A 44134-nucleotide genomic window follows, 5' to 3' on the forward strand; every position below is an offset into this window, starting at 1 on the left:
TTGCGGCATTTAAGGAGGTGACTTTACATTATTTTTCGCTTTACATTAGCCCAGTAATGTTTAGCTCAACATTATTGGGCATCGAAGAGTCTCCATGCGATACTGAAACCGTCTCCCAGGATGCGTCCTGCATTTTCCCATTTATTAGGTTTAGGTACAGACACCTTCCTGTCTTTGACTTTGCAGATTTCAGTAAGGACTGCCTTGAAGTCCTCTCCTTTATTGGAAGAGAATGCTCCCGGGACATTTTCCCAGACGATGTATCTTGGACATTTTCCATTGGTAGCCTCCCTCATTTCTTTAATGATTCTGATTGCTTCATAAAAAAGACTTGAACGGCTGCCGCCCAAGCCATCTCTCTTCCCCGCCACGGACATATCCTGACAAGGACTCCCGAAGGTTATGATATCCACTGGCTCAAGTTCTGCCCCATTTAATGTGGATATATCTCCGTAATGTTTCATATTGGGAAATCGTACCATTGTAACCCTTACCGGAAACGGTTCAATTTCTGATGCCCATACAGGCTTGATTCCTGCAAGGACTCCACCCAATGGAAAGCCCCCGGAACCGTCAAAGAGGCTGCCGAGGGTCAATGAAAAATTATTCTGTTGGTCCATCGGCATCCTCCAATCCCATCACGGCATCCGCGTAGCTAACCTTCTCTCCATCCCGTATGACATACACATCCGTGCTGTCATTATTCTTAAATTCCAGATACCGCTTTACTGCCACATCCACAAACTTCGGCTCCAGTTCCACACCGTAACAGATTCTGTCCATCTGCTCACACGCCATAAGGGTGGATGCAGAACCTAAGAATCCATCAAGCACAATACCGTTTGCCTGGGTACACTGCTTAATCAGATATGCAATGAGCGGCACAGGCTTGCTGCTTGGATGGCCGAAACCATCTTCTTTGGAATTCTTGACACCTTCAAATTCAAATACAGATTTCTGTTTCTGGTCACCGTACCATTTGTGCTTTCCATTTTTTCTCCATCCCCATATGATTGGCTCCATATTGAACTTCCAATCAGTACGCATAAGCGGAGCCCTTGGTTTCTTCCAGATAAGACCTGCTCCGACCTTAAAACCTGCATCCTCGTAGGCATCATAAAATACGCGGGCTTTCATGGTTGCATAGAACACATAGATGGATGCATCAATGGCCATGCTTTCATGGAAGTTAGTAAATGCCTTCATAAGGAACTCGTATCCCTGTTTATCATCAAGGTCATCATTTGCAATCCTGCCAGATGCATTCTCAAGTGACACAAAGTACGGCGGATCCGTGCAGACAAGATTTGCCTTATTCCCCTCCATCAGCCTTTCATAAATTTCCGGCAGAGTGGAATCCCCGCAGATAACCCTGTGCTTTCCAAGGTGCCAGATATCACCCGGTTTGGAAAAGCACGGGTTTTGCAGTTCCTCTTCCACATCGAAGCCATCCTCTTTTGCATCTTCCTCATCTCCGGCAAGCAGGTCTGCAATCTCCTGTTCATCGAAGCCTGTAAGAGATACATCAAAGTCCATCCCCTCCAATGCTTCAATTTCAAGTTTCAGCATTTCCTCATCCCAGCCTGCATCCTGTGCATATCGGTTGTCAGCAAGAATATATGCTTTCTTCTGTGCCTCAGTAAGATAATCTACAAATACACACGGTACTTCCTCAATACCCTCTTCCTTTGCAGCCATCAGCCTGCCGTGTCCGGCTATGACATTATAATCTGCATCAATAATAACAGGATTAATAAAACCAAACTCACGCAGAGAGCCACGCAGTTTGTTGACCTGCTCCTGCGAGTGGGTTCTTGCATTATTTACATATGGTATCAGTTTTAAAGTTGGCACCATTTTCATTTCCGTTGTATGTTTCCCCATCGTCTTTCCTCCTCACCTCATTCTGCATATTTTTTATCCTTTCCGGCTTCGTAATAATCTCTCCATCATGTCATCCTGCGGAGTCCCTTGGAATTCAACCGAACAGTTCTCCTTCACAATCTGGAATATCTGAAACCACACCTGGTTGACCTGCTTCATATACTGCTGTGACATAGCCACATACGGTGATGCGCAGGCGGCTCCCGTGGTCGGATGCTTTGCAAGGAATCCATAATCGGATATTGCCTGTTCACACTGCAGCCATCTTGCCACGCTCATTGCATACTGCTCGATAAGCTGGGTGCTGACTAATTTTTCACACCCACGTTCCTTCAGCCAGAGCCATGTTTCCTTAAACACTTCATCCGCGCCGAGGTCACTTCCGTTTTTCTGCTTTGCACTAAGGTAGTCCTTTGGGTCTGGAACATCCTCTCCCTTTAGTTCCGGGGTATCCGGCAGTTCCATCACTTTGAGTTTTCTCCCACCGGGATTTCCTGACTCTATCTTCTCCGTCAGGGCTTTGGACTTCCGCCCGCTCCCTGCACGGGGACCACCTCTGGCAGTTCCGTCTCTTGCCATGAATTCGCACCTTCCTATAAAATTTAACGATTACGGGTTTAATACCCCGTTTGAAAACGCCGTTTTTCTGCACGAAGGGGCGGCACCGTTGCCCTGTAGCTTTTTCCCACAGAAATTTTGACCGCCCCTGCCCCTTTGGAAAATGACGGTCATGACCATCGCAGAAGAATATAATAAACTATTTTTATATATAACTGTCATGGCCATCATTCGTATGAATCACTCTTTCTTCCATGCCATCTGTCACCTCTTTCTGCATGAATCCGTGCGTGGCACGGCTTACACAAAGAGATAAGGTTGCTCCTGTCATGTGTTCCACCTTCTGACAAAGGAATCTTGTGATGAACCTCTTCCACAGGAACAAGCACTCCCTTCTCAAAGCACAACTCACAGAAGGGATGTGTCTTAACATAGCTGTCACGGATGCGTTTCCACGCACGTCCGTATCGTTTCCTTGTTGCAGGGTCACGACTGTACTTCTCGTAACGCTTGTTATCTTCCTTCTGGTGCTCTTCACAGAATCTTCCCTCTGTCAGCTTGGGACAGCCGGGATGGTAGCACGGATGCTTTGCTTTTCTTGGCATCACAGCACCTCCTTCATTGCAGGCATAAGAAAAGCCCTCACAATGGAAATTCCACCATGAAGGCTCATGCCTGTTAGCATCTTTATCTTATTTGCTGATTATACAATATCATAAACTGGACTATGGCATCTTATGGCAAACAATGGCAACTTTTAAATCTATCGCATTTTCTGGAAGTTTTATTTTTGCAATTGCTTTATTGTGCCATCTCTGGACTGTAGTAATATCAGCAGAAAGTTTGTCGCTAATCTTTGACCATGAATAGTTGTGGATATAACGGTATCTCATAATCATTTGATGCTCTGGCTTTTCCACCTTACTAATCACATCCCTTATCTGCTGTTTCAGTGCCATCAGCAGATCCACCTCCTCCAGAATCTTGGATTCCATATCGAAGATTTTTTCTAATGTATGGATGTAAGGTGCATCCGTATTTCTGCTCGCATTATAATGTTCTTCAAATCCCGGACTGGAAATTGTCTGTGACATAAGTCGGAGTTCTTCCAGTTCCTTTGTATCTGAATTGATTCTGTTATCCAACAGATAAGCCTGCCCCAAATATTCTTTTACTGTCATGCAGGCACCTCCTTCTCAAGCTGCGATAGAAGCGCCTGTCCATCAAGCTGTGTGAATATATTGAAATATGGGGATTTAAAGAACCTCTCACATTCCTGTTTCACGGATTCTGCAATCGTGTTCTTTTTTCCACGGGATAACTTATGCACTGCATCCCTATAGTCTTTTACTGCCTGTAGAACCACAGCATTCCCTAATGCCTCATATGGACTTAAGTTTCCTGCACTCATAGGTTTCTACCTCCGAAATAATTTTTTATTCCCTCGGATTGACCATGATTGACTTCTGATTGACTGTGATTTTCTATATTTCCGCTTTGACAGCTTCGATTAAAGCTGACTGTGTATTATCCTTTTCCGATAATGCTTTCATAATTTTCTCATCAATAGTTCCCTGTGCTATAAGATGGATTATAGTGACAGTTCCTTCTGTCTGGCCTTGTCGGTATAATCTGCAGACACACTGCTGATAAAGTTCCAGTGACCATGTGATTCCAAACCACACCATCGTGTTTCCACCCTGCTGAAGATTTAATCCATGTCCGGCTGATGCAGGATGAATCAATGCAACAGGTATCTCCCTGTGATTCCATTTAGTGATGCTCTCATCGGAATCTATCTTCATATGATTCACACCGATTTTATTAAGCCGTTCCACAATTCTTATATAATCATGTTTGAACCAATATGCCACAAGAACTGGTTTCCCATTGGCTGATTCGATGATGTCCTCCAAGGCATCCAGTTTTTTATCATGAAATGTGATGATATCTTCATCATCTGTATAAACTGCCCCGTTAGCCATCTGCGACAGCTTGTTCACAAGGGACGCTGCATTGGCAGCAGTCACTTCATGCTCTGGAGTAGAAAGAACCAAATCTTTCTTGAGTCCTTCATACTTTTGAAGTTCACTCTCATCCAGATACACAGGATATTCTGTGGTTATGAGTTCCGGCATATCTAAGAAGTCCACCGCTTTCATGGAAATCGTGATATCCTGTATCTTCTCATAAATCTTCTCCTCTGCTCCCGGCAGAAGTTTATAGGAATACACGATATTTCCGTTGACCTTATCGGGTCTGAAATAATTCAGCCTGTATTGACCAATAAACCTTCCAAGCCTTGCTCCCATATCAAGTACTTTGAATTCTGCAAACAGATCCATGAGTCCCTGACTTGCAGGTGTTCCTGTCAGACCCACAATTCTTTTTATGAAGGGACGAACCTTCATAAGTGCTTTGTGCCTTGCAGTCTGATGGTTTTTGAAGGATGATAATTCATCGATCACAACCATATCAAAGTTGAATGGGACACCGCTTTTCTCTACAAGCCACGGTACGTTTTCACGGTTGATGATATAAATGTCTGCATCTGCTGCCAGTGCTTTCTTCCTCTGTGCTACTGTCCCCGTCACGACAGACAGCCTGTAACCGGACAGTTGCTCCCACTTGTTTACCTCATCTCTCCATGTCCTCGTAACTCGCAGAGGACAGATAACAAGCACTTTCACAATCTCAAAATACTCATACATCAGATAGTCGATTGCCATAAGTGTTATGGCTGTCTTTCCCATTCCCATATCAAGCAGCACTGCCGTTATGGGGTTATGGGTTATAAAGTTGATTGCATACTGTTGATAATTATGTGGTTTGAATCTCATCAAGGATACCTCCTATATCTTCCAATGCATCAAGAACATAAACCTTGAAGCCTAACCTCTGTAACAATCTGTGTCTGGACACCTGCAAAGGTCTCGGTTTCTCACCTGGTGATTTAACCTCCACCATCCCAAAATGCCGACCCGGTAAAAATACCAATCGGTCAGGCATTCCATCAAAGGATGGGCAGACCCACTTAGGACAGATGCCGCCACGTTTTTTTACTTCACCCACTAATTTCTGTTCTATGGACTTTTCTCTCATCCACAAACCTCCCATCAAAATCTGCAAGCCTTAGTGACGGTCAAGACACTCTATTCACAAACCTCTCTATATGCATTTTTTTTATAAATTTTTCTTATTATAGAAAACTTTTAGTATAGAGTGTAATGACTATCACAAATGGCTTAAAATAAGGGGTTGTACAGATGCAAGCCAAATACTGAAAAGTTTATACCTGACTTGCACCGGCCGTCACCCACATAGGATTAAATAAAATCACTTCCCGATTTGAGTTTCACGCCATGCACAAAACTGCCCTTATTTGTTTTGTGCCTAAAGTAACCCGCTTTCTCTATTGCAGCATAAAAATCTGTAGTGCTGCGAATATACTCACCATTCTGGAGACAATAAGCACGGTACTGCTGATAGAACTCGCCTGATTTCTCTTCAAAGGAATCATCCACATCGCAGCAATCATTAATGAAATGTCCAAGCCAGTCATTTTCCTCACGATAAGCTGCAATAGCATCTTTCACACATTTCGGATCATCAACCTTATGGTCTGATTTGCTTACCTTCTCTGCACCTTCGATAATCCATTTCATAATGCCGGGCGCTGCTTTCTCATAAAGATAATCAGCATAATTCTTGATGTCGGAACTGCCCTTAATCTTGACATTAAAAGGAATTACCTTTAATCTTCTCCAGATACCGTCATCATTTGCACCGACCCTTGGCAGATGGTTGGTATAAAGCACCACTTGATGAGAAGGCACGAAGTGGAACGGATCCTTGTACTTCTTGCAAGCTTGTATCTCATCGGTACTGCATAACTGCTTAACCATTGCTGTATTAAGACGCACACCTTCCTGCATCTCAGATGCAATAATGAGCCTCTTTCCTTTCAGTTCCGCCATCTCTGGCTGTGCATTTATCTTGTTACCCATTGTGAGAATATCTGATGAAATCTTTCCTGCATAAGTTCCAAGCACACGGGCCACAGTGTTCCAAAATGTACTCTTTCCATTAGCACCATCACCATAAGCAATAATGATGAACTCCTCATACACCTTGCCAATAGCAGCCAGTCCGATGACTTTCTGTACATATTCAATAAGTTCTGCATCTCCACAGAAAAAGGTATCAAGTGCTTCAAGCCAGATATCCATCCCCTCATCTCCCGGAGAGCATTCCGTAATTTTGGTAATAAGGTCGAACGGATCATGTGGCTGTTCTCCCGCCATGCCAAGTTCCAGATTGTATGTTGCATATGGTGTATTCAGCAGATTCGGATTCTTATCAAGGTCTGATACCTTAATGCCAAGCATGGACTTTGCTACGTTCAGTGCAGAGGTAATGTACTTGTAATCTCTGCGTTTCATTGTGAAAGCAAGATACTTTTCTGCTCCGACAAGCATATAAAATATTGGAAGGTCACCCGGCTTGATATCACAATCCTTAGCAAGAACCTTTGAACCCTGATTTACGGATTCCTCCGGATATCCTGCTTTGATGAGCGCTTTCTTTGCTGTTTCCATATAATCGTTTGCATCCTGCAACTGTAAGTCGAGGAACTCTACACAGGCACCTACAGCCATCTGCTTATCTTCCACCCATACTTCTCCGTCATATCGAATATAATCCGTTGCTGATGTGTATTTCAGTTCATCTCCATATGTGGCTGACAGTATCTTTGCCTGTCCGACATCTGAGTAGTCCTCCGGCTTTAATGACCCCGGCTCTCCACCGAAATCATTATTGTACTGGTCTGGTGGAACATATCCGCTGCTGCCACTAATCTTGTTTCTAAAAAACTTAAGTGCTGAGAACCAAATCGTGGAAAGTTCCGTATCCTCAAGAGGCGGGTCGCACTTTGCTGCCTGCTCCAGAAATACTTCATATGCTTTATCGCACTCTCCATATCTCTTCAGAACTCTTCCGGCAAAAAGGGATAATGTCTTATTACGGCTGCCCTCTGTAATAGAACCACCGACAAACCCATCATCGAAATCTCCACCATCCGGTGCAGGCTCTGAATCTTCATTATCAAGAATATCCGTAATGCTCATCCAGCCTTCATGCCAGATAACCCCACCTATCGTTGCACCGAATAAAAATCTTGCAGCATCAAGTGCATTGCCATCAAAGAACGGATAGGCTTTCTGAATTGCAGTTTTCATTGCAGTATACTGTGCTGAATCCGTACATTTCTCAATAGGGAAATAAGCATGAAATCTTGGGCGTTCTGATTTTCCATCTTTTGCAAGCATATGATGTCTGCTTGGGACCAACACATAATCCACATCTTCGAATAGTTCTTCCATCGTATCTTCATTAATCCAGTCTGCAGGATTCTCACTGTGGTCATTGTCAATGTCCATAGGAATTACATCTGATTCCATAAAATTACTGTTGCTCCTGCGATTGCCTGTGTATGTAGCACACACATGGTCAAATGCCACAGCTGATTCCATATCTGCTGCATTATCCACGACTACCTTATTGGGATAAATGCAGTTAGCTGCCTTACCAACACAGGTCGCACAACATAATGTTGTCTGCATTTATGAGCCCTCCTTCATATCTTCATCAAAATATTTAATTGTCATTTGCTTACGCTCTGCATAAGCTATTTCGTTTAACATCCCGGCTGTCGGCTCACCAAACACCCACAACTCCCTGCACTTGGAAAGAATCGCAATATCCATGAACACAGCAAGATCACGCTCCGATTCTTCTTCCATAAACTGAGGAAGTAATAAATGTGGCACTATCGGTATTGCTCCTGCATCTACGGCATATCTGCTGTAAACTCTCGCCTTCTGCACGTTATATTCCTCATCACCTCTATATGCTGAACAGATATACACCATTGGCATATAACGCTTCTGTTCCTTATCCATATTAGAGATTGCCTGATATGGCACAGGATCAACATAGCCTTCCGGGTTTCTGTAATCTACTCCCATAAGAACTGTCTCCTTTCGTTAAATGGTAGGAATGTATCTTTTCCCTCACTATCCAATGGACAGGTTTCCGTGTAATGGGCGGGAATTATTTTTTCTTTGACTCTGTTTCTTCCTTAATTATGCAAAATACAAATTCATATTTTTCAAAATACATACCGCCCAATATAGCTTTTTCTGTCCATTAGATGGTGAAGGGATAAGGACCTTAAATATTTAAAAAAAGTTACCGCCCATTTTTCAGATTCTTGTCCATTGGATAGTGAAGGGATAAGGAACTTAAAATTCACAAAAAAAGTTACCGCCCATTTTTCAGATTCCTGTCCATTGGATAGTGAAAGGAAAAGGAACTCCTTCAGAAAGGTAGGTAAACAAATGCCAAATGTGGCAGAAACAGAAAACACGGCAATCAGTGATGAAGCACTTGATAAGGAAATTGCAGATGTTCTGATTGCAATAAGCGTCATTTCCAGACAGCTTGCAAAGAAAATCACAATCAGACATAAGTCAAAGGAGGCAAATGCAGATGAAAAATAAGGAAATAGCCGAACTGTACAGGGCAATAGCTGACGGCTTTGCAAAACTCAGTGAGATTTATTCTTCTGAGGATACGGAACAACCAAAACCTGTAAAAAAAGACAAGTCTATTAAGGCAGAAAAGAAAACAGAGCCTGCTCCGGCAGAGGAATCCGCAGCTGAGGAAAAGAGTGAGCCTGTTACTTACACCAAGGAAGAAGTCAGAGCGAAACTGGCACAGATGTCAAAAGCTGATGCAGGTAAGCACAAAGCCGATGTTAAAGGCATCGTAGCAAAATACTCATCTGATGGCACACTCTCTGGCATTCATGCTGATAAGTATTCAGAAGTTGTAGCTGAATTGGAGGTGGTCGGCAATGCCTAAACACGCACTGCTCTCTGCTTCATCCAGTAAACAGTGGCTGAACTGTCCACCATCCGCAAGGTTATGTGCTAACATCCGGGACAGGGCAAGTCCTTATGCACAACAGGGAACTGATGCACATGAGCTCTGTGAATACAAAGTTCTGTCAGCACTTGGTCATACCGGACATGATCCGACTGATAGTCTCGAATTCTATGATGCTGAGATGGAAAATTGTACTGAGGAATATAGAAACTTCGTCATGGAACAGTATGAAGAAGCGAAAACCTTATGTGCTGACCCTCTTGTACTCGTAGAACAGAGACTGGATTTCTCTGACTGGGTTCCGGACGGCTTTGGGACAGGTGACTGTCTCATCGTGGCAGACGAGGTACTTCACATCATCGACTTTAAATATGGTCTTGGCGTTCTGGTTGACGCAGAACATAATCCACAGATGATGTGTTATGCCTTAGGTGCCATCGATATCTACGATGGCATCTACGACATCAAGACTGTAAAGATGACAATCTTTCAGCCACGCAGGGATAATGTTTCCACTTGCACTATGACAAAGACAGATCTTCTCACTTGGGCAAATGCAGTTCTTGCACCAACCGCCAAGTTAGCCTATGAAGGTGGTGGCGAATTTAAAGCAGGCGAGCATTGTACCTTCTGTAAGGTCAAGGCAACCTGCCGTAAACGGGCAGAGTATAATCTCGAACTGGCCAAATACGATTTTGCAATGCCCGCCACACTTGAGGTTGCAGAGATTGCATCTATCCTTCCCAAGGTCGATGACCTTGTAGCATGGGTAAATGACGTCAAGGAGTATGCACTCGGACAAGCCTTAAGTGGAACGAAGTATGATGGCTACAAAGTGGTCGAAGGAAAATCCAACCGCAGATATACAAATGCAGACGCTGTTGCAACTGCTGTAGAAAATGCCGGATACGACCCATATGAGCAGAAACTTCTCGGTATTACAGCTATGACTTCTCTTCTTGGTAAGGCGAAGTTCAATGAACTCCTTGGAGGCTTAATTGAAAAGCCACAGGGAAAACCAACACTTGTGCCTGAATCGGACAAACGACAGGAACTTAACACGGCAATTGATGATTTTAAAGCAAATTAGGAGGACAATATCATGGATATTATGGCAAACACAACTAAATATGGAGCATTAAGGATGCCTACAAAGGTAATTACGGGACCGAACACAAGATTTTCCTATCTTAATGCATGGGAACCAAAGGCGATTGACGGCGGCAAACCTAAATATTCGGTTTCACTGATTATCCCAAAGGATGACACTGCTACCCTCAATAAGATTAAGGCTGCTATTCAGGCTGCTTACGAGGAAGGTCAGTCAAAGCTTAAAGGTAATGGCAAGTCTGTACCAGCTCTTACAGCAATTAAGACTCCTCTTCGTGACGGGGATCTTGAACGCCCGGATGATGAAGCCTACGCTAACAGCTATTTTGTGAATGCAAATTCCGCTTCCGCTCCTGGTATCGTAGATGCGGACAGACAACCTATCATTGAACGTTCTGAGATGTATTCCGGCATCTATGGCAGGGCATCCATCAACTTTTACGCTTTCAATGTGAATGGCAATCGTGGAATTGCCTGTGGCTTGAACAATTTGCAGAAATTAAGAGATGGTGAGCCTCTCGGAGGAAAGGCAAGTGCTGAATCAGACTTCGCTACAGAAGATGATGACGATTTCCTTTCATAATCTCAAGTAACATACAAAGCATATGGGCGGTGGAGGATACTTCCTCTGCTGCCTCATTTTTTATAATAAAGGAGCCAAACCATGCAAATTCCAGAAGTTATTAAAAAATTATCTATCGACTTGGAGACTTACTCCAGTGTACCAATCAAATGTGGCGTATATCCATATGCCGAATCCCCGGATGCTGAGATTCTTCTGTTCGGATATTCCATTAATGATAAATCCGTCATCGTAGTAGATGTAGCAAATGGCGAGGAGATCCCCAACTACATACTGAAAGCACTCACTGATGATTCTGTTATAAAATGGGCATTCAATGCATCATTCGAGCGTGTCTTTCTCTCATACTGGCTCAAACGCAATTATCCAGAATACTTTGAGAGCTACAGTATCCTAGAGGACTCCGTTGGCAACTATCTCGACCCATCATCATGGAAATGCTCTATGATATGGTCTGCCTACATGGGGCTGCCACTCTCCCTTGAAGGTGTAGGTGCTGTTCTTGGTCTTGAGGAACAGAAACTCAAAGAAGGCAAAGACCTCATCCGTTACTTCTGTGTTCCATGTAAACCCACAAAAGCCAACGGTGGAAGAACAAGAAATATGCCTTCTGACGCACCTGAAAAATGGGAACTCTTCAAGAAATATAATAAAAGGGATGTTGAAGTCGAAATGTCCATTCAACATAAATTATCCCGTTTTCCTGTGCCGGATAGTGTGTGGGATGAATACCATATAGACCAGGAAATCAATGACCGTGGTATCCTGCTTGATATGGATGTTGTAAAAAACGCAATCAGATTTGATGCTTTCAGCAAAGCAAGACTTATAGGAACATTAAAAGATAAGACAGAACTTGAAAACCCTAATTCTGTGGTACAGATGAAGGACTGGCTCTCATCAAAGGGTATTGAAACAGTCTCCCTTGATAAGAAAGCCATTGTAGATTTACTAAAAACCGTACCATCTGATGTTGCAGACGTACTTAAACTCCGTCAGCAGCTTGCAAAATCGTCCGTAAAGAAATATCAGGCAATGGAAAATTCGGTGTGTGCCGATGGTCGTGCAAGAGGTATGTTCCAGTTTTACGGGGCAAACAGGTCAGGAAGATGGGCTGGACGCATAATTCAGTTGCAGAACCTCCCACAGAACCATATATCTGATTTGGAAGAAGCCCGGGACATTGTAAAATCCGGAGATTATGAATTTATGAATATCCTTTATGATGATATTCCCGATGCACTCTCCCAGCTTATCCGTACAGCATTTGTTCCAAAACCAGACTACAAATTCTGTGTTGCTGACTTCTCTGCCATTGAAGCGAGGGTCATTGCATTTTTAGCAAAAGAGAACTGGCGAATGGATGTCTTCAGAAATAATGGAGATATCTACTGTGCGTCAGCCAGTGCAATGTTCCATGTCCCTGTTGAAAAGCATGGGCAAAACGCTCACCTTCGTCAAAAAGGCAAGATTGCGGAATTGGCACTCGGCTATGGTGGATCCGTTGGAGCCCTTACAAGTATGGGTGCATTAGATATGGGACTTTCAGAAGATGAGTTACAGCCTCTCGTAAATTCATGGAGAGCAGCTAATCCTAATATTGTACAGTTTTGGTGGGATGTTGATAATGCCGTCAAAACATCTATCAAACAGAGAACAGCTACCGAGACACACGGTATCAAGTTTATATATCAGAGCGGTATGTTGTTTATTGCCCTCCCTTCCGGCAGACGGCTTACTTACGTCAGGCCTAAGATCGGGGAGAACAGATTCGGTGGCGAGTCTGTCACATATGAAGGTGTCGGTACAAATAAAAAATGGAAACGCATCGAAAGTTATGGTCCTAAGTTCGTTGAGAACATCGTACAGGCAATCAGCCGGGATATCCTCTGCTATGCAATGAGAACACTTTCCCACTGCTTTATAGTGGGGCATGTTCATGATGAATTAATTATAGAAACACCTATGAATGCCCGCCTTGATGCTATCTGCGAACAGATGGGCAGAACCCCGGATTGGATTGATGGGCTGCTCTTAAGGGCGGACGGCTACGAAACGGAATTCTATAAGAAGGATTAACACAAAACCCCGATGGTTCGTGCTACCATCGGGGTCTTGTATATTATTTGTAATGTTTCATTTTCCTTGAAATTTCTGATATTGCACTATCCTTTCGGTCCCTTAATGTACGGCGGGGAATGCCAAGTTCTTCTGCAACACTACGCTGCGATTCATTATTGGCAACCATCTGGCAGACACGAAGTTTCTCTTCCGTCAGCTCATCCAATGCCTTGTTAAGTGCGTCGATTACAACTTTATATGCTGCGATTTCCTCTGGATTACTTGTATCGTCCTTCGCATCATATCCATCCTCTAACATGGCATCATACGATGTCTCGAACTCACTCTGTGCTTTCTTATCACGTTCATCCTTCTTTGACCAGTTGTTATAGGTTTTGTTCATAAGATCAGCCTCTTCCTGCGAATCAGCATTGAAAATTGCGTAATAATGTTTCATACGACCAGGTAGTGCTATATGAGCAACTGGAACATCATGACTCTTATAATGCTTGATGGTAACTTCATCACCATCTTCGATTGGAACGAAGTACGGATGCGAATAATTAAGGGGGGATGTGGTAACTGCTTTACTTGAATTTGCTTTGTTTTTCATGGATTGACCTCTTTCCGCCTTGGCTACTGCCATTTGGCGAGGACAATCCAACTTAAAAACGCACGACAATTAAGCGGGGAAACATATAATCCAATCAAAGACCACCTGGTCCTGAAAACAAATCATATGTGTATCCTCGCCAAACGTCGCGCGCCGTAAGGCTTAAACATTATTTTTTTTGAACACCATTTGGGTGTTCAGATGAGAAATCATCTGTTATGTATATCTCATCTCAACATCCAACTCAGAAAAGACGATATCTTAAGAAAACAAATCCCATCTCAGCAAAAATTAGAACAACTGACGCAAAATTATCAACTGAGGTTCCTATATATTTATTCTCTGTTTGGTTTCACACTTTTAGATAAATAACGCATACACAAATGGAGAATAATATAGGTTGGGGATTTTGCTGTTAACTCTCACGATAACCAAACAAGCATCATAGTTATCTGCATAAACAACATAACTTGAATATCATCGATAAGCAGGGCAGCAATCGATGTAACCCTTTCGTTATTGATAGCTTACAAAAAAACTTTCAAAAACACTCGGACATGGGATGTCCGAATTTTGCTCCCTTGTTACGTCTGATTTTATATTTAATGGATTTAGATGTTGAGGAACGAGCCGTGCAAAAAAATAAGCGGTAGCATTTCTGCTACCGCCTACTGCGATTAGATTATTCAACTTTTATTCCAGAATAATCTGGAACACATAATAAGTATAAAAACTCATAACAAGTTCTATGTATCAATCGATGTGCTTCTACATCATTTATTGCACTATAGCAATTCAAAAACATTTTTCGTGTTTTCTTACAAATTCGTGTATAAATACCATATTCTTTCATCCATCCTTTTTCTCGAAAATAGCCACGAGTTATTTTTAAGTCAAGGAACATAAGTTGTTCTCTTGAAGGCTGGTGGCTACTCAATATATCCCTTACAATCGTAAGTGTCTTTTGTCTTAAATGGTTGTACTTGTCATTATAAATCATTAATTCCTGAAAAGCTATTTTCAAATCAATAGGATTATTTGAAGATGCCCAATACCCCGCCTTTTCACGAGCAAACTTCATTAATTCAATCACATCCTTTAGTTTTTTATCGTAGTTAGGTACATTTATTCCACCCGTCAAATATTCTTTTAACCTTGTATCCTTATAATCATCTATTTCATCGCCATATCCAATACATGATTCTTTCTCTATTTGTGATTCTTTCACTGTACCTGCCACCAAAAAATCAGAGATATTATCTAGTTCATCATAGTACGCTTTTCTTTCAAGAAATTGAACGAAATACAAACTTATTTCATCCATTTCCCTAGCCGGGATCTTCCTATACTCTTCATGAAATTCTCGATTTTTTTTGTATTTTATTTTTGCAGCATCCGTTTCCTCTCGAAGTGTCTCATCTATTTCATTCAGCATCTTTTCAAATTGAAGTAATGACGACAATTTATCATTTACTTTGTCATTCTCCATCAAAAAATAGAATAGGGAACCAAAACAAATTCTTTCTGCTATCATGATGAATTGCTCAATATATCCCATGTTAAGATATCCAAGCCCCAAACATTTATATAAATTTTTTTCATCCCATATTTCTTTTCGTATGGTATCAATAGTATGGACAAAACTATTTGCAGTTTTTATATACCCCTCATATTTTGCCCCAACTAAAGCAATATTTATATGCTCTTTCAATTCATATATTTTTAAAGGCTCTATATCTGCAAACCTTGGCTCTAGCTCTAGGATGCTTTCCATTTCCTGCTTTCGTCTTGGATCTACTACTAACAAATCCGAATAATCATATTTAATGCCCTTATATCCCAGATTATCTAGTAAAAGCCTATTTTCTGCACTTCTATCCAAATAGGTACAAATCAAATCCGCTATCTCTTGGCTATTTAATAAATGAAGTGGTAACCATTCGAGTGGAGAATCCTCTTTTTTCAAATGTACAATAAAATTATCAATCTGTTTGCTTAAATTTCTATAATCATCTCCATATCTTCCCTCTTCCCCCCAGCGTTTCTTTATTGCTAATTCCTTAATTTCTTCATAATCCATTTCAAAATTTCCTTTACATATCAAAAGTAGCCAGACATCGGATGTCCGGCTACGAAAAATTTTTTTATGATTTTGCTCTATTTTGTCTTCCAAGTGGCTTTAACCCTTGTGCCAAGAGCATTTCATTGCACTCATAAATATTTTTCGGATAACAAGTCAGCACCAACATACGGTACATCATGTGTTGCTCTGTCATCATAAAATCTTTTCTTGATGCTCTTAAAAGACAATCACTCAAAGCCGGAGGTAGCGAAAGTCCAATAATCAATTGTACAACCGTTTCTAAGGTTACATTATCAGGCTCATCGTTTCTTAATCTTTGAATGGTCTTTTCACTAATCTGTGCTTCCTCTGCTAATTTTTCTTCCGTCATCTCCGACCACTCAATCAGCTTATTCAATGTTCCTGAAAAGGTTGCAGGTAAAGATTTCACAACCTTTAGTATATCTGCATTGTATTTCTTAATCTCATCATCAACATTTATATTTTCATCTGTTGAAGTATAATGTGCTTCAAATACAATATTTGATGCAGCATCCCTATATAAGACACATTCAGTAAAAAATTGCTCTCCATACTTATTAACGGGTCTTACAACCAAATCGAAAACAAGACAACACTTCTCCATGTTATGACGGGCATAGTCAGTAAGTTCAAGTTCCCCTATATCATTCCTCTGAATGTACTTATCGGAATTCAGGCAAAAATGAGAATCTACAAATATATACTCTCCACTAGCGAGTTTCTCTTTTAATTCTGGATTTAATGCACTTTCAGCTACAGCATCATTTTGTGAAATAGAAAAGGTTTGATTCGGTTTCAATGCTCCTTTCTTAAATGAATGGGGTCTAACATATCTTCCATCCACATAGTTAAATACACCGAGAACTTCATCATAGCCAATATCATATAATCGTATCTTTGCAGCCTCTCTCGAAACCACAAAAAAAGTTGCAAGGCTATCAATAACCCACTCCATCACATCTACAATTTCTACATTGCCAACTTCTTGTCTGCATTGCCGGATAAATTCTCTTGTCTTTTCTTTAAAAGGGCTAATCGGCATTTGCAATCTTGGTGCGAGTGCATTTGCCTGCCACTCCATCCAGTCTGTAGCACTTCGTACCTTACTATCCTTTACTCCACCAACTATCTGGCATCTGATAAATGTCGCATCTTTGTTATATAGTCTTTCTAATTCAAAAGCTTTTCTGTGTTTCTCCCAATGGACACATTCATGGATAATGGTATTATTAACAGACCCTAAATTTCTTAAAAAGAAGTTCGCTGGATCCACCATAATTGTTTTTCCAATGATCTCCGTCTGCTCCACTTTCTCTGCATCTGCATTATATGTATCCAGTATAGTATTACAAAAAACAATCTGTCCAAATACAGAAGAATCCTCTGTTAACGGTCGGATAATAATATTCAGTCCCATTCGCTCGGCTAATACCTGTGGTTCTACAGCAATCGGACTCTTTAGTGCCTCGGGGTAATATTTCATTAGTATTTCCGATGCAATATCATCAAGTTTATCTTTAGAAATAATGGGAACCAATGAATCTGACATAGGTCGTTTCGGCTCTGCTTTTTCCCTATAAATTTCCGCAGATAAAATGCAAAAATCATCCAGCCCACAGTTCAAATTTCCAGAGCATTTTAGCAGAAACCATTTTGAACATTCTTCATAATTATCATAATGGTAGTCAGCTTCCTTAACTTCCAAATCTGCCTCCACAGCCATTTCAATTCCAACTTCCATATCCGGCAAATCATCAATCCACATTTTTTTGATGTGAAAATCCGTAGCCTCAACTTCTCCAATCCTGTGAATGTTGTTTACCCACAAATTCAAACTATCCCCATTGTCATCTATGCAATTTTGGATAGCCGTTACAATATCATTATAAAACCTATCTGTTATATAATCTGAAAATGACCTTGCCAATGAATCACGCCCCCATTTCTTCTGTTTATCCCAGCACCCCATGAAACATAAATATCATCCAGTTCCACCCATTTACCCCTGACAATTTCATCTGAATTCAAATTTACCTTTTTGCCAGCTATAAACCTTTAAATTATTGAAAGATTTCATCATAGTATTTATCTTCCATATACTCCGTGAAGTTCTTATATTTCCATACCAAACTGTCCTTCCTGTCTTAGTCCTTAATATCAAAAACCATCTTGATTACCTCTGTAAGTTGTTGCCTCGTCTTTTCTTCATTCTCTTGCTCAAAGATAAATGGCATACGAATAAAGTGGACATTAATATCACCACTGGGACTTTCACTAACGGCTACGGGAAAATCATCTTCTTTTTCCTCGTATCGATACATTGGATAAAGAAGATAAACATCTGCAATATCTCTTTTTCTTGCATATTCCAACACTTGGTATAAATCGCCCTGCTTTGCCTCATTGCTGATGGTTTCTTTGTAATCTGGATTATCCTCAAACCTAGTTATTTCTTTGTATTTGGTATCCAATACAAACACTTTACCGTTAAATTCGGCAAGAATATCATGACGCATAGTAAACGTAGCCCCACTCGTCTCACCCTTATAAATAATCTTTTCTACAAGACTCATCCGACTCTCTTGAAGATGAACTTTTCCTCCGACACTACGAAGTACTTCTTTCATAAATCCTCCAATAAAACCTTCAAATAACAACTCTGTAGGGAATAGGAAGCAAAATGACTCATTTGTGTCTATGGAATAATTCGACATCTTATTGAGCAAAAACATCTTGCTCATGCTTATTATAATATCGTAATGGCTGTGCATTTTGCTCAGCCGAATATGGCTACAATCATTTGGAGTACATGGTACATCTGATATCTCATTCAACCTCGTCAGAATTGTCCGCAACGTTTTTTGGTCCCTTTTTGAAGCAATATTTAGCAGCAGTTTACAGGTGTATTTTATAATCCTGTTTACCTTATTATCGAATTCAAAATTGGAATATGTGCATCGGAACTTATCCGCCTGTCCATTGGGGATCTTGTTCATGAGGTAATCCTTCAGGTCAAACTTTCCTTTTATGCTCGTGCAATCTTCCGTTTCATCCACATATTGATAATAAAAACCCCTTTCAATCGCATTACGGACATATCCCACATATAATGTAATGAAAAGTTCTTTCAAGTCCTCCGAATCATTCAGTTCGCTCGAAATATTGATAAATGGATATTCCAGTTTATTACAGTATTCAATCCATTTGACCAGATTTTTCAACAGATGCTTTTGAGTCAGTTCGTCCGTATCATGGTCATCTATCTCGGTGCTGAACACTTTCGGATAGATATTCAGCTGTTCTCCTTTGAAGACAATCGTACCAATGTATTTCTTAGTCCGAATTCCCTGCTTTCCTGTAAAATCAATAAATTGCTGTTGGCTCGTTACTTCCCCGTCTTCATAAAAAACAGATCTCTGCTCCCAATTCTCTTGCAGGAAATCAGCCAGTTCATCAAGGGCAGCTTGTGACTGCCAAGAACTCGGTAGTTTCGTATTGGCAATTTTGCTGTACTCGTACCTATCCAACATCATATTACTCAACCTTATCCTTTACTCTGAGCCTGCCAACCTTCTCATCTATAATCTCCACCTTGGCCCCAGACTTATTTATGGCATCTTGCAGAAGGTTTGCCACTTTCTTACGATTGTCGTAAAAATACTCATAAAGCAGCGGAATGATATTGTTGTTTAGAATGCTACACAGGTCTTTTTCCGTCTTTCCCATAAAATATGAGTGACCGACTAAAAGGTCTGTACTATCAAGTTCCTGCACAAGATTTAAGTTAATATTTTCAAGTATGCTCCGCAGCACAGCGTCATTCACAAGCACAGCTGTCGGCCTCTGTTCAATAAAGGCAAACCTTCGGCGGAGCGCTGCATCTATCAAAGATATAGACTTGTCCGCTGAATTCATAGTCCCAACAATATAAAGATTGTTCGGAACGGCGAACTGATCTCCCGACTGAAGCGTAACACTTGTTTCATTCAATTCGCCCCAACGCTTATCTTCCTCAATCAATGTGATTAACTCGCCAAACACCTTAGAAATATTGGCACGGTTAATTTCGTCTATAATAATGACATAGTTTTTATCTTCTTCGTCATTAAGCGCCATATCCGCGATTCTCTTAAAGACTCCATCCACCGTCTTAAAGGCCATTGAACTGCTGTTTTTGTCCGGACGTAATCCTTGTATGAATTCTTCATACCCATAATTCTGATGGAAGGTTGTAAACACAATCTGCCCAGCTTTCACCAGTTCTTTATAGCGGGCAACATTCATCTTTCTGTCAGTATTATTTGTACGGAATTCCTCGATTCCTATGTTATCTATAATGCCAAGGGCATATTCAACCATTGAATATGTTTTTCCCGTTCCCGGAGCCCCATAGACAATGAAATTTATCGGATAAATTTTTGTTGTCCGGGGATTCCTTTCAAGTTCCAGACAGGATTTAGGTTTTGCACTTTTCATCTGTTCCTCTTCCTCCAATGTTACCTGTTCTGCATAAAAGTATTTTTCATAAAGATAAAGCAAGTTTTTGTCAGCCTTCAGCTGAACGCATGAAGTCTGCAATCCCTCATTCTTTTCCGGCATACGCTCATCCTCTGAAAAAACAGTATGCCATTTTCCTGTCTTCAAATGCGCCATGTTTGATGAATCATCATAAAAATATGCACCTATTTCATCTATCAGTCCATAAAGTCTTTCTCCATCCATTGTGACCAAAACAGTGTATGTATCCGTATCATAAAAGCGAATCAACTCTCCTGCTTTACGAGATGCAGTTCTGGAGTCTGCCGAATAATAGTTTTCTGTCAAGTTCTGAGCCAGAGCCGTTTTATCCAGGCTGTTTCCGGCCGTATATTCCTCTAGACTTCCAGTTGCCGACCACCCGATTCCAACAACTGAACGTTTCTTCCATTCTCCCGCATAGTTTCTCTCATCATCAGATGTCCCCAATCTCACAAATTGAATAATATTTGGGCTAAAGCGTTCCCGAAGAGCAGAAATAAACTTTGTGTAATGTAAACCCGCATAATTTTGAATCATGGCAAGCTGCCCACTCCGAGCATAATATTTGTCACTTGGCTGAATCAAAAAACACCGCAGGGCATGTTTCTGCCACTCTGGAGAATGAAAGCCACTTAGTTTCTCTGGAAAAACTATGGAATAATACTTGTGAAACCATGCCCAGTTGTAGTATTTCTCCCCAACAGCTGATTTCAATTCATCATCTAGTTTTTCATAATCTGCAAGTGTATTTAAATCCTTATTTTTGATTATCTCTGTTCCCTTTACCAGTGCATCACGAATTTCCTTTCCGAGAACAAGTGCCTCTTCTTCACTCAATTCCTGCGGACTGTTTGGGCTTCCTGTAGTCCAGATTCCAGTTTCCTTTCGTTGAAACAGCCCAAATTTATAAGCCGAACCTCCTGCAATGCTACCAAAAGCCATCCGACAGTCCTTATTCATTTCAATCCAACAGCAAAGAGAATCCGTATTGTTACCCATTGTATAAAAAACACTCGTCAACAGATCATTACCTTGTAGCACTTTCAGCTTCTCCGGCGCAAACTTGCTTAAAAACAATTCCCGATTATAATCAAATTCTTCACGCGAAACAGGTCCTTCAATTCCTGTCTGAGATATGTAATCAGTAATCAGTTTAGCTGCTTTCTTATATTCGTTTTCAGTTTTTTCTAACAATGCGTTATTTTCTCCTATACATGTCTGCCTCTTTTTGAAATCTGCAATTTCCTTATCTGTCATTTTCTTGATTGTTCCGATAGGATGTGTATCATTCTCCACATAAGCAAGATACTTTTTCCCTTCCAGCTTTGCCCACTCGATATAAGGAAGACTGGCCAAGATTGTCTCTGGGCGATTTCTGCTGCTACCGCTGCCATTCAAGATACTATCGACATGGGCAAATTTACCCTCCAACAGAACAGCAGAGATCTTCTCAAATTCCTCAAATGATCGGGAATCCTTGTCACCACCTGCAACAGATACTATTACACGGCTTTCTTCCTCATTCACCTCTGTAACTGTTATTTTAGCAGCAATTCCTGATAGACTGGAAAGCTCTATACCAATAAGTCCTTTTATATCCTCGATAATATTCTTAAACTTTCTCATACTGTTATCCTCTCAAAAAATCATCTATGGTTTTTGCAATTCCATTTGCCAGTAGGAAAGGAACGCCATTACCTATTGTTTTAAATTTATCTGTCAATGACATATCTGCAGGTAATTCAAAGTCCTTTGGCAGAGTCTGTAACGCCATAGCCTCAGCTGCTGATAACCTTCTTTCCTTATAAGGATGCAAATGTACCTCATTATTTCCATATGCAACCGTTGGTGAATAACGCCACCTATGCAGTCTTTTATACGATTTTTTACTCACGTCACCTTCTTCAATCGTCTGCATCCTTACTAAGCCTGCGCGGGGGGTAAAATAATCTTGGGCGTTAGGATGGTTCTCTACGTCATTTTTTCTGAACCAATGCTCCACCGTTAATTCTTCTGGCACAGCCTGTGGGCATTGCGTTTCCACATTCGCATGGAATTCTTCCATTTCCGGCCATTGCATCTTTTTTACTTCATCCACCTTATACTTTTGATACTTATTCCAAGGAAAAACTGATATATCCCTATTCTCCAACTCCGCTAACACATCTTCCTGGATACCAAATAGAAGAATCCTATCTCTATCCTGTGGCGCACCATATTCAATTGCGTTTGTCAGCCTTTCAGTCATAATGTATCCTGCGGCATATAATATTTTTTTCAATTCCTCAAAATATTCCCTATGCCTTGCGGTCCTCCATAGACCTTTTACGTTTTCAAACAAAAAGAAATCGGGCTTCATATTTACTATCAATTCTACATAGTTCAAAGATAATTTTCCGTTGATGCCATCTCTTCCTTTATTTTTCCCGGCGACCGAGAAATCGGGACATGGGGGTCCTCCTATAAAGCCAACGAGGGAACCATCCCTTTTGGCATCATCCAAATTGGTTTTTAATTCCTCTTTTCTTTGTTGCAAGAACTCATTTATATCAATATTATAGTAACCGTATTTAGGCGGTTTAATATTCATTTTTTCCCTGGCATATTTGTAAGCAGCCATAAAATTGGGTTGGTATTCATTTACAAGTTCTATCTGAAAACCTGCTTTTTCAAAACCTAAGTCCAGAAACCCGCTCCCAGAAAAAAAAGAAAACAGCTTAATTTTTTGATCGCTCATGTTTTTCTCTTCTCCTTGATGTTTTATATATTTTCCGGATTTTACCCTTGCATCAGATGGTTTTTCTGTATCAGTTGGTATTGCCCATGCCTTTCCAAACCGCACAGCTCCCTCTATTCTTCCTTCGGCACATAAAACCTGAATACGCCTTTGAGTGATTCCCCATTTTTCTGCTGCATCTTTGATTGTCATGTATTCCATAATAGTCTCCCAACAGCTAATCCATTTTCATTTTCTATTTTATACCACAAAGCGAATAATATCAACTAATATTTTACTCTGAATTCAAACTAAATGAGCGGCATAAAAAACACACAAGAATCCAACTGCGTTCTTGCGTGTTTTTTCCTACCATGATTAATTTATATCATAATTACATCCATATCATTTTTGATTTCTTCTGGCGTCAAGCACGAAAAGAGCTTATCCACACACCATATAAGTCCCATAACTGGAGATGAAATACAAGCAGTTGTTGCAGTTTCCATACAATTCTCATCTGCACCATTAAAGCCATTTAGCGAAAAAGCATAAAATCGTTTTTGACAAAAATCAGAAATATTTCCTACATTCAACTGAAGCCTTGTACATAACAACATAATAATTGCCTTTACATCGTCTCCTTCATGCACAAACTGATATCGTCTGTCCGGTCTAATAGAATTTTTAATGGATAAAAAGCATTTCAAATTTTCTTCAATCGTTACCTTCCCTGCTAGCTTACTAAATACACTATCCATCATCTTAATATTGGCTCCAGATAAATTATCAATTGTTTTCATAGAATCCAATCCATATTGAATATAATCATTCTCCTCAAATTTCAAAATCACTGAATCCGGATTACTTGAGCATAATCTGAAAGCTTTATGTCCAGCTGCTTTTACCTGCTTGTCTGTATCATCACGTTCAAACTCAATAAGCGTGTCATATTGCTCTTTTTTCAATAGGGAAATCCATGCGTCCATTTTTGAGTCATTAGTTGGAAGCTTTACATAAACAAATCTAATAGGGTCATTATTTTGCTTATTAGTAGCATTTTTATCAGCTAAGTAGTTCCATACATATGCACCAAAAACATATTCTGCCCATCTCCCATTGCAATTATTAAAAGAATTTGATGTAGGGGCCTTTGGCCGAGGTTTAGTTTTCGCAAAAACCTTTTTAGTCTCCTCCTGCAAATCTTTTATTATTTCATTAAAAGATTTATCAGGAAGCGGTAGATTTTTTTCGTAAACATATGAGAGCATCTCAATGCATGGTACTGTTGCACAATTTTTTCCGTTTTTATCTTTTTTTACTTTCAGAACAGGCTTCGCCATTGTTCTTACCTCCTATGTGTTGATAACAACATTATATATCATCTACATACTCTTTAACAATACATAGCAAACAAATTTTCTTGTCATTCAGCAAAGGCACAAAGTCCACGTTGTTCAAATCTGTAAATCTTGTTTTGTCAATACCTAATTTTATAATGCCGAAAAATGGTACAAATAATTTTTCATGTTATGCTACACTCTCCTTGTAACATTAAAACCAAGCTTTATAGGAAGGAGAATCGAATGAACAAAAACGTTACTGTAGAAATTAATATGAAAGGGGTGAACAAAAAATTGGAGAAAATAGCAAAAAAGAAATATCCACCTGTTTATATGCCCTCAGAGTATATGAAAAATGGTTTTCAATATTCAACACCACAAAAAATATATACTTATGAAGGTCCTGTATTTGTACCAGAAAGCAAGGATATATTTTACAGCCAACCAAAAGAAGATATCCCTTTTGGATATCATAGAATCAGATGCCAACACTGCGAAAACGTGATAGCCATTCCTATGGGATATAACCATTGTCCTGAATGTGAACAAACGGTATATGCTGATAAAAATATTGTATTCTTAAAGTAATTTATGCTAAAGCCAATTCAGTCACCTGGGTTGGTTTTTCTCCTTTCTGCCGTTAAAATATCGAATTTATTGTCAATTCTATTTATGCCAAATCATATTATTTTTTCCAAACTTTTCTCCCCATCATCACAATTTGCTCTACATTATCCAAAACCGAACAATGCAACAATGCACTTGTTATCATTTTACTCCTTACAAGCGTCGAAAAAATGCGGATTGTATAACAATGTATATGATTACAAGTTAGTCTTGACACCTTATCTGAACGCTCTTTCTTCATATACATAATGGCAAAAGTATAAGGGGGAAAGGAAAGTCCCCCTGTGGGTTATCCTTTACCCCTTTATATTATGGAGGATATATAAATACCTCTTCAGATGTATAGCTGACTCAGCAAAATCTATTTTCCCGCGGCAGAATTTCCATTTGCTAAATTTATAACTTCTTGTATTTGTTCTTCATTATAGCCCAATTTTTTCATCGCCCACATTATAGCAATTTTTTCCTGTTCAACCCCAATTTCTACTATTTCATTATGCTTATCAAGATAATGTTGCAAATCTTCCAAGGTCATCTGCGGTTCATTGTCGGAAGGTAACGTTAACTGATTGTATTTATTTATACCCCACTCTTTTACCTCTCGAATGACAACACTAACAGCCTCTACTCCAAGACCTTCTAATTCTTTGACTGCCGCATCAAGGATGCCGTCAATCATGTTTTGGACACGCCCTTTTTTATCTTTTTCGTTCATGATTGACACCTTCTTTCCAACAATATGATACTTTACCACTCTTAATATCATATCACGAATCGAAATACTCCACAACAAAAAAAGTGGCAATTACCGAAGCAATCACCATTTTAAAACTCCTAATCCCCAATTTTATCATTTTCAAGCATCAGCAGAAAGTCTGTAAGTGAATTATACAACTCAGACATATTGGAAACAGGATATTCAAAGAGGTCAAAGATGCAGATTCTTCGACCTCTTCCTATTCCCTATTTACTACCCTTTACTGCATCAAACATTGATTTTCTCATACCGTCCAAGTACTCCTTGTTTGCTATACATATTCCTCCATAACAATAATCACGAAACATACAAGTCTCACATATAATCTGATTAACACTCTGACGAATCAAGTCATCATCAGACGGCAGTTTATACGAATCAACTTTTTTAATTCCTGATGGATTTCTTAATCCAAAATCTATCTGTTTGCCATTGCTCGTTTTTAGATATCTATATGTTTCCGCAAAAAACTCTAAGCAATCACCAACTTGATAATCTTCAAATCCTTCAATTGGCATCCAAACATGATCTTCCTTTCCATCAAAGCACTCCCCATCCATGTACATACCACTTACATAGATGCGCTTGAAACAGATATTCTTTTGGGTTATTCTCTCGATCTGTCCGGCAAAGCCAAGCGATACTTCATGATGACATAAAAAGAACCACCCTCTTATATCCCTTCCTATTGCCATCTGTGCATCAAGATAATCTTCATAGGTAAGTTTTTCGCCACCGAAAACTTCCTTCATGCCTTGTGGTGAAAAATCAATGTAGCCCCACTCTTGGGTGTCCACAATGACATTCTGACCCCGATATGCCTTCTTCAGTTCCTTCCACTCTGTGTTTCCTTTTCTTTTACCCATATTCTCGCACCTCCGATTAAAAGTGTCACTTTACAGTGACCTGACAATTTAATCTACGAATATGAGAAAATCTAATCTGTACTCTTTCATTTGCTGTATTCTTCCACAATCTCAAAGTACGCGTTGATCTTAGTCTGCGCTTCTTCCTCAGATAGTTCAAAATGCGCCATGAGCAAATGTAGGACGGTTTCAATCGTACAGTCCTGTGAAAATTTATCTCGTATTAAGTCCATTGGATCCATAATTCATTTCCAATTTTGACATATTAGAACATTACTTCAAACGAACATAATATGTCCCCTTTCCCGAACCTTCCCTTTTTAATTCTCCTGCCTTTACCAACTTTCTCAGTGCCCCTTCGACAGAGCTTACACTGAGTGCCGGACATAGTTCTCTGATATCCTGCTTCGTAAACTTCCCCATCTTATTTAGCGTTGCCTTTCTTACAATATCAACTGCAGGCATTTTTTCTTCCACGATTGAAAATCTGTCTTCAAAATCCTTGTATGCAGCAAGAATCGTGCCCAAAAGATACTTGATAAAAGGTACTGCATCTTCTGTCCCTTCATGCCAGCCTTCCTGTGCCCTGCCGAGCGCATCATAATACAAATCCTTATTTCCTGCTATCTTTGCCACTAAAGAGATGTATTTGCCCACATAAAAACCACTGCGGTATAAAAGCAGTGTAGTGAGCAGTCTGCTCATTCTGCCGTTTCCGTCATTAAATGGATGTATGCACAAAAAATCATGGATAAAAATCGGTATGACGATAAGTGGCTCTACTTCAAAATTTCCTATGACAAGGTTGTATTCCTCACATATCCTTTCTAATGCTTCAGGGGTTTCAAAAGGCGCAAGTGGTGTAAACAATACCTCTGTATGCCCATCAGGATGAGCAGCACTGATATAATTCTGTACATTTTTAGTCTGCCCGGCAAGCGGGTTATTCATATGACTGTAAAGCATCTTATGCAGCTGGAGGATATAATTCTTAGTAATCGGAATAGCATCAAAACTTTCGTGAATAACATTCAGCACATCACGATATCCTGCGATTTCCTGCTCATCACGGTTCCTTGGTGTTGTTTTTTCCTCAACCAATTGTCTGATTCTTGTATTTGTGGTTACAATACCCTCAATGGCATTCGATGCCTCGGTACTTTGTATCTTGGCTATTTCAACGAGCTTTTCCAGCTCATTCGGTTTTTGTTTGAGGTAAAGCTCCTGTTTCCCTGCATATTTATATATAGCTGCAATGAGCCCAAGAATCTCTAAATCCCACTTTTGCTTTTTTATAGATGAATAATTGAATGTCCTCATTCCCTTATGCGCCTCCCTTTCCCTTAAACATTAACATATTTTAAGGGAAAGTTCAATAATCATTTTCGCAACATAGAGATTTAATGGCTAATTTCATCGTCACATATCTCTTGTTCCGTTCTTGAATTTTCCATCACTTTCAGCAGATACTCCTCAAACTTTGGCCGGCAGATAAGGTATCGATTTCCCAGAAATAATGCAAATCCTCCTTCATTGTCCTCTGCCATTCTTCTCATTTTCTTAATGCCTATGTGAAAGTAAGCACTCGCCTCTTTCAGCGATATCATGTACCTTTCCTGAAGAGGTATCTCAATCGTTCCTGTTTGCTGCTCTTTCATATGCACACGCTCCTTTTTGATTATTTGACCATAAAGAGTCGTTACATACATCACTCAAAAGCTCCCAAATATCAAGTTTTATCTGCTTTTGCTCTTATGTTTACCTTATAACGATAGCTGCTTGAAATCGTTAAAGGGTGTTCAAATGAAACTACTCGACTGTTTTTGACTACTACATTTACTACTTTTACTTCCGTCAGTCGTAGTCCGACCGTAGTGCTCTGGCACAGCAAAAACCCTTATTTGCCCCATTTTACCCCGATAATTCAAGCACAGAACAGTAGTCGTTCGTCCTGCCGTGGCAGACGAAAAGTATTTTTACCATCTTTTGCATTTCCTTTCTTTTCCTTTTATAAACCTGCAAGCCCTTCGCTTTACGGTGATAAGGAAGTATAGAAACTAACTTATCATCAACGCTGACAAACAGGGTGCAAGCAAGAACAGAGAACACATCACTTTCATTAGTGGTCGGTTCTCTGCTTTTTGTTACGCAATAGAACGCTGTTTTTGAGGGTAGGGATATAAAATATCGTCTAAGTGTTTTCCATGCTCTGAAAGCCGCATAAATCAAGGACTTTTTAACCTCTACTGCGTAACATACCTACCCAAGAAAGCATTAGTTTTATAAAGCGATTGGATTAGACGGATTTTGAACACCGTAACAACTCCCGGTGTTGGATTATCCGATATTGGATTTTCCGACACCGGGTTATCCGACATCGGAAAATCCAACGCAATTAAATAAAGATATAACTAACTAAAGAAAAACCAAATACAGACTTAATCAAATATCTATTCCTTTCCTATCCTTTCCCCTAACCCCTTTCCTTTGAAGCACAATATAGTGACAGAGCTGCAAGAATGGAAAAGAATGGAACGGAAACGGCAGTATAAAGAAATATTGTTTACTATGTTACGCAATAGAACACCGTTTTTAAGGGTAGGAGTATAAAACCCTTACCCTTGTCCTTATCGCCGCTGTAATGCGCTTAAATCAAGCGAGAAACACCCTCTATCGTGTAACAATCATTCCATACTGGATTGAGGGCGAAAGCAGTCTACTGATTTCGTCCTCTTGACTGCCCATTAGCAAAGGCGGGAAAAGCTGTCAAGGGCGCGTAGCGCGAAGTTTACCCTTGACAGCTTTTCACGTCTTTGCTACTTCCTATCGGTCGAAGCGGAATTTCAATATGGCTTCAACCAGTTTTGCCTTTAATCTGTCCTGTGTGTCGTCATTGATATGCCCCTTATACATAGACAGGTATTTGATGTGTGCGGTGTAGTGCTGCAATACTGCGTCTACCGCTTCCGGCTCTCCGGCAACGGCTTTTTCGATTACTTCAAAAGGTATCAGCTTTTTGTTCCTCATGTTCCAATCTCTCCCATTCTTTCCGCAACTGTTTCAGCGCGACATTTCTTCTGTGATTTATCGTACTTCTACAACGCCCATACAGTCTGCCGATTGCTTCATCACGATAACCGATGAAGTAATATAGCAACAAAACTTCTTGCCTTAACTCCGGCAACTTTGCTAATGTCGTCGCTAACCGTTCATCATCAACGATAACTTCCTTTCCCAACACATGAAATACGGTCGGCTTGTCCTGCTTTTCAAAGTAGCTGTCCATAGCAGACGGTTCAAAATATCGTTCTGACATCAGATAGTCAAGGGATATTTCCCGTTCCATTTTCCGCTTCAAATCCCTCCATGCGTTGATTGCTTCATGGCGCAGGACAACCTTGCAGAACGCATGGAAAGCATATTCAATATGCTCCATGAACTGTTCAGAATATCTCATTTTCTCTCACCCCCTTTCTTCCCAGTAGGGGGCTATTACAACAAGAACCCATGCAGAATATATCCGCATAGGTTCTTGAGTAATATGAGTTATTAAGACATACTAAATGATATGTGTATTCATACTCATAGGCGCAATAATCCTCGTTAATGGCTTGGATTTTTTTGACAGGTCAATGATTGTTGGATTTTGTCGATATGATTTATGCTTCATGGCGGTACCTCTTTTTAGACATCGCGTCAAAAGGAACGTGTAAAAAGCTCTCTGCTGAACAACAGTTTTTTCTTTGTCGTCATTCAGCAGATTGGATTGAATTATCAAAAAAGGAGCCGATAACAGCAGTTCAAATCTGCGTGTTATCGGCTCTGCGTCTGTGCGTCCGGCTCTTTGATAACCGAAATATGAAATTGTGTTACATTGATTAAAATTTCCTGCTTACATTTGGGGCAGAACAGCGGGAAGTTCCGAAGCTCTGTATCTAACCGCATTTTAATACGTGTCTTGCTCCCGCAAACAGGGCATAATAACCATTTGAATTGCTCGCTCTCGTTATGATTCATGGGTTTTATTCTTGCTTTCCTTTTTCAGTACAGCACTGCTGATAACGCTGATACCGCCCAATAACGCACAAGATTTTGACGGAAAAAGGATTCCTGCCGCCACAAGACCAGCGCCGACAACTAAGTTACATACCGCTGCCGTTTTTAACGCTTTCTTTTTCGGGTTGGGAAGCTCTACGGATATTCCCAGTGTGTCATTCAGCTTTTCGCAAGCCTGATTTACTTCTTTAATCATTTTGTCCTCCTTAAAACAATAACTGTATGCCGTGATTTACAATAAGCAACACGCCAACGCCTATGACAATCCATAGGGCTGTGGCTTTCTTTTCTTTCCCTTTTCTCTTGTTCAGAAACAGGAAAAGCAATCCCACACCCACAAGGCAGATACCGACAATCAATGATACGATTGTAATAGTCTGCATGATTTCTGCACTTGGAACGGGTACAAAATCGGGAATTGGAAAATTCATGTTATCGTCCCCCTTTCTTTTAATTGCTTAAATCTGATAAAATCATTTTTCTCATTGTGATTGCTGAAAAAGTGATTCCTATGATGCCGAAAATAATTGCCGCAATGGGAATTGACAAAAGTCCTGCGCTGCTTCCCTGTGAATTTGACGCTATGGCAACAATGATGATAGACGAAACAACGGTTGCAATCGCTGACTTCTTTATCATTCCAACATACAGCGGGAGAAGCCCCAACAGGATTGCGGATATTGTTGTAACTGCCTGTGTCATTATGTTTCCAAAGCTGAACGTGACAAAATCAAAACATTTTGCCGCAAGAAAGATTGTGGCATATTGGAAGATATTTGATAGTACATGGAACAGGAACATGATACCACATATCAAAATGAGTTTTGCCGTAATCAATTTTGTGCGACTGATTGGGTAAGTGAAAAGCAAACAGATTGTTTTGTTTCTGTATTCTTCAATCACAAATACGGAAATCAGTACCGCTTCCCATACAATCAGAGTAGCCCTTACAAGCATTGCCGCTAACGTAACCGTATCTAACTGGACTGGGGCAAATCCCGGAAGTGTGGATATATTGCCGCTTGCAGTTAAAAGGCTGGACGTAAAGACCGAAAGCAGAAAAATGATAAAGTTAGCGATTAACAATCCGGCGATATGCGGCTTCAACGGTACTTTCTTAATTTCCATGCGGATAAGGTTCCACATTTTTTTCACCTCCTCCCAATAAGCCTAAATAATAGGTTTCAAGGTCTATCCCTTTGGCTGTGAGTTCTTTCATTGATACTTCCGCAAGCATAGCCCCGTGGTCAATAATTCCGATTGTGTCGGCAATTTTAGACAGCTCGTCAAGGATATGGCTGGATATTAAAATGCTTGTGTGATATTCATGGTTGATTCGCAACAGCAGCTCCCGTACTTCTATAATTCCCTGTGGGTCTAAGCCGTTTATAGGTTCGTCTAAAATGAGCAAATCCGGCTTTGTGAGCATTGCCCTTGCAAGCGCAAGCCGCTGTTTCATTCCCAAAGAGAATTTCCCTACGGCTTTTTTGCCCGTTTCTGCAATCCCTAACAGTGACAGCGTTTCCATGATGTTTTCATAGCCTGCGCCCATGTACCGGCAATGGAGTTCCATGTTCTCGTATGCGCTTAAATGGCTGTAAAAAACAGGGCTTTCAATAATGCTGCCGATACGGGAGAAAACGGGATTGTTCCCCTTGTTGATAGTTTCGCCTAATAAACATACCGTACCTGTATCGGGGAAAATGATGTGGTACAGCGTTTTCATCAGCGAAGTTTTTCCTGCGCCGTTCGCGCCCAAAAATCCGTACACTTCCCCTTGCCTTACATTCATGCAAATATCATTCAGTATGGGGCTGCCCTCTATGGATTTTGATAAGTGCCGGACTTCAACCGCATTTGTCATTCGCCCGCCCCCTTTTTGGGGCATAGCCGCCTTTTGAATATCAGAGTTGCTTTCTGTGCGATTCCGATAAGAGAATATTGGGAGCTGCCTATACACGGATAGGCGAAACAAGTAACCAGCTCCCAACCGTCCTTACCGTAATGATTCAGTTTATCAGACAGCGACTTTTCGGAATGTTCTGTTTCCTTGCTGTCAATTACTATCGTTTTGTACTCAAATTCTGTCATAACAATCTCCTTTACTCAAAAATATCTGCCACAAGGCTATCCACCATAAAATCAAAAACAGCGAAATAATCACAAGTGACGGAAAGCGTTTCTTTTGCATTGATTGTTGACAGCAGCGCACTCAAAATTCCATATGCCTGTGCTTCCTCCATTTTCAGATTGAGGTCTGCGGCATGGATAACCTGTCTGAAAAAATCGAAACTGTCAAACTTGATTTTCTTAATCGTTTCTTCCGGCAGCTTTGTTACAAAAGACTGAAAATCCGGCGTATTGACATTGTAGAGGAACGGCTTGCTGTCGTATTCCCGGAAAAGCCTTTTCATGGACTGTGCAAAGCCCTCTTTCGTCCGGCTGTTCCTGTTTATGTCGATAATTTTTTCTGTCAACCTCCTTTGTATGTCTGTGATTGTTTCAAGGAATAAATCTTCCTTTGTCGGGTAGAGCGTATAAAAAGTACCGATAGATATAACTGCCTTGTCGCATAGATTCTTAATGCTTGTCTTTTTGTACCCTTGCGCTATCCAACATTCCTCGCATAGTTCTTCCAGCTTTTTGCGGATTGCTTTTTTATCAGCGTCCGAAAGGACTGGCTTTGACGGCATAGATTCACTTCTCCTTTCTTCTGAATTGTATTTGCGAATATTCGCTATAAATATTCACAAAACGAATGATAGCACGATTGATAACTATTGTCAAGTAGGGAACTTGATTTAGCAATGCCGTATACCCCCAAAATCAGAAAATCATTCCTTACATTATAGGAAGTATTTTAGTTAACTGATAGAACTGAATAGACATACTCTGAAACCATATTTCAGCTTACAAAAAACCTCTGCTATTTTTTATTCATATTTGGCATTTCTGAAACTCCCCCGTATTAAGAAGCAAGGAAAACTTTTTGAAAAATTTCTCTCAAATATTCGTCAAAACCGCCCTGTGCGGTGTTGTAGGTAGTGAGAGAGTTTTCAAAAGGGTTTGGGATTCCTCCCAACAAGCAAAATCTGTCCAGCAAGCCATAGCGCGAACGGGCAGATTTACGGAAATGGGTACCCGTTTCCTATGCTTGCTACGAAACTTATCATTTAACAAATACGGAAAGGAAGGGAAAAGAATGGATTGGGAACCAGAAATCAAGGACAGCGGCTATTTGCCGGAAAAAGGGAAACCGACAGAGGAAACTGTCTGCTACAAAATCGGCGGCACATACTATGAAGTGTCTACCTCCTGCGGCGGCTCGGAACGGCTCCGCGACAAGATGATACGGCTCATAAAATCGGAAACCGTCAAACCGCCCAATGACAAACAGGGATAAATGCGCTATAATGATTTTAACACTACTGTTTGTCGGGCGTTCATTACAGGAGGAATGAACATATGACAGCAAATACATATAAGCCCGGACAGATAACAGCATTATACGCCCGTCTTTCGCAGGAAGATACGTTAGAGGGCGACAGCAACAGCATTGTGAACCAGAAAGCAGTCCTCTCCAAATATGCGGCGGACAACGGCTTTTCCAATCCCGTTTTCTTTATTGACGACGGTGTATCAGGTGTGACGTTCGACAGACCAAATTTCAACCGTATGATTGCAGAGATTGAAGCCGGAAACGTAGCAACGGTCATTGTCAAGGATATGTCAAGGTTGGGGCGCGATTATCTGAAAGTCGGCTACTATACGGAAATCTTTTTTGTAGAGCGCGACGTTAGATATATCGCAATCAATGACGGTGTAGACAGCGCAAAGGGGGATAACGATTTTACCCCGTTCCGCAACCTGTTTAATGATTTTTACGCCAAAGATACAAGTAAAAAAGTACGGGCAATCAAACGGGCGCAAGGACAGGCGGGGGAACATCTGACAAAGCCGCCTTACGGCTACATGGTAAGCCCTGCGGACAAAAAGCTATGGATTGTGGACGAGGAAGCCGCTGCTGTGGTGAAACGCATTTTTGATTTATGTATCGGTGGGAAAGGTCCTATGCAGATAGCAAAAATCCTCAAGGAAGATAAAGTACCGACTGCCAAAGCCTACTATGCCGAGAAAAAGGGGAAAGCACTTCCCGAAAATCCGTACAACTGGAAAGACAGCACGATTGTCGGCATTTTGGAACGTATGGACTATTGCGGACATACCGTAAATTTCAAAAGCTATTCCAAATCCCACAAATTAAAGAAGCGGATTCCAACCACAAAAGAACAGCAGGCAATTTTCTATAATACCCATGAAGCGATTGTAGAGGACGCTGTTTTTGAACGGATACAAGAACTAAGAGCGAACAAACGCCGCCCCACAAAAGCGGACAGACAGGGATTGTTTTCCGGCTTGGTATATTGTGCGGACTGTGGGAGTAAGCTACATTTCGCTACTTGTAAAAGTTTTAACGGTTCACAAGACCATTACCGCTGTGCAAAGTACAAGAGCAATACGGGAAGCTGTACGGCTCACTTTATCCGCGAGGAAGTGTTGAAGCAAATCGTATGGAGCAGGATATTTGACGTGACTGCCCTTTTCTTTGATGACATCATGGCTTTCCATGAAATGATGTATCAGCAACGCTCCGCTGAAACAGAAAAGGAAATGAAGCGCAGGAAACGTGAGGTCGGACAGGCGAGGAAGCGGATAGCGGAACTTGACCGTATCTTCAAGCGGATTTATGAGGACGACATAAGCGGAACAATCAGTCATGACAGGTTTTTGAAGCTGTCCGCAGAATATGAAGCGGAACAGCGGGAACTGGAAGAAAAGGTCAAGGCAGACCAGCAGGAAGTCGATACCTACGAACAGAACAAAAGCGATTTTGACAGCTTCGCCGCGATTATCCGCAAATATGTGGGGATAAAGGAGCTCACCCCCGCAATCGTCAATGAATTTATCAAGAAAATCATAGTCCATGCGCCGGAAAAGGTGGACGGGAAACGGGTACAGAAAGTAGATATTGTTTTCAACTTTGTGGGTGAACTCAATTTCCTTTCTGCTACGCAACCGAAAAGGCAAGGCGCATAGGAACTCAAAAAGACGGTACAGCCCTTGTAATTGGGGCTATACCGCCTAATCTGAAATTACTTCCCTCTAACCGTAAACATTTGATTTTCCGGGCTTTTCTGTATCTTCCATTAATTTGCTGTTTTCACGGGAACCTGCACTTTTTGGCATATCCCGTGCACCCGAAGGTGTAAATTTGGGTGCAAACCGGATCAGTTTGCACCTCAGGCATTTTCAATTGTATCTTGAGCTTCCTTATAATTCCCCGCCACTCTGCGCATTTCTTCCGACGCTTCTTCAAATCCCAGATGCGTAAAAGTATTCAGCGTTACGCTGATGTCGCTGTGGCCCATAATCTATTGAAGGGTTTTGGGATTCATCCGCGCGGCCGCCATCCTGCAGAAGGTATGGCGGCACACATGGGGCGTTACTTTGGGCATCTGGACTTTGTAAATGCTGTTGTACTTCTTGCAGATATGCTGGAAATATTTTTCCCAGTGCATGGCAACCATTGGCATCTCATTCTTATCCAGAAACAGAAATCCGGTATACCCATCAATCATTGGCTCTGCCCTGGGCTTTTTTCTGGACTTTAAAATCGTCCGGAAACAGTCTGCCACTTCCTGGGTCATTGGAACCTGGCGCACTCCGCTCTCTGTCTTTGGTTCTACAATCTGGTATCCTTTCTTCGGATAACGCTGCAGCTGGTGGTTCACAATAATTTTTCCATTTTCAAAATCCAGGTCTGCCCTGGTCAGCCCGGCAAATTCTGAAATCCGAAGCCCGGTATGGAACAGGATATATATGCCCTCATAGTATTTACTGAAATGGGCATCCTCTTTTACAAATTTCAGGAATTTTCGTTCCTGCTCCCTGGTAAGGGCTTCCCTGGTTATACTGTCATTGTATATGACGGTTGCCAGTTCAAATCCGAAAGGATTCTTGCGGATGTAATCATCATCTACAGCCACCTGGAAAGCCGGTCTTAGAATCCCCCGGATCGTGCGTATGGCGCTGAAACCTTTTCCGTTTTTCTGAAGCTGAATCAGCCATAATTTTGCATCGGAAATCTTTACCCGGTCAATCCTTTCCCTTCCGAACTTTTCTTTTTTCAAAAGGTTTATTGTTGTACGGTATCCTGCTTCCGTAGTAGGCCGCACCCCTGTTTTCAGGGAAACATATTTTTCCACTAACTCTGCCACTGTCAGCCCGCCGCCTTCCGGCACAATCTTATCAAAAATGTCAGCGACAACCTGCTTTTCTTTTTCGCGCAGGGACAGCCCCGCTTTTTTCCCTGCAGGTATTCTGTCATTCTTATCCAGCCGCCAGGAATACACATATTTGGGCTCCCCAAAGGTATCCGTATATTTATAGCGGTATCTTCCGTCCGGCATCTGGATTTCCCCGTTTCGGAGTATCCTTCCCCGGCTGTCTCTTCTTTTTTCACTCAATGCAATCGGCCCCTTTCTGTCTTTGGTAATTTTGGGTTCGACAAAAAGGCTTCGATGCGGTAAAGAGATTGTACCATAACGAAGCCGATTTGTCACATTGTTTTTCGGCTTTATGCCTTATGCTTTTTGGCTTTATATTTTGGGGTTATACAACAGTTGCCTCATCAATATATTTTTCAAACAACTTCCGTTTAATTTGGGTACGATTACCATTGCAAAGCAGGAAATCAGCATCGGGATTCTGCGCAATAATATTTCGGATTTTGCGCTGGCCGATTCGGAAATAATCGGCAGCTTCCTCGATAGTCAGGGTGTACTTACGCTAAATGGGAACCTCCATTTTCATTTCCTCGATTTCATTGATTTCTGTCGTTTTTGCTGTTTGCATTTTCTTTTCCTCCTTGCTTTTTGAGCGTTATTTTTTTCTATAGTGAATATTTTGACCGTTTTGTCTTTTTCCTTTAATAATCTTCTGCGGCTACCAGTTTCTCCTCTGCCAATCTCCTGTAAATGTAAAGAAATCGCTGGTTAATGACTGCTCCGTTTACTGTAATTTTGTGGGTCGCGCGAAGAGAACGCCCCTCCCGTTTTAAGAAAATCAGACCTTCTTCTTTCAGTGGGGTAAGCAATTCTCTGCCACTTTTGTAAGGAAAATACTGTCGCCGATAATCCGCGTATCATCTTCCGCATTCCCATAACTTTTCTGATGTTATGTAAATGAAATTTTCGTCATATATTAGATAATTCGTCACCTTTCCCTCGCCTATTTCTGCTACGTTTTTCACGCGGATTCCCTCTCTATTCACTGCAAACTTTAACGATTCTAAAAGCATAATGCCAGGGGAAACATTCGAAACCGCTGCATCATTCTCCTGAATTATCCGAAGTAGAGATTCTCGGTCGTTTTCAATTAAATTGTGGGTTTCGTCCTGGTTCAACAATTCTTTTTCCAATATAAAATTTTTGAAGACAGTGGTTGCAGCATATAAAATTCCGTATGCATCAATATATCGCGGAAGTTTTATAATGCCTTGCATTTTTCCTCTAATTTTTGTGCATTCATATAAAATTGTCTCCATAATCTCATCCACATGCTCCGTCGCAAAGCGCAGAAAATCATAGGCAAAATTTGGCAAAGCATGTAAGTTTTCCTGGTAATAACTTAAAGCAGAATTATCCACATCTCCTTCCTCAAAATTTAGAATAACCACCCGGCTCCGGCTTGATTTTCCACCAGAAAATGTCTCTCCGGTAATCAAGGCGCATCCATTAATTGGAATAAACTCTTTTGCGGCACTGTTTGATGCGAATGCCACAGACCTGCGCCTGGGTACTCTATCTCCGTATGCCCGGATAATGCTTTCCAGTTTCCGTTTCTTTTCACGGGCATCGAGATCGTTTTCAGAAGGTGTCAAATCATCAATCATAACGACCGTGTCAGCATATCGATCCATAATTTCGTAAATGGCTGCTTCCGTTGCCGAAAAATTGATTTCCGGAACAGCACTGGCAGTTCGATTAAACACCCGAGTAAAAATTTCCCCACAGGTAGTTTTTTTCGTATTTGTCTTGCCAATCAGGGCTGTAGAAAATTCAATCTGATATCCTGCTTTCTTAAACAGAGCGGTCAACAGGGCTGTCATTGCATAATACTGCAAAAAGACTGCATTTCCTGGTATAATCGACCGCATTCCCATAAACTCCTGAAAAATTTGCTGTTCACCTGCTGATTTCGTTATAAGATTAAAACCGTTGGCCGCTCTTATCGGCAGGTGCCCTAGACCGATTGCCCCCTGCGATGTCAAATAGCAAACTTGCCCAGATGACAGCCATTTCCAACCAGATGAACTATATTCCGTTATCGTCGGATAATTCTCCGCTTGTATTAGGCCTTGGATATACTTCTTCAACAACTTTTTTGCATTCAAACTGCTGCTTAACGCTGCTCGATTCCCTGTAAGCCTCTCAATCCAACCCACCCCAATATCTCTCCGCTTTCGATATTTCCCTCATATTCTGCATTGCCTGTTACAATAATTTGAACCTTCCATCTCTGCTTCTTTTTCGTGCCAATTAATTCATTTGCTTCATTAAAAATCTCGTCCACCATCCTCCTCTCTTTCAAAATTTTCAATGCAAAATTTCCGACTGGTTCATAGCTCTCCCCATCAGTAGCGGTCAAAATACCGTTTGTATATACAAAGTTTGCGGCATCTATGCTTATTTTTTTCCTCTTTTCTGGGCTTTTTCCTGAAACTTCCATCATATTTGATATGCCAGAAACCACATTGGATGGTATCGGGAAATAACCCATTTTTGTCAGTCCCTGTGAAAATTTTAAGTCCAATCCCTGCACATTATCCCGGCAATCCAACATGCTTTCAAAATTATCATTTCCGTTAGCCAGTGCCGCGAAGGTTGACGTCAATTTTTCCTCTTCACCGGTTAATTCCTGAGAAATTTTCTGCAATTTTTCGCCTGTTTCAACAGACGAAAAAACTCGCGATTTTTTCGTTATCATTCCTCCACCTTCCCTTTCTTCTGAAATTTTCGAAAATAATTTTTTCCCATTCATTTTTATTCTCCTTCCTGACTTTGCGTTTTCTCCTTTATGTTTCCCTTCTGTTCCCTCCCTTCATGATTTAATTATAAACCGCTCAAAATTAAATTATAATTCAAAATTTATTTTATTTTTTTATATAAATCATTTATTTTTTTATTAAATTTCTGTATTATATGCCTATAAAATAAATAATTTATAGAAATGAGTTGAAATTATGGATATAACAGAAAAAGATGCCCGTCTCAGATACTTTTATCTGATTGACACAAATTCCCTGGCACAAAAGATTGCAGATAAACTGGAACCAACAGCAGATCCAAAAACATTATTCGATTTGATATTCCGTCAAATGGAACAAAGCTGTGAAAGATACCTGAATTTTGTCTGGTCACCAAACAGTTTTAACAATTCCGGTAAACCTAACATATACTCAAATCCAATCCTTCGAATTGTACTGAAACACCATTGTATCCTGCATGGTTTTCTTTCTGCTGTAGAAAAAGACTCACAAAACAGAGACTGCATAAAAATAAGCGGTGCAAAAGATACCATGCTGCATTGCGGTTATTTCTATACAAATTTTTATAGAGAAAAGCCAACCTATATGCCAGACAATTATAACGTTGAGGCAATCGACAGTCTACCTCAAGTCTATAATCAATATAAAAACCGTTTCAACAAATATTCAGATTCTTATTCCTATAAAATTTTAATCAACCATTGCCAGGACTTTTGCAATAATTTTCCGAATGTTTCCCGTTATGAGGGCAGTTGGGCCTGCTTTATCTATACGATGCCGGAAGTGCTCACACTTAATAGAACAATTGGCAATTTTCAAAATCCTCAATCAAAAACTCCTGGTAAGTATAATAAATCCCTTATCAAATATTATAATAACTTGTTTTCTTGTTATAAAAAATGGTATTACCAAAATAATCTAACTCTTGAAGATAAAATTCTGTTTGAATCGGCAATGGAGCCAATATACGGTTTCCGTTTCTTTTTCTATGCATCAAAATTAATTCATAAGATACATACAGCCCCTATCCATGACACGGACCTGACATACAAAGACCTTGAAGGAACTGCAATGCTCAAACTAATCCTGCAAGCTGTCCAGCTTCCTATTATATATAACCGCTCTGTTTTTTTGGAACATGCAATCCGTTCCGTTCTATCCAGCCAATTTTTAAAATCCCAGAATTATCAGGAAAGCAGCTGCAGCCTTTTTACAAGACTTTCAAAAAAGGCTGTCCCGAAAGAATTGCTGTCCTTAAGCGGTATGGAACATATCAGAATATATCTGCAAAAGCTGACATATGTAGCCCTCCCACTGCTGGAAGATATATGGGATGTAATCATATACAAATTAAACCATAACTCTTCTTCCAAAGATAAATTTTGTATCAATATTGACACTTACCGTTCCTACCTCACAGAAAATTATATGGCAATTGCCAGCGATTACTCCTGGTATTTTGAAAAAGATTCGGAAGAACAAATGTCTGAATTCAGTCAAGATAGTTTTTATGAGAAGCTCACTTCCGCAAATATAGAAACTATATATCAGGAATTTTGTTTCCCTTCTGTAAAATACTCTGCCTTTGAAACCGACTCTTTCCAAGATTTGCTGCTTGGCTATTTTAAAAAGGAACGTTTTATCAATCCAAAACCTGAGCTTTATCAGCAATACATGTCTTTTATGGCTGAAGGTGAAGCCTCTGTAAATAAAGGCATTTATAACGATGAACTCAAATTCTTTAAACATCATGCAGAGGCTATTCTTGCTTATGCTGAAAGCCTTATGCCACTCAAAAAACAATAAGTTAAAAACCAAATTCATGCCATCAGGATGCAATTTCTCCTGATGGCAATCCTTGTCTATTCCCTGTTTCCCTTCTTTCCCCCAGTTTTTCCAAATGTCCTTCTTCTATTTTTAGGATAATTTCACAATTTCTCCTGCCCATGTTATCCATATGGGCAAAGGGAAATAAGGGAAATAGGTGTAGCCGCTCAAAATAATTGTCAAAAATTATCAAAATAATTGTCAAAAACATTTAAAAAATATTCCCGAATGTAAAGCAAAAAGTAACTATATATCTTTTTGTTCACTAAACACCGATATCTCTACCTTTGGTAACCGATATACCAGAATCAATGTAGAAGGTAATTCATACCGGAAATTAACTTTTGTTGGGTTTTTCTGCGCCATTATTGCCCTTATTGGGCAGGATGCTTACTCACAAGGGACATTTATTGCACAAGGATACGGAATTTATCAAATTAATGCTCCAAGGATCAGTGTTGCAACAATACAAAACACAGGGAACGTATCTTGCAATCCTGTAGAGGGAGAAGAGGCTGTACAACTTACCAATACTACAGCTAATGTACGTTTAATAATATTGATGTTGGAAGGGGGATTACCTCAAATTACCCTATAACTTATGCCAATGCATTTATGTTTAGCGGACGCTTACCGGAAGTTTTAATTTAGTCAGGATTGTTAGCCGGTAAATCCAGGGATGCAAGAACCGTCACACCACTTAATGTTTCCTGAGTTAATTCTGGTGGAATGGCTTTCCAGTCACTTCCCTCATAGGCTCCGATGGCATTCTCTATAATAATTAACCACCAGTTTTCAGAGCTTGCATTTTGGTAAATTTCCATATATGAGCAATCTTCTGTTTCGTCATATGTTTCACGGATTTTTGTCCATATGTGCGAAGCTGAAATAGCTTCTAGACTTATAAATTTTCTGGCGGAATATGCACTTAAAAACTGTATTTTTTGATATTCTGGTGCGCTACGATTCCAAATGCGCTTTACACTAATAACGCACGAATACTCTGTAAATTTTCCTTTTATTTTTGCAATCCGGTGCCATCCTGGCGAATGACCTCCAACGCCTCTTGCATATGATAAATATCCAGGCACAATTTCGGTGTTTTGCCTACCATACAAAAAGCATGGTATTCCTGTAAGTTTTGATTTCTATGTACAACAAAAACTCCGGGTATAAACCGGAGTAAAAAATCCGCATATTCCCTTACTTAATTCCTATGATGCATACTTATTGTAAGCATTCTTGACATTTTTCTGAGAAATGTAGCAGTATACTTGTGTAGTTTTTAGGTCAGCATGCCCTAAAATCACTGCCACATCCTGAATATTCATTCCTCTATCTAAAAGGTTTGTTGCTAAAGTCCTCCGATACCTATGTGGATGGACATTTTGCACTCCGGCTTTCTTGCCAATCTTCTTTAAAAGCACTTCTATCCCATTTTTCCCAAGCCGCTCCGTTCCCTTCCCTGTAAACAACGCCTCATTCTTATCTTTTCTGGAAGAAAGGTAATTTCCGAGATTCATTGCAGCGACTTCTGAAAGATAAACTGTCCGCTCCTTATTCCCCTTTCCCAATACCGTGCATTCCATACATTCAAAATCAATGTCGCTAATGTTCAATCTGGCCACCTCTGAAACTCTGCAGCCAGTGCAATATAAAAAATCTAGTAGGGCCAAATCCCTTGTGTTTGTACACGCCATTCTCAGCTTTTCCAATTCTACAGCCGAGAAAGGCTTCTTGACTTCTTTGCGATATTTGATTTGTTTAATCGCTGCACATGGATTCCTGCCAATCAACCCTTCTGCCGACAGCCAACTAAAAAAGCTGGAGTAACACCTGCGCATCCCGTCCAATGTTCGATTGCTTACTTTCGTTTCTGCTTTTTCCCGCCTGTAAGACAGATAAAACCTAATGTCATATGTAGTGACATCATATAATGGTTTTCCTAAAAAATGTATCAATTTACGGTTTTCATCTGCATACCTATGCAATGTAGATTCTGCGATGCCCTCGATTCTTTTGGTCGCAAGAAACTTCTTCAGCATTTTCTCTGCACTGCCATCTACAATTGTCACTTCGGTGCTGCGTTCTTGAACCTCATAGTTGCTTAATTCCATTATGAGCACGTCCTGTATCATGTCAGCTGTTCTAGCATCCACCCGCCCTTCCAAAGCCCGAACGACTTTTTGTATAATCTGCTCCCGTATTTCCATAATAGCCACCTCCAACATAAATCATACCATACACTTGCGGAATTTCTTGCAAATTTTAGCCTGATGTGCTATTATGGGGATGAAAAAGGAGCAACCGCCCACAAAGTGGTTAGCTTCCCAGATTTGCTATGAGCCTACCTGACCGCCAAGTACAAGGTAGGCATTTTATTTGAGATTTAGAATAATAAGCCTTATTCTAACAGAAATATTATTCTACAACAATCCCACAAAGCCTGTA

At 40.5% G+C, this 44134-nt stretch carries 45 protein-coding genes and 2 pseudogenes; 9 read left to right on the forward strand and 38 right to left on the reverse strand.

Annotated elements, in window-relative coordinates; all coding sequences use genetic code 11:
- Nucleotides 1–74 precede the first annotated feature (74 nt).
- The 10 genes and pseudogenes from E5329_RS17645 to E5329_RS17690 form a co-directional block, all read right to left on the reverse strand.
- Nucleotides 75–620, reverse strand: a pseudogene (locus E5329_RS17645) (DNA cytosine methyltransferase); the annotation flags it as partial.
- Nucleotides 604–1884: a site-specific DNA-methyltransferase gene (locus E5329_RS17650; RefSeq protein ID WP_135990762.1), complete on the reverse strand. Its 1281-nt coding sequence runs from the start codon at nucleotides 1882–1884 to the stop codon at nucleotides 604–606. The pseudogene E5329_RS17645 and the gene E5329_RS17650, both read right to left, overlap by 17 nt.
- Nucleotides 1885–1917: 33 nt before the next feature.
- Nucleotides 1918–2463 (reverse strand): P27 family phage terminase small subunit, encoded by a 546-nt coding sequence (locus E5329_RS17655; protein WP_135990763.1) that lies wholly within the window; start codon nucleotides 2461–2463, stop codon nucleotides 1918–1920.
- A gap of 206 nt (nucleotides 2464–2669) precedes the next feature.
- A complete protein-coding gene (locus E5329_RS17660; RefSeq protein ID WP_135990764.1) occupies nucleotides 2670–3047 on the reverse strand; it encodes an HNH endonuclease in 378 nt (125 codons plus the stop codon).
- Nucleotides 3048–3167: 120 nt separating this feature from the next.
- Nucleotides 3168–3623 carry a DUF1492 domain-containing protein gene (locus E5329_RS17665; protein WP_135990765.1) on the reverse strand — a complete coding sequence of 152 codons (456 nt, stop codon included), beginning with the start codon at nucleotides 3621–3623 and terminating at the stop codon, nucleotides 3168–3170.
- Complete coding sequence (locus E5329_RS17670; protein ID WP_135990766.1) at nucleotides 3620–3853, reverse strand: hypothetical protein; 234 nt, start codon at nucleotides 3851–3853, stop codon at nucleotides 3620–3622. Before E5329_RS17670 ends, E5329_RS17665 begins: the two co-directional genes overlap by 4 nt.
- 73 nt (nucleotides 3854–3926) lie before the next feature.
- Nucleotides 3927–5282: a DEAD/DEAH box helicase gene (locus E5329_RS17675; RefSeq protein WP_135990767.1), complete on the reverse strand. Its 1356-nt coding sequence runs from the start codon at nucleotides 5280–5282 to the stop codon at nucleotides 3927–3929.
- Nucleotides 5263–5544, reverse strand: coding sequence for a VRR-NUC domain-containing protein (locus tag E5329_RS17680; protein ID WP_135990768.1), 282 nt, complete (start codon nucleotides 5542–5544; stop codon nucleotides 5263–5265). Before E5329_RS17680 ends, E5329_RS17675 begins: the two co-directional genes overlap by 20 nt.
- A 224-nt stretch (nucleotides 5545–5768) precedes the next feature.
- Nucleotides 5769–8066, reverse strand: coding sequence for a phage/plasmid primase, P4 family (locus E5329_RS17685; RefSeq protein WP_135990769.1), 2298 nt, complete (start codon nucleotides 8064–8066; stop codon nucleotides 5769–5771).
- Entirely contained in the window at nucleotides 8067–8471 is a 405-nt protein-coding gene (locus tag E5329_RS17690; RefSeq protein ID WP_135990770.1) for a DUF7768 domain-containing protein, read from the reverse strand. It abuts the gene before it with no gap.
- Between the two features lie 372 nt (nucleotides 8472–8843).
- On the opposite strand from E5329_RS17690, the gene E5329_RS29885 reads away from it, so the two are divergent.
- The 5 genes from E5329_RS29885 to E5329_RS17710 all read left to right on the forward strand — a co-directional run bounded on the left by E5329_RS29885 (nucleotide 8844) and on the right by E5329_RS17710 (nucleotide 13165).
- On the forward strand, nucleotides 8844–9005 hold the full coding sequence (locus E5329_RS29885; protein WP_168356671.1) for a hypothetical protein: 162 nt from the start codon (nucleotides 8844–8846) through the stop codon (nucleotides 9003–9005).
- On the forward strand, nucleotides 8995–9369 hold the full coding sequence (locus E5329_RS17695; RefSeq protein ID WP_135990771.1) for a hypothetical protein: 375 nt from the start codon (nucleotides 8995–8997) through the stop codon (nucleotides 9367–9369). The genes E5329_RS29885 and E5329_RS17695 overlap by 11 nt, the downstream gene beginning before the upstream one ends.
- Nucleotides 9362–10483 (forward strand): DUF2800 domain-containing protein, encoded by a 1122-nt coding sequence (locus tag E5329_RS17700; RefSeq protein ID WP_135990772.1) that lies wholly within the window; start codon nucleotides 9362–9364, stop codon nucleotides 10481–10483. Before E5329_RS17695 ends, E5329_RS17700 begins: the two co-directional genes overlap by 8 nt.
- A 21-nt stretch (nucleotides 10484–10504) precedes the next feature.
- On the forward strand, nucleotides 10505–11086 hold the full coding sequence (locus E5329_RS17705; protein ID WP_408634663.1) for a DUF2815 family protein: 582 nt from the start codon (nucleotides 10505–10507) through the stop codon (nucleotides 11084–11086).
- A gap of 99 nt (nucleotides 11087–11185) precedes the next feature.
- A complete protein-coding gene (locus tag E5329_RS17710) occupies nucleotides 11186–13165 on the forward strand; it encodes a DNA polymerase (RefSeq protein WP_334295748.1) in 1980 nt (659 codons plus the stop codon).
- Nucleotides 13166–13208: 43 nt separating this feature from the next.
- Here the strand turns inward: E5329_RS17710 and E5329_RS17715 are convergent, their stop codons facing one another.
- The 7 genes from E5329_RS17715 to E5329_RS17745 all read right to left on the reverse strand — a co-directional run bounded on the left by E5329_RS17715 (nucleotide 13209) and on the right by E5329_RS17745 (nucleotide 24441).
- Nucleotides 13209–13760: a sigma-70 family RNA polymerase sigma factor gene (locus E5329_RS17715; RefSeq protein ID WP_168356672.1), complete on the reverse strand. Its 552-nt coding sequence runs from the start codon at nucleotides 13758–13760 to the stop codon at nucleotides 13209–13211.
- A 682-nt stretch (nucleotides 13761–14442) separates the two neighbouring features.
- Nucleotides 14443–15840, reverse strand: coding sequence for a hypothetical protein (locus E5329_RS17720; RefSeq protein ID WP_135990775.1), 1398 nt, complete (start codon nucleotides 15838–15840; stop codon nucleotides 14443–14445).
- A 64-nt stretch (nucleotides 15841–15904) separates the two neighbouring features.
- Entirely contained in the window at nucleotides 15905–17791 is a 1887-nt protein-coding gene (locus tag E5329_RS17725; protein ID WP_168356673.1) for a helix-turn-helix domain-containing protein, read from the reverse strand.
- A gap of 217 nt (nucleotides 17792–18008) precedes the next feature.
- Nucleotides 18009–19397, reverse strand: coding sequence for an McrC family protein (locus E5329_RS17730; protein WP_135990777.1), 1389 nt, complete (start codon nucleotides 19395–19397; stop codon nucleotides 18009–18011).
- 1 nt (nucleotide 19398) lies between these two features.
- A complete protein-coding gene (locus E5329_RS17735) occupies nucleotides 19399–22008 on the reverse strand; it encodes an McrB family protein (protein ID WP_135990778.1) in 2610 nt (869 codons plus the stop codon).
- A 4-nt stretch (nucleotides 22009–22012) separates the two neighbouring features.
- Complete coding sequence (locus tag E5329_RS17740; RefSeq protein ID WP_334295747.1) at nucleotides 22013–23320, reverse strand: DNA cytosine methyltransferase; 1308 nt, start codon at nucleotides 23318–23320, stop codon at nucleotides 22013–22015.
- A 161-nt stretch (nucleotides 23321–23481) separates the two neighbouring features.
- The gene (locus tag E5329_RS17745) at nucleotides 23482–24441 is read right to left on the reverse strand and encodes a Cfr10I/Bse634I family restriction endonuclease (RefSeq protein WP_135990779.1); all 960 of its coding nucleotides are present in this window, start codon (nucleotides 24439–24441) and stop codon (nucleotides 23482–23484) included.
- Nucleotides 24442–24684: 243 nt separating this feature from the next.
- Here E5329_RS17745 and E5329_RS17750 point away from each other — a divergent pair, with 243 nt between their 5' ends.
- Nucleotides 24685–25029 (forward strand): hypothetical protein, encoded by a 345-nt coding sequence (locus E5329_RS17750; protein ID WP_135990780.1) that lies wholly within the window; start codon nucleotides 24685–24687, stop codon nucleotides 25027–25029.
- Between the two features lie 400 nt (nucleotides 25030–25429).
- Here the strand turns inward: E5329_RS17750 and E5329_RS17755 are convergent, their stop codons facing one another.
- From E5329_RS17755 to E5329_RS17820, 14 genes are all read right to left on the reverse strand, one after another.
- Nucleotides 25430–25783, reverse strand: coding sequence for a hypothetical protein (locus E5329_RS17755; RefSeq protein ID WP_135990781.1), 354 nt, complete (start codon nucleotides 25781–25783; stop codon nucleotides 25430–25432).
- Nucleotides 25784–26031: 248 nt separating this feature from the next.
- Complete coding sequence (locus E5329_RS17760; protein WP_135990782.1) at nucleotides 26032–26691, reverse strand: hypothetical protein; 660 nt, start codon at nucleotides 26689–26691, stop codon at nucleotides 26032–26034.
- An 86-nt stretch (nucleotides 26692–26777) separates the two neighbouring features.
- The gene (locus E5329_RS29890; protein WP_168356675.1) at nucleotides 26778–26933 is read right to left on the reverse strand and encodes a hypothetical protein; all 156 of its coding nucleotides are present in this window, start codon (nucleotides 26931–26933) and stop codon (nucleotides 26778–26780) included.
- A gap of 31 nt (nucleotides 26934–26964) precedes the next feature.
- Complete coding sequence (locus E5329_RS17765; RefSeq protein ID WP_135990783.1) at nucleotides 26965–28011, reverse strand: Fic family protein; 1047 nt, start codon at nucleotides 28009–28011, stop codon at nucleotides 26965–26967.
- An 80-nt stretch (nucleotides 28012–28091) separates the two neighbouring features.
- Nucleotides 28092–28349, reverse strand: a complete 258-nt coding sequence (locus tag E5329_RS17770) for an excisionase (protein WP_135990784.1) — start codon at nucleotides 28347–28349, stop codon at nucleotides 28092–28094.
- A 1165-nt stretch (nucleotides 28350–29514) separates the two neighbouring features.
- The gene (locus tag E5329_RS17780; RefSeq protein ID WP_016223867.1) at nucleotides 29515–29718 is read right to left on the reverse strand and encodes a helix-turn-helix domain-containing protein; all 204 of its coding nucleotides are present in this window, start codon (nucleotides 29716–29718) and stop codon (nucleotides 29515–29517) included.
- Nucleotides 29690–30148: an RNA polymerase sigma factor gene (locus tag E5329_RS17785; RefSeq protein ID WP_016291438.1), complete on the reverse strand. Its 459-nt coding sequence runs from the start codon at nucleotides 30146–30148 to the stop codon at nucleotides 29690–29692. Before E5329_RS17785 ends, E5329_RS17780 begins: the two co-directional genes overlap by 29 nt.
- Nucleotides 30149–30504: 356 nt before the next feature.
- Nucleotides 30505–30708 carry a cysteine-rich KTR domain-containing protein gene (locus E5329_RS17790; protein ID WP_081643466.1) on the reverse strand — a complete coding sequence of 68 codons (204 nt, stop codon included), beginning with the start codon at nucleotides 30706–30708 and terminating at the stop codon, nucleotides 30505–30507.
- Nucleotides 30698–30943 carry a hypothetical protein gene (locus tag E5329_RS17795; protein WP_016291437.1) on the reverse strand — a complete coding sequence of 82 codons (246 nt, stop codon included), beginning with the start codon at nucleotides 30941–30943 and terminating at the stop codon, nucleotides 30698–30700. The genes E5329_RS17790 and E5329_RS17795 overlap by 11 nt, the downstream gene beginning before the upstream one ends.
- 10 nt (nucleotides 30944–30953) lie before the next feature.
- Complete coding sequence (locus E5329_RS17800; RefSeq protein ID WP_135990785.1) at nucleotides 30954–31178, reverse strand: hypothetical protein; 225 nt, start codon at nucleotides 31176–31178, stop codon at nucleotides 30954–30956.
- Between the two features lie 19 nt (nucleotides 31179–31197).
- Entirely contained in the window at nucleotides 31198–31893 is a 696-nt protein-coding gene (locus tag E5329_RS17805; protein WP_016223863.1) for an ABC transporter permease, read from the reverse strand.
- Nucleotides 31865–32611, reverse strand: a complete 747-nt coding sequence (locus E5329_RS17810) for an ATP-binding cassette domain-containing protein (RefSeq protein WP_016223862.1) — start codon at nucleotides 32609–32611, stop codon at nucleotides 31865–31867. The genes E5329_RS17805 and E5329_RS17810 overlap by 29 nt, the downstream gene beginning before the upstream one ends.
- Nucleotides 32608–32838: a DUF4177 domain-containing protein gene (locus E5329_RS17815; RefSeq protein WP_016223861.1), complete on the reverse strand. Its 231-nt coding sequence runs from the start codon at nucleotides 32836–32838 to the stop codon at nucleotides 32608–32610. Before E5329_RS17815 ends, E5329_RS17810 begins: the two co-directional genes overlap by 4 nt.
- Nucleotides 32839–32849: 11 nt before the next feature.
- Nucleotides 32850–33440, reverse strand: a complete 591-nt coding sequence (locus E5329_RS17820) for a TetR/AcrR family transcriptional regulator (protein ID WP_016289076.1) — start codon at nucleotides 33438–33440, stop codon at nucleotides 32850–32852.
- A 509-nt stretch (nucleotides 33441–33949) separates the two neighbouring features.
- Here E5329_RS17820 and E5329_RS17825 point away from each other — a divergent pair.
- Together E5329_RS17825 and E5329_RS17830 are read left to right on the forward strand one after the other, a co-directional pair.
- Nucleotides 33950–34150: a hypothetical protein gene (locus tag E5329_RS17825; RefSeq protein WP_016223859.1), complete on the forward strand. Its 201-nt coding sequence runs from the start codon at nucleotides 33950–33952 to the stop codon at nucleotides 34148–34150.
- A gap of 62 nt (nucleotides 34151–34212) precedes the next feature.
- Nucleotides 34213–35844, forward strand: coding sequence for a recombinase family protein (locus E5329_RS17830; protein ID WP_275443418.1), 1632 nt, complete (start codon nucleotides 34213–34215; stop codon nucleotides 35842–35844).
- A gap of 203 nt (nucleotides 35845–36047) precedes the next feature.
- Here E5329_RS17830 and E5329_RS17835 read toward each other — a convergent pair.
- The 5 genes and pseudogenes from E5329_RS17835 to E5329_RS17850 form a co-directional block, all read right to left on the reverse strand.
- A pseudogene (locus E5329_RS17835) lies at nucleotides 36048–37274 on the reverse strand (integrase DNA-binding domain-containing protein).
- A 145-nt stretch (nucleotides 37275–37419) separates the two neighbouring features.
- Nucleotides 37420–37584 carry an excisionase gene (locus tag E5329_RS17840; RefSeq protein ID WP_275443424.1) on the reverse strand — a complete coding sequence of 55 codons (165 nt, stop codon included), beginning with the start codon at nucleotides 37582–37584 and terminating at the stop codon, nucleotides 37420–37422.
- 151 nt (nucleotides 37585–37735) lie between these two features.
- The gene (locus E5329_RS29895; protein WP_168356676.1) at nucleotides 37736–37903 is read right to left on the reverse strand and encodes a hypothetical protein; all 168 of its coding nucleotides are present in this window, start codon (nucleotides 37901–37903) and stop codon (nucleotides 37736–37738) included.
- Nucleotides 37904–37951: 48 nt separating this feature from the next.
- On the reverse strand, nucleotides 37952–38965 hold the full coding sequence (locus tag E5329_RS17845; RefSeq protein WP_135990786.1) for a hypothetical protein: 1014 nt from the start codon (nucleotides 38963–38965) through the stop codon (nucleotides 37952–37954).
- A gap of 245 nt (nucleotides 38966–39210) precedes the next feature.
- A complete protein-coding gene (locus E5329_RS17850) occupies nucleotides 39211–39849 on the reverse strand; it encodes a hypothetical protein (RefSeq protein ID WP_135990787.1) in 639 nt (212 codons plus the stop codon).
- A gap of 202 nt (nucleotides 39850–40051) precedes the next feature.
- On the opposite strand from E5329_RS17850, the gene E5329_RS17855 reads away from it, so the two are divergent.
- The gene (locus E5329_RS17855) at nucleotides 40052–41662 is read left to right on the forward strand and encodes a hypothetical protein (RefSeq protein ID WP_135990788.1); all 1611 of its coding nucleotides are present in this window, start codon (nucleotides 40052–40054) and stop codon (nucleotides 41660–41662) included.
- A gap of 668 nt (nucleotides 41663–42330) precedes the next feature.
- Here the strand turns inward: E5329_RS17855 and E5329_RS17860 are convergent.
- Complete coding sequence (locus E5329_RS17860; RefSeq protein WP_135990789.1) at nucleotides 42331–42801, reverse strand: hypothetical protein; 471 nt, start codon at nucleotides 42799–42801, stop codon at nucleotides 42331–42333.
- A gap of 96 nt (nucleotides 42802–42897) precedes the next feature.
- Nucleotides 42898–43896, reverse strand: a complete 999-nt coding sequence (gene xerA, locus E5329_RS17865; RefSeq protein WP_135990790.1) for a site-specific tyrosine recombinase/integron integrase — start codon at nucleotides 43894–43896, stop codon at nucleotides 42898–42900.
- Between the last annotated feature and the right edge of the window lie 238 nt (nucleotides 43897–44134).

Origin of the sequence: Petralouisia muris, from assembly GCF_004793545.1 — a bacterium.
GTDB lineage: Bacteria > Bacillota > Clostridia > Lachnospirales > Lachnospiraceae > Petralouisia > Petralouisia muris.

What these genes read in the sequence shown, in the direction of transcription:
- E5329_RS17650 (WP_135990762.1), bottom strand. Translation starts at nt 1,884, where the DNA reads ATGGGGAAACATACAACGGAAATGAAAATGGTGCCAACTTTAAAACTG.
- E5329_RS17655 (WP_135990763.1), bottom strand. Translation starts at nt 2,463, where the DNA reads ATGGCAAGAGACGGAACTGCCAGAGGTGGTCCCCGTGCAGGGAGCGGG.
- E5329_RS17660 (WP_135990764.1), bottom strand. Translation starts at nt 3,047, where the DNA reads ATGCCAAGAAAAGCAAAGCATCCGTGCTACCATCCCGGCTGTCCCAAG.
- E5329_RS17665 (WP_135990765.1), bottom strand. Translation starts at nt 3,623, where the DNA reads ATGACAGTAAAAGAATATTTGGGGCAGGCTTATCTGTTGGATAACAGA.
- E5329_RS17670 (WP_135990766.1), bottom strand. Translation starts at nt 3,853, where the DNA reads ATGAGTGCAGGAAACTTAAGTCCATATGAGGCATTAGGGAATGCTGTG.
- E5329_RS17675 (WP_135990767.1), bottom strand. Translation starts at nt 5,282, where the DNA reads ATGAGATTCAAACCACATAATTATCAACAGTATGCAATCAACTTTATA.
- E5329_RS17680 (WP_135990768.1), bottom strand. Translation starts at nt 5,544, where the DNA reads ATGAGAGAAAAGTCCATAGAACAGAAATTAGTGGGTGAAGTAAAAAAA.
- E5329_RS17685 (WP_135990769.1), bottom strand. Translation starts at nt 8,066, where the DNA reads ATGCAGACAACATTATGTTGTGCGACCTGTGTTGGTAAGGCAGCTAAC.
- E5329_RS17690 (WP_135990770.1), bottom strand. Translation starts at nt 8,471, where the DNA reads ATGGGAGTAGATTACAGAAACCCGGAAGGCTATGTTGATCCTGTGCCA.
- E5329_RS29885 (WP_168356671.1), top strand. Translation starts at nt 8,844, where the DNA reads ATGCCAAATGTGGCAGAAACAGAAAACACGGCAATCAGTGATGAAGCA.
- E5329_RS17695 (WP_135990771.1), top strand. Translation starts at nt 8,995, where the DNA reads ATGAAAAATAAGGAAATAGCCGAACTGTACAGGGCAATAGCTGACGGC.
- E5329_RS17700 (WP_135990772.1), top strand. Translation starts at nt 9,362, where the DNA reads ATGCCTAAACACGCACTGCTCTCTGCTTCATCCAGTAAACAGTGGCTG.
- E5329_RS17705 (WP_408634663.1), top strand. Translation starts at nt 10,505, where the DNA reads ATGGCAAACACAACTAAATATGGAGCATTAAGGATGCCTACAAAGGTA.
- E5329_RS17715 (WP_168356672.1), bottom strand. Translation starts at nt 13,760, where the DNA reads ATGAAAAACAAAGCAAATTCAAGTAAAGCAGTTACCACATCCCCCCTT.
- E5329_RS17720 (WP_135990775.1), bottom strand. Translation starts at nt 15,840, where the DNA reads ATGGATTATGAAGAAATTAAGGAATTAGCAATAAAGAAACGCTGGGGG.
- E5329_RS17730 (WP_135990777.1), bottom strand. Translation starts at nt 19,397, where the DNA reads ATGATGTTGGATAGGTACGAGTACAGCAAAATTGCCAATACGAAACTA.
- E5329_RS17735 (WP_135990778.1), bottom strand. Translation starts at nt 22,008, where the DNA reads ATGAGAAAGTTTAAGAATATTATCGAGGATATAAAAGGACTTATTGGT.
- E5329_RS17740 (WP_334295747.1), bottom strand. Translation starts at nt 23,320, where the DNA reads ATGGAATACATGACAATCAAAGATGCAGCAGAAAAATGGGGAATCACT.
- E5329_RS17745 (WP_135990779.1), bottom strand. Translation starts at nt 24,441, where the DNA reads ATGGCGAAGCCTGTTCTGAAAGTAAAAAAAGATAAAAACGGAAAAAAT.
- E5329_RS17750 (WP_135990780.1), top strand. Translation starts at nt 24,685, where the DNA reads ATGAACAAAAACGTTACTGTAGAAATTAATATGAAAGGGGTGAACAAA.
- E5329_RS17755 (WP_135990781.1), bottom strand. Translation starts at nt 25,783, where the DNA reads ATGAACGAAAAAGATAAAAAAGGGCGTGTCCAAAACATGATTGACGGC.
- E5329_RS17760 (WP_135990782.1), bottom strand. Translation starts at nt 26,691, where the DNA reads ATGGGTAAAAGAAAAGGAAACACAGAGTGGAAGGAACTGAAGAAGGCA.
- E5329_RS29890 (WP_168356675.1), bottom strand. Translation starts at nt 26,933, where the DNA reads ATGGATCCAATGGACTTAATACGAGATAAATTTTCACAGGACTGTACG.
- E5329_RS17765 (WP_135990783.1), bottom strand. Translation starts at nt 28,011, where the DNA reads ATGAGGACATTCAATTATTCATCTATAAAAAAGCAAAAGTGGGATTTA.
- E5329_RS17770 (WP_135990784.1), bottom strand. Translation starts at nt 28,349, where the DNA reads ATGAAAGAGCAGCAAACAGGAACGATTGAGATACCTCTTCAGGAAAGG.
- E5329_RS17780 (WP_016223867.1), bottom strand. Translation starts at nt 29,718, where the DNA reads ATGAGGAACAAAAAGCTGATACCTTTTGAAGTAATCGAAAAAGCCGTT.
- E5329_RS17785 (WP_016291438.1), bottom strand. Translation starts at nt 30,148, where the DNA reads ATGAGATATTCTGAACAGTTCATGGAGCATATTGAATATGCTTTCCAT.
- E5329_RS17790 (WP_081643466.1), bottom strand. Translation starts at nt 30,708, where the DNA reads ATGAATCATAACGAGAGCGAGCAATTCAAATGGTTATTATGCCCTGTT.
- E5329_RS17795 (WP_016291437.1), bottom strand. Translation starts at nt 30,943, where the DNA reads ATGATTAAAGAAGTAAATCAGGCTTGCGAAAAGCTGAATGACACACTG.
- E5329_RS17800 (WP_135990785.1), bottom strand. Translation starts at nt 31,178, where the DNA reads ATGAATTTTCCAATTCCCGATTTTGTACCCGTTCCAAGTGCAGAAATC.
- E5329_RS17805 (WP_016223863.1), bottom strand. Translation starts at nt 31,893, where the DNA reads ATGTGGAACCTTATCCGCATGGAAATTAAGAAAGTACCGTTGAAGCCG.
- E5329_RS17810 (WP_016223862.1), bottom strand. Translation starts at nt 32,611, where the DNA reads ATGACAAATGCGGTTGAAGTCCGGCACTTATCAAAATCCATAGAGGGC.
- E5329_RS17815 (WP_016223861.1), bottom strand. Translation starts at nt 32,838, where the DNA reads ATGACAGAATTTGAGTACAAAACGATAGTAATTGACAGCAAGGAAACA.
- E5329_RS17820 (WP_016289076.1), bottom strand. Translation starts at nt 33,440, where the DNA reads ATGCCGTCAAAGCCAGTCCTTTCGGACGCTGATAAAAAAGCAATCCGC.
- E5329_RS17825 (WP_016223859.1), top strand. Translation starts at nt 33,950, where the DNA reads ATGGATTGGGAACCAGAAATCAAGGACAGCGGCTATTTGCCGGAAAAA.
- E5329_RS17830 (WP_275443418.1), top strand. Translation starts at nt 34,213, where the DNA reads ATGACAGCAAATACATATAAGCCCGGACAGATAACAGCATTATACGCC.
- E5329_RS17845 (WP_135990786.1), bottom strand. Translation starts at nt 38,965, where the DNA reads ATGCGGTCGATTATACCAGGAAATGCAGTCTTTTTGCAGTATTATGCA.
- E5329_RS17850 (WP_135990787.1), bottom strand. Translation starts at nt 39,849, where the DNA reads ATGAATGGGAAAAAATTATTTTCGAAAATTTCAGAAGAAAGGGAAGGT.
- E5329_RS17855 (WP_135990788.1), top strand. Translation starts at nt 40,052, where the DNA reads ATGGATATAACAGAAAAAGATGCCCGTCTCAGATACTTTTATCTGATT.
- xerA (WP_135990790.1), bottom strand. Translation starts at nt 43,896, where the DNA reads ATGGAAATACGGGAGCAGATTATACAAAAAGTCGTTCGGGCTTTGGAA.